Raw genomic sequence first — 57,671 nt, 5'->3', positions numbered from 1 at the left:
GCGGGTATTGCCTTAAAAACTCCGTGCATTGCAGCAGCGCCATGGGGTGAGAATGTACCTCTTTAATATCGGCCAGCGTTTGCCCCGGCAATGCCATAAGGTTCATGCTGATGTTGAGGTAATGCTCGCCAATAATGTGCAGGTTGTGCTTGTCAATCAATGCATAGTTAGGGATGATGCTCCCGGCAATAGAGTTTTCCAGCGCCATGATGCCCAGGCCTGATTCTTTGGTTACAAGGCTCTTTACCAGCGCCGGGAACGACATGCATTCGGCCAGTGGGGCATCGGTGCCAAACCATGAGCCCGCCACCTGGTGATGGAAGCTGCCCTTTATACCCTGTATGGCAATTTTTGTGGCTACTGCGGTTACTTGTGTTTCGGTTGTTTTCATTTCTTCATTTTCGGGCAAAAAAAAATCCCGATGAAAATCGGGATTATATATCTGGTTGTTTATTTATCTTTTGTTATTACACAGCCATATAACCCCTGTCCTCTTTCCAGAAGAAATAAAAAAAGGTGTTATAAAAAAAGTTTGTGTTCATACGGGCTGTTCTAACTTTTGCTAAAGTAGCGATTATTTTGATTCGTCCAAATATTTTTTGATTTTCTTTTGCATTGGCAAAATTATACCACAGAGATTCCCGGGGGGAGTACAGTTCATTGCGAGCGGAGTTTACGGCGCGCGGCACACGAGGCTAAGCCGAACTGACGAAGTAACCTAAGAAAAGATTGCTTCGTCGTTCCTCCTCGCAATGACGGGACCTGAGAATCTCTGCGTTATAGCCTCTCTATTTTTCTTTACATGATACTTAAAAAGGAGGTTAGCCGTTTTATTGCAACAATTGATTTCCGTTTTACTATTTTTGTACCAAATACACAGGCCATGTCAATAGAGGTTAAAGGCATTTCTAAAAACTACGGCGCACAAAAGGCGCTTGATGCTGTTTCGTTTACCGTAAACAAAGGTGAGATTGTGGGGTTCCTTGGGCCAAACGGCGCAGGCAAAAGTACGCTCATGAAGATACTTACTACCTACATTACTGCTGATGAAGGCGAAGCGCAGGTAAACGGCAACGACGTAGGCATAGCCCAAAAAGCCGTGCAAAAGTCGGTAGGATACCTGCCTGAGCACAACCCGTTGTACCTTGACCTGTATGTGCGCGAGTACCTGGCTTTTAACGCCGATGTGTATAAAGTAAACAAAGTGCGTATTGAAGAGGTTATTAACCTTACCGGCCTTACACCCGAAGCCCATAAAAAAATCAGCGCCCTTAGTAAAGGCTACCGCCAACGTGTGGGCCTTGCCAGCGCCTTGCTTCACGACCCCGAAGTATTGATTCTCGACGAGCCTACCACAGGCCTTGATCCTAACCAATTGGTTGAGATTCGTGACCTGATTAAAAACATTGGCAAAGACAAAACAGTGTTTCTTTCTACGCACATTATGCAGGAAGTAGAGGCTATTTGCGACCGTGTAATAATCATCAACCACGGTAAAATAGTAACCGATAAGAAACTGAAATCATTAGTTAAGGAAGACAAACTGGAGCAGGTTATTGAAGTTGAGTTTGATATTGCTACAACTGCCGAAGCCTTGCAAACCCTGCCTAACCTTACTGATGCTAAAAAACTGGCCGGTAATAACTGGGAGCTAACGTTTAACGCCAAAGAAGATATGCGCCCTGCCGTATTTGACTTTGCGCACGATAACGGCCTGAAAACACTACAGCTTAGCCTTAAGAACAAAAACCTGGAAACGGTATTCAGGGAAATGACCAAAAAGAAATAATATGTGTGGCGCACCCCTGCCGTGGTGGACGGAACAGATTAGCGAAGATGATAAAGAAGAAATTAGCACCAACCTGCCCGATGAAAAGGGTGATGATGAGAAGTGCTGATTTTTAAATGTTTGCTTTTGCAATAAATAATTGTAATGTTAAATTTTTAACGTAATGTTAAAATTTAAAGAATTATTTGTAGTATCGTAGCCGTATTTACCTAAACCAACAAACCAATGAAGAGAACCGGGATTGCGCTAATGGCCGCTTTAGCTTTAAGCTGCCTTTCTATGAACGCGCAAAACAAAATCGAAAAAGTTAATGTTACTTATGGCGAAGAGCTGCCTAACGACAAGCAAAAACTTGTTAACATAATAGGCGAGGCAAACGGCAAAATTTATGGCCTTGCCATGAAAGGAGACAATTATATCCTTAAGATTTTTGACAGCAAAACCATGGCACAAAAATCGGCAAAGGAAATAAAGCTGCCGGAACTTAACGACAAAGAAGTAGATTTTGAAGACATTTACCTGCTAAACGGCAAGCTATATGCCATAGGCAGCGTATACAACAAAAAAGAAAAAATCTTTAACCTTGTGGCTACACCGCTTAGCGAAGACGGTAAGCTGGGCAAGGAAGGCATAACGCTTTTTAAAGCTGAAACCGAAAAGAAAAGCGAGCGTGGCCGTTTTGACTTCAGGCAAACGCAGGATGGCAACGGGTTGCTTATTATGCACTCGTCTATGTTTAAAAAGGAAGATGCCGTTAAATATGAAATCAAGTTTTTTGACGATAACCTGCAAACAGTGTTTTCTACCGTAGAAAAAGTGCAGTTTGATGACAATAAAAGGGATTTCAGCTTTTTTATAGCCGATTTTCAGGTAGCGCTTAACGATGATATTTTTGTGGTAATAAACGAAGGCTACAGGGACAAAAAGAAAAAAGAGCGTGTGGAGCGCTTTGAGGTTCACGCTTATAAAACGGCTAATGGCTACAAAAAAGAGGTTATTGATATAGCCATTAAAGACCAGAATATTGTTAGCTGTGCCATTATACCTACAGATGATGTTTTGCGCCTAACCGGTTTTTACTCTACCGTGCGCGAAAGCGGCCGTGCAAACAGGCAGCTTAGGGGTGTGTATGCCGTTACAGCAGACCTTGCCACCAACAAAACCACAAACGTTAAGTTTAATGATTTTGACTACGAAACAAAGGCTAAGCTTATAGGCGAACGCCGTGCCAAGAAAGATAAAGATGTTGAGCCTATGTACAACATTATACAACATTTTGGCAGGGAAGACGGCGGTATTATTATGCTTAGCGAATACCAGGATGCTACTTACAGCAGCCAGGGTATCGGCATAGGTTCAGTAGGTGTGGGTATGACCAACGTTAACTACATCCGTAATGAGATTATAGTAACATCGCTTGCGCCTGATGGCTCTCATGAATGGAGCAATGTACTGCCTAAACAGCAGGATGCAGCAGCCAGCACTATGTATGCAGGCCTTGCCTTTGGTGGTTCTGCGGGTGGCAGCTTTGCAGTAGGCGGTACGGTGCGTATTCCTTTTGCACAGTTGGGGCAGGGGCCGGAGTACCTGGGCGCATTGCCCATTTACCGTAACGGAGAGCTTAGCGTGCTTATAAACGACCATGTTAAAAACAAGGGTATTATAGATATTGAAGAAATCAAGTCTATGGGCAACTATAACAAGAGTGTACCCTCTTTATTTGTGTTTGATAAAACCGGTAAAATTACCCGTAAAGATCCTGAAGAGGCCGTTAAAAACAGCCTTATCATTAGGCCGGCCATAAGGCACCGCAAGAGCGATAACGAGTTTATTATATACTCATCGCTTAGAAAAAGCGATAAGCTGGGCCGTATGGTGCTTGAAGATTAAGCCTGTGCCTTACCCATAAACAATAAGGGCTGCCGTTAGGCAGCCTTTATTATTTATAGTCCGGATGGCAGGGTTTCATATCCTATCACTATCTTTGCGGCATGACAGGGCTTGTATATAAATCAACAGGAAGCTGGTACACCGTTAAAACGGAAGAAGGCGCCGTATTTGAATGCCGCATAAAAGGTAAATTCCGCATAAAGGGCATTAAGAGCACCAACCCTGTTTCGGTGGGCGATGTGGTAGATTTTGACCTTGAAGAAACTGCCGATGCCGTTACCGGAACCATTGCCCACATACACGATCGTAAAAACTATATCATACGCAAATCAGTTAACCTCTCTAAGCAGGTGCACATCATTGCGGCCAATATAGATACCCTTTTTTTGCTGGTTACCATAAACAACCCTGCCACCACCACCAGCTTTATAGACCGTTTTCTGGTTACTGCCGAGGCTTATGGCATAGAGGCGGTTTTGGTATTCAATAAAATCGATACGTTTGACGATACCATGCTGGATGACCAGCTGTACCTGCAATTTATTTATAGCCGCATAGGCTACAAATGCCTGCGTGTTTCTGCCGTGAGTGGAAAAGGCATTGATGAGCTGCGCAACGAGATGAAGGGTAACGTGAGTATGTTTAGCGGCCACAGCGGCGTGGGCAAAAGCACACTGGTTAACGCCCTGCAGCCCAACCTTCAGCTAAAAACAAAAGAAATAAGCGAGCAGCACAGCCAGGGGCAGCATACCACCACGTTTGCTGAGATGTTTGACCTTGATTTTGGCGCTAAAATTATAGATACCCCGGGTATTCGTGGTTTTGGTGTGGTAGATATGGATAATGACGAGCTGGGCGATTATTTCCCTGAGTTTTTTGCCCTTAAAGACCAGTGTAAGTTTAACAACTGCCTGCATAAAGACGAGCCGCACTGCGCCGTTAAAGAAGCGCTTGAAGCCGATGAAATAGCCTGGAGCCGTTACCGCAGCTACCTGCAAATGCTGGAAGGCGATGAAGAACATTACCGTACGGATAACTATGCCGATGGTAAAAATATAGAAGAGGAGGAAGACTGATGAGGGCAGTAATTCAGCGGGTAAGTCATGCCTCTGTTACAATAGGGGGAGAGAAAACAGCCGATATACAAACCGGACTTTTGGTGCTTTTAGGAATTGAAGACGCCGACAGTAAGGAAGATATTGACTGGCTGGCTGCTAAAATTGCAAAACTGCGCATTTTTGGCGATGCCGATGGTGTAATGAACCGCTCTGTTCAGGAAGCCGATGGCGATATTATTGTGGTAAGCCAGTTTACCCTGCACGCCCTTACCAAAAAAGGCAACCGCCCCAGTTATATTAAGGCTGCACGCCCTGAAGTTGCCATACCGCTATATGAAGCTTTTGTTGACCAAATGGAGGCTGAATTAGGAAAACCCGTACAAACCGGCAGGTTTGGTGCCGATATGAAAGTAGCGCTTTTAAACGACGGCCCGGTAACGATACTTATCGACACGAAAAACCGCGAATAAAATTTTTGTTTTTCCCAAAAAAAATTACTTTTGGAGCAAATCTCTTTAACATGCATTTAAGATTTCTCCTCGTTTTATTTGTGCTGAAAAGCCTTACAGTTTCGGCACAAGACGACTTTAGTTCGGCTTCAATACCAAAAAACCTTACCGAAAATGCCAATGCCGTGGTGCGTTTTGACCAAACGGATATTAATATCCTGAAACGCAATAAAATGGTTATTAAAACCCGCAGGGCCGTAACCATATTAAACGAAACCGGCATGCGCTTTTTTGATGCCGCCGAAGTGTTTCGCCCATCGAGGGAAATTAAGGAAATAGAAGCCCTGATTTATGACGCATCGGGCAAGCAAATCAAAAAGTATAAGCGAAAAGACTTTAGGGAGCACTCGCTTTCAGAAGGGGCTTATATTGTAGAGGGCAAGGTGCTTGAGCTGGATTATACCCCTGTTGCCTACCCGTTTACACTGGTGTTTACCAGCGAGGTAGAAACCACCAATACCGCCTTTATACCACAGTGGTCGCCCGTGGCAGGCACACTTGCAGGCACACAAAAATCGGGCATCAACATTACCTGGCTGCCGGAGCTGGGCTTTAAATTCCGCGATTATAATTTTACCGATGTTACCCTTGCCAAAACCGAAGGGGCTAACACCCTTAGCCTTTCGGCAGAAAACATAGCTGCCATAAAGCGTGAGGAATATTCGCCTGCATTCTATAAAATGAAACCTTATGTGCTGTTTGCGCTTGAAAAATTTCACCTTGAGGGGGTAGACGGCGAGGCACAAAGCTGGCAGGCGCTGGGCAAATGGATGAACGATAACCTACTTGCGGACACTGACGAACTTACACCCGAAACACAGGCCAAAATAAAAGCCCTTGTGGGCACTGAAACTGACCCGCTAAAAAAGGCGCGTATAGTGTATAACTATGTGCAGTCTAAAACGCGCTACGTGCTTATTGCGCTGGGTATAGGCGGCTGGAAACCCATGCCGGCGACTGATGTAGACCGCCTGGGATATGGCGATTGCAAGGCGCTGAGCAACTACACGCGTGCGCTGCTAAAGGTGGTGGGCGTAGATGCTTTTTGTGCCGTGGTGTACAGCGGAGACGACCGCCGCGATATGCGCGAAGATTTTGTATCGATGCAGGGCGACCACATGATACTGGCCATTCCGCAAAAAGACGGCATTGTGTGGCTGGAGTGTACCAGCCAGGTGGCTCCGTTTGGCTTTCAGGGCGATTTTACCGATAACCGCCTTGTAATGCTTATTAAGCCCGAAGGCGGCGAGATTGTGCGCACCCATGTTTATGATACCAAAGGCAACAGCCAGGCCAGTACCGGCAGCTATAGCATAGCCGAAAGCGGCGCCATTAGCGGTGAGGTGCACATAGCATCGCGCGGGTTGCAGTATGGCAACCGCTACCGTTATGAAACCTTTTCGCCCGATGATATGGATAAAATGTACAAGCGCCGTTTTAATAATATCAACAACCTGAAGCTTACTAAAACCGGGCTTAAAAACGATAAAGACGGGCTACAGCTTGACGAAGATATTTTTATAAGCGCCGAGAGCTATTGCAGTAAAAGTGGCGACAGGATTATTTTCCCTATAAATGCGTTTAACCAGCTTAGCAGCGTGCCGCAACGCTACCGCACGCGCAAAATGCCGTTTGAAATATCGTTTGGGTTTTATGATACCGATGAAATTACAGTAAACCTGCCCGAAGGCTTTAACCTTGAGGCTAAGCCTGAAAATGTGAGCATAAGCGACAAATTTGGCGAATATAAGGCCGAATATGAGTTAAATGGTACCGGCCAGATTGTATTTAAGCGCACCCTGCTGCTTAAGGAGGGAGCTTATGGCAGTGCCGAGTATGAAAACTACAGGCAGTTTATGGAAAAGGTGTCGCGTACTGATAATGCCAAGGTTGTACTTGTAAAAAAACAATAATGCTGAAAAAAATAATCTCCTTACTTGTTGTTGCCCTTGCAGCACATACTGCCATTGCACAGGATTATGTAAAGCCCAAGGCGCCCGGTGTTACCGTAGCCGACCTACAGGAACAACAATCGCCTATAGACAGCACTGCCGCTGCGGCATACCTGTATCGCTATGGAAATACGTATTATATACTTAATGGCAACTATTGGGAAATGGTTACCGAAGTATTTACCCGTGTAAAAATTTATAAAAAGGAGGGCTATGATTATGCCAACCTTGAGCTTGATTATTATTCGGGGGGCAGGAAAGCCAGGGGCAAGTTTGAAAATGCCGTTACCTACAACTACCAGGAAGGTAAAATTGTAGCCACCCGCGCTCAGGATGAAAGCGCCTTTGAGCAGGAACTTAATGATGATTACAGTCGCCGTACCATTACACTGCCTAATGTTAAAGAGGGCAGTATAATAGAGTATTCAACAAAAATTACCACGCCGTATTTTGGCCACCTGGAAGACTGGTATTTTCAGTATGATATACCGGCCGTTAATGTGCAGTATGATATAAGGATACCCATTTATTTTATATACAACGTATACCTGGTGGGCTATGTAGATGTTAAGTCGGCAGAAAAGCCGCGGCTTTTGCTTAACACTACTACCGATACCAATGAGTTTTTTTATACCTATAAAGCCGCTAACGTAAAGCCCTTTAAAGATGAGGCGTATGTAAGCAATAAAGAAAACTTTATTGGCAAACTGCAGCATGAGCTTTGCAAGGTGCAACTGCCGCACCAAACCATTCAGAACTATGCCACTAACTGGGAAGATACATCGCGCAAAATTTTTGGCCGTGACGCTTTTGGCCGTGAGCTAAAGCAGGACAGCTATTTTAAAGACGACCTGGAGGCGCTACTGGCAGGTATACAGGGCGATGAGGCAAAAATGCAGGTGGTATTTAAGTATGTGCAAAACCGCATGGTGTGGGATAAGCGCCACGGCTATATATGTGAAAAAGGGGTTAAAGAGGCCTATAAGCAAAAACTGGGCAATGTGGGCGATATAAACCTTATGCTTACCGCCATGCTGCGCGAGGCGGGGCTTGATGCCAACCCGGTGGTGGTTAGCACGCGTGAACACGGTGTGGCGCAGTTTCCGTCAATGTATTCTTATAACTATGTTATAAGTAGCGTAAAGCTGGCCGATAAAACTATTTTGCTTGATGCCACCAGCAAGTATACCTCACCCGGTATACTGCCCACAAGAGCGCTGAACTGGAAAGGCAGGCTTATTAAAAAGAACGGCGATAATGAGGAAATAGACCTTATGCCCAAAACAAACAGCCGCAAGGCCATAACTATTGTAGGCACTGTGAGTGCCGATGGTACCCTTACCGGAAAAGCCCGCGACCACTACCTGCAACAGCGCGGCTATGGCTACCGTGAGGCCTATGCCGAAATGAATATTGACGATTACCTGGCCGAATTTGAAGGCGAATATCCCGGGCTTGAGGTTAGCGATTATAAAATGACCGGCCAGGATGAGCCCGATAAGCCCCTTGTTGAAGAATATGCCTTTGTGCACAAAAATGTGGCAGAAATTATAGGCGATAAGATATACATAAGCCCTATGCTGTTTTTTACCGAAAAGGAAAGTCCGTTTAAGGCAGAAAAAAGGGAGTACCCGGTAGATTTTATTTACCCCAGGGAAGACAGGTATGCCCTTAGTATTACCATTCCGGACGGTTATACCGTGGCATCTTTGCCTAAGGCGTTAAATATTGGCATGCAGGAAAACCTGGGCAGCTTTAAGTATATCCTGGCCCAAAACGGAAATGTGGTGCAGGTGTCTGCGGTAATAACCATTAACTATGCCAGTATATCGGCAGATTATTACACCGTGCTGAAAGACTTTTACAGTAAAATGATAGAAAAGCAAAATGAAAAAATAGTGCTTATAAAAGCATAATAAAACCAACAATTATTAAATACCACCTTATGAAACTGATGATTAAATTTTTAGCCCTGTTCCTGGCCGGGGGGCTAACCGCCACAGCCCAAAGCTATGAGCTGGGCGAGGTTACAAAGGCCGAGCTTGAAGAAAAACAACACCCAACCGACCCAAGTGCGCCGGCAGCCATACTGTTTAGCAAAGGCGTTTCTTATATGAACTATAGCGAAAATAGTGGCTTTATGCTGTTTACAGAGGTAGAGATGAAAATAAAAATTTATACCAAAGACGGCTATGACTGGGCTAACAAGGTAATTTCGTATTATGTTAACGACAGCGATAAAGAATCGGTAGATGTTAGCAAGGCCGTTACTTACAACCTTGAGGCGGGCACCATAAAGAAAACCAAGCTTAAAAGCGACGGCGAGTTTACAGAGCAGGCCAATAAATTCTGGAAAAGGAAAAAAATAATGCTGCCCGATGTTAAGGAAGGCAGTATTGTTGAATATAAATACCTGATACGTTCGCCATTTGTGCACGTGCTGCCGGAGTGGCGCTTTCAGGAAACCATACCGGTAAACCACAGCGAGTATGTTACCAAGCTGCCGGAGTATTTTGTATTCAGTCCCAATTACAGGGGGTATCATATTCCGGTAGTTACACAAAACCAGTCTACAAGGTCTATAACTTTTACGAGTAAGCAAAGAAACAATAACCGGCCTACTACTTTTAGTAGTGATAAGGTAGACTACCAGGAAAAATATACCAAGTATGTGCTGGATAACCTTCCGGCCATGAAAGAGGAAAGCTATACCAACAACATAAACAATTACACCGCCAGTATAGAGCATGAAATAAGCATGGTGCAGTACCCGCAGCAGCCCATAAAAACCTATTCTACAAACTGGGAAGACGTAGCCCGCACCATTTATAAATACGACAGCTTTGGCCCTGAGCTAAAACGCAGCGGTTATTATGAAGATGATGTAAAGGCGCTTTTGCAGGGCGTTGCCACACCGGCAGAAAAGCTTGCGGTTATTTTTAGCTATGTAAAAAACCGTATGCACTGGAACGAGTATAATGGCTATAACTGCGATGAAGGCGTTAAAAAAGCCTATACTGAAAAAGTGGGCAACGTGGCCGAAATTAACCTTATGCTAACCAGTATGCTGCGCTATGCAGGCCTTGAAGCCAACCCTGTGCTGGTAAGCACCCGCAGCAATAAAGTGGCCTTATACCCCAGCACCAGCGCGTTTAATTATGTTATTGCAGCGGTAGATATAGATGGTAAGCGCATACTGCTTGATGCCACAAGTAAATCGGCTATGCCTAATATACTGCCGGTAAGGGCCATAAACTGGAGCGGCAGGCTTATTAAAGACAATGGTATTACAGAAATAGTAGACCTTACACCGCAAGGCGTTAGCAAAGAGGTTATAACCATACAGGCACAGCTTGCCGCAGATGGCAAAATTACCGGCAAGGCCCGCGACCAGTATTTTGATTACAATGCCTTTGGCTATCGCGAGCGCTATTCGGGCATTAGCCAGGATACCTATGTTGAGCAGCTTGAAAAGCGTTACACCGGCCTTGAGGTGGGCGAGTATAAACTAACCAACGACAAAGAGCTTACCAAGCCTGTAACCGAAGATTATGACTTTACCCACAATGCCATGGCAGATGTTATAGGCGATAAGATTTACATAAACCCCATGCTGTTTTTTACGCGAACCGAAAACCCCTTTAAGCAGGAAAAACGCGAATATCCTATAGATTTTATTTTTCCGCACCAGGACAAGTACATGATAAGCATTGCTATACCGCAGGGCTATGTGGTAGAGTCACTTCCTAAAGGTGCTGCCATAGCTATGGAAGAAAATATAGGGTCTTTCCGATACAGCCTGGGTAATAATAACGGGCAGCTGCAACTGGGTGTAACGCTTGATATTAATATTCCGCTTGTTCCGGCCGATTATTATACCACACTAAAAGATTTCTTCCAGAAAGTGGTAGAAAAGCAAAGCGAGAAGATTGTGCTTAAAAAAGCATAGCCATGCGCCTGCTTGTATACATACAACTGTTTTTGATGGCTGCATACACCCCGTGTGCAGCCCAAAACTTTACGCCCGCCGAGGTTACTGCCGCACAGCTTGCCGAAACGTTTTATCCGGCAGACAGTATGGCCGAAGCCGTGGTACACCATGCCATAGGCACAACCAGGCTGAGGTTAAGAAAGCTTGACTGGCTGCTGGTAACCACCGTTACAACCCGTATAAAAATATACAGGACACCCGGTTATGAGTATGCAGATAGAGAAATACCTTTTTTTGATTATGAAGGCTATGGCTGCACCATAAGCAACGCCGCCACCTATAACCTTGAAAACGGTGCTATAGTAAAAACAGTGCTTCAGGATGCCGATGTGTATGTAGATAAGGTAAGCAATTACCATGGTATAAAAAAAATACACATGCCTAATGTAAAAGAAGGCAGTATAATTGAATATACCTATGAGCTTATAAGCCCTAATGTGAGCTACATACCCAAGTGGTTTTTTCAGAAGGAAATACCGGTAGAATATTCTGAATATGAAGTAAGCCTGCCCCGCTACTTTACCTTTAACCGGCTTATGACCGGCAATATAGATATAGAAGTGGCAGAACCCAGGCAGGAAGAAGACGGTTTTACAGCAACAAACGTTTTAAACTACAAGGCCAGGCATATTCCTGTAATAAAGCAAGAGCCTATGGCCGGCGATATTGTAAACTATATTTCGGCTATATGGTTTGAAATGGCTGCGGTAGACTATAACCTGGGCGAATCTGTAAAGAAATTTAGTACCGACTGGGAATCGATGACCAAAAGGCTGTATGCAGATGAAGATTTTGGCGAACAGCTAAAAGAACGTCCTTACAAAAAGGAGCTTAAGGCGGTTATAAAAGATGATATGACAACGGCACAAAAAGCCGATGCCATTTTTAATTTTGCGCAGGCTCACATGGCCTGGAACAGGCGCGAAAGCTATTATACATCTAAAGGGGTTAAATGGGCTTATGAAAATAAAACGGGCAACGTGGCTGAAATTAACCTTATGCTGGTGTCTATGTTTAATTATGCCGGTATAGAGGCCTACCCGGTATTGCTTAGCACCCGCGATAACGGTGTGGCGGTACACCCTAATTTTTCGGCATACAACTATGTTATAGCATCGGCAAAGATAGACGGGCAGGAAATTTTGTTTGATGCCGCTAATAAGCACGTAAGGCCGGGGCAGTTACCCTTGCAGGTCCTTAATTATAAAGGCAGGCTGCTGCGCCCCGATGGCAGGACTAAAGAGGTTAGCCTTGTGCCGCAGCAAAAGTCTAAGAAAAACATAGCGGTATCGGCTGCAATAGATGCGCAGGGTGTTGTAAGCGGTACGGCACGGCATCATTTAAACGAATATTACAGCCTGTTAATACGCCAGCTATACAAGCCTGAGCAGGACACACTGTTTGTGGGGGTTCGCGAAAAAGCAAGTGCGGGGCTTACCATTGCCAACCATTTATTTAAAGATTTACATGTAAACAGCAGCCCGCTGGCAGAGGAGTACGCCTTTGTGCATACCGGTGTTGCAGATGTAGCCGGAGATAAGATGTACATAAGCCCGATGCTGTTTTTTGACAGGGCTGCAAACCCGTTTACGGAAGAGAAACGGCTGTATCCTGTTGATTATATATTTCCGCATCAGCACAAGTATGTTATTTCTATAACCATCCCGGCGGGGTACGTGGTAGAGTCGCTGCCACAATCGCTAAGGCTTGAACTTCCCGATCAAATAGGGGCGTTTAATTATGGTATTTCGGCATCGGGCAACCTGTTGCAGTTTGCCATGGTGCTCGATATTAATATGAGTTACATAGATACATCGTACTACAACAGCCTGAAAATTTTTTTGCAAAGGTGGCCGATAAGCAAAACGAAAGGGTAGTGCTTAAAAAAGGATAGCCTGCCACACATAAAAGTTGTAAAAGCCACCGCTATGGTGGCTTTTACTTTACATGAACTTTGTAACTTTACAACTTTCAATATTTAAACGAAGTCATGGATATAAAAAATGCCCAGCTTGCCGTAGACAACTGGATTAAAGAGCACGGTGTGCGCTATTTTAACGAACTGACCAATATGGCCCAGCTTACCGAAGAAGTAGGCGAGGTGGCCCGTATTATTGCCCGCCGCTATGGTGAGCAGAGCGAAAAGGAAAGCGACAAGGCGAAAGACCTGGGCGAAGAGCTGGCCGATGTGGTGTTTGTGGTGCTGTGCCTGGCCAACCAAACCGGGGTAGACCTCCAGGCGGCTTTTGATAAAAAGATGGACGTTAAAACCAAACGCGACCACGACCGTCATCATAACAATGAAAAACTGAAGTAATGAAAAAGCTGATTAACCTTTTAACCGCCCTTGTAATATACTTTGCCCTTGCCGCTATTGTGGAGTTTACTGTGGGCTGGGGTGTAGAAAACAAGTGGTTTTTTATAGGGTTTTGGTCGGTTACCATGGCGCTGGCCGATGTGTTTATCTTTCAGCCGCTGCGTAAAAAGAGGCAGGCTTTAAAAAAACAACCGCCACTGAAGTAGTATTTTTGCCACGAATTGCACAAATTTTCACTAATTAATTTGTGTGAATTTGTGTAATTCGTGGCTTTGTAAATTATTAGAATGAATATAAAAATCAGCACAAACGGGCCTGTAAAAAGCACTGCCCTTAAAATAACCGGCAGTAAAAGCGAAACCAACAGGTTACTGTTATTGCAGGCATTGTTTGAGGGTATAACCATACAAAACGCCAGCGAGAGCGACGACAGTATTGCCATGCAGCAGGCGCTGGCCAGTAATGAAAGCGTGGTAGACATTCACCATGCGGGTACAGCCATGCGTTTCCTTACCGCCTATTTTTCGCAGAAAGAGGGCAGGAGCGTGGTGCTAACCGGCAGCCAGCGCATGAAAGAACGCCCTATAGGCGTGCTTGTAGATGCCCTGCGCGCGCTGGGTGCTGATATTCAATATGCAGAAAACGAGGGTTACCCTCCGCTAAAAATAAACGGTAAAAAACTTACCGGCAGCACTGTAAGTATAAACGCCGGGGTAAGCAGTCAGTACATAACCGCGCTGATGCTTATCGGCGCCAAGTTGCCAAACGGGCTGCAACTAACCCTTGAGGGCGAGGTTACTTCTGTGCCTTACATCAACATGACACAGATGCTTTTGGCGCAGGCGGGTATCAATAGTAGTTTTGAGGGTAATGTTATTACAGTACAGCCACTTCAATCTGAAATCATCAATCTGAAATCTGAAATTGTAGTGGAGAGCGACTGGAGCTCGGCATCCTACTTTTATAGTATTGTGGCACTTAGCCCGGTGGGTACTGAGATTGCGTTGTCGACGTATAAAGAACTCAGCTTTCAGGGAGACAGCGCCCTGGCTGATATTTACAGGGAATTTGGCGTAAGCACTGAGTTTAAAGACGGGGCTATTATACTCAGTAAGGAAAACCGTGAACTGTCAACCGTAAACTTTGAACTAAACAACACACCCGATATTGCACAGACTATAGCCGTAACCTGCTTTGGGTTGGGCATGGGCTGCCACTTAACAGGGCTTCACACGCTTAAAATCAAGGAAACCGACAGGCTGGAGGCGCTTAAAGCCGAGCTTTCTAAATTTGGCGCTGATATTACTGTGACTAACGACAGCCTTAGCCTCTCCCCAACCCTCTCCAAAGGAGAGGGGGTAAGCTTCACTCAAAATCAAAATAGTGAAGTGGGTACGAGTGAAGTTGGCTCCCCTCCTTTGGAGGGGCTGGGGGAGGCCGCGCACGTTGCTACCTATAACGACCACCGTATGGCTATGGCTTTTGCCCCACTGGCTATTAAAACGCCGTTTGTTATACAAGATGCCGGGGTAGTGAGCAAGTCGTTCCCTACGTTTTGGGAGGACCTTTCTGCCCTTAGCTTTCAGGTGTCAGCTTTCAGCGATTAGCTATGAGGTGTCAGCATCTTAAAAGAGTGTTGCTTAGCACTTAAAACTGGCGGCAAAAAGCTGAAAGCTAACTGCTGAAAGCTAATTGCTGACCACTTTCTGTAAATAAATGCCAAAACACTTGACAACGCCTGTTTGACGATAGTATATTTGCATACATTTAAATATATATATGAAATTATCTAACTTTAATTTCAACCTGCCTAAGGAACTGCTGGCTGAGTTTCCAACAGAAAACCGCGACGAAAGCAGGCTGATGGTGGTTGACCGCAAAACTAAAACCATTGAACACAAGCTGTTTAAAGATATCATAGATTATTTTGACGAAGGCGATGTTATGGTGCTTAACAACACCAAGGTTTTTCCTGCGCGCCTTTATGGCAATAAAGAAAAAACCGGCGCCCGTATTGAGGTATTCCTTTTAAGGGAGCTTAACAGCGAGCAGCGCCTTTGGGACGTGCTGGTAGACCCTGCCCGTAAAATACGTATAGGCAACAAACTGTATTTTGGCGATGACGACAGCCTTGTAGCTGAGGTTATTGACAACACTACAAGCCGTGGCCGTACACTGCGTTTTCTTTATGATGGCTCTTATGAAGAGTTTCGCCAAAAGCTTACCGAGCTGGGTGAGACCCCAATACCTAAGTACATAAACCGCGAGGTAACACCGGAAGATGCTGAGCGCTACCAAACCATATATGCTAAAGAAGAGGGCGCTGTGGCTGCACCTACTGCCGGGCTTCACTTTAGTAAGCACCTGCTTAAAAAGCTGGAAATTAAAGGTATTGACTTTGCCGAAATTACCCTGCACGTGGGCCTTGGTACTTTTAACCCTGTTGAGGTGGAAGACCTTAGCAAGCACAAAATGGACAGCGAAGAGCTTATTATTACCCAGCAGGCCTGCGATGTGGTTAACAAAGCCAAAACCAACAAGCACAAGGTGTGCGCCATAGGTACTACCACCATGCGTGCTATGGAAAGTTCGGTTTCATCGTCTAAAACGCTTAACCCGTATGTGGGGTGGACCAACAAGTTCATTTTCCCGCCGTATGACTTTAGCGTGGCCGATTGTATGGTAACTAACTTCCACACGCCTAAGAGTACACTGCTTATGATGATTTCTGCCTTTATGGGCCACGACCTTATGAAAAAGGCCTATGAGGAAGCGATTAAAGAAAACTACCGTTTTTACACGTATGGCGATGCCATGCTAATCCTGTAATGTTACGGTTATAGTATATAGAAAGCGGCTCTTAACGGAGCCGCTTTTTTATTTAAAGGTGCTGAGTGGCTGAGGTTCTTAGGTGCTGAGGTTATAGTTTGTCCTTTTTCAGCACAAAAGCAGGTGTGGGATTTATGGTGTAGGTTAACTGCTCTTCGTTATTTGTAGTTGCAAATAAGTGAATAGTAGTGCCCTTTATTTCAAAATGATAGGTTTGGCGGCCTTCCTGCTCCTTGTTTTTATCAATAAGCACGGTATCAAATTCAAGGCCTTCGCCAAAATCATTCAGTATAAGGTAATATGCCATATCTCCAAATCCGGATACATTGCCTTTTCTGCCAAAGCTTACCTTTTTGCCACTCAGGCTGTCGGTATAGCTGCCTTCAAACAACATACGGTTTAACTCATAATTCAATGCGTAGATATCGCTTTTTGCAGATATGCGCCTGTAGCGTTCTTTGCGGGCCGGCTTTGCATGGGCAATTTCAATCAGGTTGTCGCCAACTTTGTACAATACAAAATCCTGCGCTTCCTGGTAGTCTTCCTTGCGGGTAATGTCGTATGTGTAGCGGTTTGTGGCAGGGTTGTAGGTAACCGGCCAGCTTGTGCCGCCTTCGTGCTCGCTAAAGCCCCATACATGGTTTAGCTGTTTGTTAAACTCAAACCCCAATACAGCAGAGGTATACTCCCTGTTAGCATAAACCGACTTTGTCTTTTCTATGGCGGTAAGGTAGCTGTCGCTAATCCACAAGCCGCCAAATTGTTTTAGCAGTGCTACAGAATCGACGGTTTTGTTTTCTTGGGTTATTGTATCTGTGGTGGATGTAGCGGATGCTGTGTCTTTTTTGCATGATGCAAGTGATACAGAAAGGAGGAGGACAATGAGGTATTTCATGGTTATGGTTTAGGGTTTCAAATATAATTAATAACCTTTACGTTTTAGGTTTGTAACCTTTAATTAACCTGTTATGAGATACATTGTTTTTTTGTTGCCAACATTGTTTACAGCTTTCAAGTGCAGCACGGCACAAGATGTAAATTTGGGAGAGGTAGTGCCAAAGGGTGTTGTGCCAAAAGTTGTTCTTGACGGACGATATAAAGGCAATGTACTGATTACTGATGATCCGCAGAATGAATACAATTTACGAAGGCCTGAATTTGGCCCGGAAGATGTTTTTGGTAACATTATAACGTTTAACTCTAACGGAAGATTTACCAGTGCTTATAGTGCTGACTGTGGCAACGATTGTTTTCTTTACTGTGCAGGCCGTTATGCCTGGGAGGATAATGAACATATAAAGCTGGTAGCTGATAGTATAAGGATAACAGGTGATTGTGATAATAAAAAATATAATCCCCATAAAATACTCGGCCTTTATAAGGTAGAACAGTGGGGAAAAACAACGTTGCTTAAAAAAGACAATATAAAGTAAGCTTTCTGTCAAAATTATTTCCCTACGGCAAAAGCCGCTTGCATTCTATTTTTTTGACACAACGGACACAAAGGTTTTTCACAACGTACACCACGGTTTTTTATTAAAGGCCACAAGGTTTTGTGTTTAAACTTTACGTTATTAAAACCACATAAAAAAAAAGCGGCTCCCGTTAAGGAGCCGCTTAAAATATAAGGCGTTGAGCTTATTATTTTGTTTCAGGGTTAAGGATACCTATGTAGCTGTTTTTGCCGTCAAAGAATTTGTTGGCAGCCGCTTTAATGTCCTGTACTGATATTTTGTTTATTTCGCTTTCAAAGTTCATAAACCACTCAATGCTCCTGCCTTCAAACTGAAGCTGTTGCAGTTTGCTAACCCAGTACTGGTTGGTTTTAATACCTTCTTTCCTTTTTTCAACAATGGCAATACGCACTTTGTCAAGGTCTTTTTGCTCAGGGCCTTTGTCTTTAAGCTGGGCAATTTCTACGTCCATTTGCTTAAGTATAGCCTGTACATTTTCAGGGCCTGTAGGCAGCTGAGTCTGGAATATGTACTGTGAGTAAGGTTCTTTTTCCATAGAGCCGCTAAAGCCACCGCTGTAAATAGAGCCCATTTCTTCCCTTAGTTTTTCAATAACGCGTATTGTAAGGATATCGCCAATAAGGTTGGCTTTAAGAGCAAGGTCTTCGGTATAAGCCGCTTCGCCAAAGTATTGTGCTACCACAAGGCTCTTAGGCTCTGTTCCTTTCTTAAACTCAAACTTGTTGTTGCCCGGTTTTAGCCTTAGGCCGTTGTCTACATACTTAGGCTCTTTGCCTGTAGCCGGTAGCGAAGCAAGGTATTGCTCAAGTAGTGGCTTAAGTTTAGCTTCGTCTACGTTACCTACTATAAAGAAGTGGTAACCATCTGCAGTAGAGAATTCGTTTTTATAGATTTCAACCGCACGTTTTGCGTTAAGCGCTTTAAGGTCGGCATCAGTTGGTATGGCAATTGGCTTAAGCGGGCTGCCGTTGTACATATCGTTTATAAGAGCATCTACAAACGCTATTTGCGGGTTGCTCTTTGCAAACTTAAGCTGTGTGCTCATAGTGCTTACAAAAGCGTTAAACAGGCTCTCGTCAAAACGAGGCTCAGTAAGCTGCAGGTAGTTAAGCTGGAAAAGGCTTTCAAGGTCCTTAACATCGCTACGGCCGCTTACTACGTTTGTAATTTCGCCCATGCTTGGCATAAGGCCAATGTTTTTACCGGCAAGTGCTTTTTCAAGGTCGGTTGGTGTAAAATCACCATAACCCATGCTTTCAATAATATCGCCAAGCATAGATGCAGTAGCTTTATCGGCAGCGCCATAGGTATTAGTGCCACCTTTTTTAACACCGCTAAACAGTATTTCGTCGCTCTTAAAGTTTGTAGCTTTAGTAGTTACTTTAATACCGTTGCTTAGGGTGTAAGTAGTGGTTTGAAGCTTGTCGTTTTTCTCTGTTTTAGTGATAGAGCCTTTTGCAGGAAGTGTTTCTACAAGGGTAGTTTTTACTGCAACTTCGGCTTTAGCCTCAACTTTTTGGGTAAATGCCTTTTTAACGGCAGCAAGAAGTGTAGCATCGTTATTAACTACAGCATCTTTAGTTTCAGGGCTCATTACAAGGGCAAAGAATTTCTCTTTGTCTTCTTTAGAGAACAGTTTTTTAAGGGCTACAGTAACCTCTTCGGCCTTAATGCCCGGAAGTAGTGTTGTATAAAGCTCTTTTTCTTTTTCAATACCTGGAATAGCTTCGTTTTCAAGGAAGTTACGCTGGTATTCGCCAAGGTAAGCACTTGAGTTAGTAGTAGCACGCTCGTTGTATTGCTTTTCTATGCGGCTGATCATGTTTTTCTTAACAAGCTCAAGCTCGCTGCTGTTAAAGCCATATTGCTCAACGCTAAGCAGTTCGCCTATTGTAGCATTGATAGCGCTTGTAAGGTCGGCTGTTGGCATAAGTGCAAGGCCAAGCGCCTGGTAGCCCCTTACATAAGAATCGTTACCTGCCTGAGCAAAAGCAAACGGCGGGGTAGCAGATTGTGCAAGGTCCTGGAAACGCTGGTTAAGCGCACTGAAAGCCAGCTGCTCAACAAGGGTGTTGCGGTAGTCGCCCACAGTTTTATCGGCCTCTACCCTGCGTGGGGTAAAGTTAAGCAGCATAATGGTTGAAGTCTGCTCTGCATCTGTAAGGAACATAGCCTCCTGTTTTTTGTAAGGGTTAGCCGCAAATACTTCGCGTTTCCTTTCTTTAGCAGGGTTTGTTAGCGGTGTAAAGTATTTTTTGATAAGCTCTTCAGCTTTTGCAGCGGTAATATCGCCCACTACAACAACCGACATAAGGTTAGGACGGTACCAGTCTTTGTAATACCTTCTTTGTACATCCGGTTTAAATTTCTTAAGCAGCTCGTCTTTACCTATAGGTAGCCTTTGGCTGTACTTAGAGTCGGCAAGAAGCTTAGGAAGGTATTTTTTAGCCATCCTGTCGCTTGCGCCTTTACCGGTCCTTGACTCTTCAAGCACTACTTTGCGCTCTTCGTCAATATCCTTATCGGTAAGCAATGCACCCTGAGCCCAGTCCTGTAGAATCTGGAAACCTGTTTCAATGTTTTCAGGCTTATCAGTAGGTATAGGCAGCATGTACACGGTTTCGTCAAAGCTTGTGTAAGCGTTAAGGTCGGCACCAAACTGTACACCTATAGACTGCAGGTAGTTAACCAGCTCGTTTTTAGGGAAGTTTTTAGTACCGTTAAACAGCATGTGCTCTGTAAAGTGAGCAAGCCCCTGCTGGTCGTCGTCTTCAAGAATAGAACCTGCGTTAATAACAAGGCGCAGTTCTACTTTGTTTTCCGGTTTGCTGTTAGGGCGAATGTAGTACTTAAGCCCGTTTGGCAATGTGCCGGTTGTAACTTTAGAATCTACAGCAAGCCTCTCGTTAAGGTCTTGTGCCTGTGTGGTTTGGGTTGTACCCATGCCCAGAGCAAGTAGGAGTGCCAGGCCGAGTAGTTTTTTTGGTAATCGGTTAATCATTTGTGTTAGTAAATTAAAGTTAAGGCCACAAAAAAGCCTGTTTAGAGTTTAGGTTTATCCGTTAGACGGCAAAGTTAAAATTTTGTTACAAGGTAAGGCAAATTTTTTAGTGGTGAAAGTGGAAAGTTTAGTAGGAAGTCAAAAGTCAAAAGTTGAAAGTCGAAAGTCGAAAGTCGAAAGTCGAAAGTCGAAAGTCGAAAGTCGAAAGTCGAAAGTTGAAAGTCGAAAGTTGAAAGTCGAAAGTTGAAAGTCGAAAGTTGAAAAATTGCTAAGGGACTTTATGACTTTCGACTTTTAAAACTGAATATCAAACTCCAAAAGTGAAAAATTAGCGTTAAAACCAGGTTAAAATGTAAGAAATTACTGTTTTTGGTGTTTTGCGGAAAATGCAAAACGTTAACACTTTTATATTGGCTAAAAATTACTGTTTTTATAACCTGCGGCTAAAGGTAAAGCCGTAAATTTGCAGGCTCTAAAAAATGCAATATAATGGGTAACAGAGATATACTGAAAGGGACAGTACTGGTGGGGCTTGGTGCCGCCAGCTACGGGCTCCTGGCCACTTTTGTAAAGCTGGCTTACGCCGAAAAATACACAACCGCCGAGGTTACCGGCAGCCAGATGCTGCTGGGGCTGATGGGCGTGGGGCTGCTTTATGTGTTTCAAAAGTCTAAAAAACAGGAGGTTGCGGTGGCTACGCCTAAAAATAAAGTATCGCTTATAGTAAGTGGTACCAGCATAGGGTTTACCAGTGTATTTTACTACCTGTCGCTTATGTATATAACTGTGCCTGTGGGCATTGTACTGCTTATGCAAAGCGTATGGATGGGTATTGCTCTTGAAAGCCTTGTAGCCAAAACCATGCCCGGTACCCGCAAGCTGCTGGCGGCATTAGTAGTGATAGGGGGTACGGTGCTGGCTACCAACCTGCTGGATAGCAACGCTCTGCCTGACTGGCGCGGTATTGGCTGGGGACTGGGAGCAGCGGTATCTTATACTATGACCATGTATGCCGGTAACAGTGTAGCTTTGGGGTTAATGCCTTCTCAGCGAGCGCTTTATATGCTTATGGGTGGTGCGGTTGTAGTAGGGGTGTTTACAGCCATTACCTGGCCGGGCCACTTTGATTTCAGTATCCTGATTAGCTGGGGGTTACCGCTGGCACTGTTTGGCACTATATTGCCGCCGTTGCTTATGAATGCCGGTTTCCCCAAGATTAGCCTGGGGCTGGGTACTATAGTGTCGTCGCTGGAGTTGCCGGTATCGGTTACTATGGCGTGGCTGGTGCTTAATGAAACGGTGGGCGCTACCCAGTGGCTGGGCATTGGCCTTATATTGGGCGCTATAGTTTTAATGAATGTTAGCGGGAAAAAGGGTTAACTGTGTGTTAGGTAACAGGTTAAAATTTTGAGATTTTTTAATTCTCATACGCGTTTTTACAGGGTTGAAATGCAGTTTGTTCAGGTAATGGGTTAATTATTTGGTAAGTCCTGAAAAATATAGGGTAGTAGCTGTTTTTAATTGCTTTTTTTAGTAATATTGGTGTACTAATCATAAAATAATTACAGTAATACCAAGATTAATTTTTCACGAGATGAAAAAGAGTAGCCGTTCAGTACCGGACAGTCAGGCGTTAGACAGGATAGCAACGCTTGCCAACGAAGAAAAGAAGCCCTTTGAGGAGATTAAAAAGCAGTTTGGCCTTTCAGAAAAGGAGGTAACCGAGATTATGAAGCAAAGGCTGTCGCCCGATGGCTTTGAGCTTTGGAAGAAAAAAACGGCAGCTAAAAAGCCTAAGCCTATGACATTCAGTAGTTTTAAGGATGACGACCTTGATACTAAATACTATATAAGGAACAAATTTTAATGTAGCCTCCCACCTGGGAGGTTTTTTTGTGCCGTATTTATTGGGTTTGCGTTATCTTTAGGGAAATTTTTTTTGATGAAAAAACTGCTTTCACTACTGTTGCTGCTACTTGCAATAGCTTCATTTTCACAGGATATTAGTGGCCCATGGCACGGCCAGCTTGTTTTGCCGGGCGGTAAACTGCGCCTTTCCATAAACCTTACAAAGATTGATAACGGCTATACCGCCACCATGGACAGCCCGGACCAGAATGCTATAGGCATACCGGTAAAAATGGTGCTTTTTGAAGAAAATATACTTGCTTTTGCCATTCCCGACGCATCAATTGACTATCGTGGAACCTTTGACGGACAGGGGTTTAAAGGGACTTTTGCTCAAAACGGGCACCAGCTTCCGCTTGATTTAGGCAGGGAGGAAATAAAGGTGCAAAAAGCAAAACGCCCACAGGAACCGGCCAAGCCTTACCCGTATTATGAAGAGGAAGTAACCTTTACAAACCCTAAAGATGGCATAACCCTTGCCGGAACGCTTACCCTGCCCAAGCAGGGCGGTGCTAACTATCCTGCTGTAGTGCTTATTACCGGCAGTGGTGCCCAGGACAGGAATGAGGAGATATTTGGCCACAAGCCTTTCCTTGTGCTGGCTGATTACCTTACACGCAATGGTATAGCGGTGCTTAGGTATGATGACCGCGGTACTGCGGCATCTAAAGGGCAGTTTGTGGGTGCTACCACACAAAACCTGGCTACCGATACACAAGCAGCTTTTGAGTATTTAAAAACGCGTAAAGAGATAAACACCAAAAAGATAGGCCTTATTGGCCATAGCGAAGGCGGTACAATTGCGGCTATGGTGGCTTCTTACCAGCCTGAAAGTGTTGCGTTTATAGTAATGCTGGCGGGTGCGGCCATTCCCGGAGATGAGCTTATGGTGCTTCAAAACTACCTTATGGGCAAGGCTGATGGTATGCCCGAGGAAGAGCTTACCAAGCTGGGTGCTATAAACAGGAAGGTATATACTATTATAAAAGAGCCTGTTAGCAAGGAAGAAATGAAAACCAAGCTGAGGAATGTGTTTTTAACCGACCTTAAACCATTGTTTGTGAGTAAAGGTATTCCTGAAGCTGAAGTGTCTCAGTATATTGATTTACAGATTGGTGAGCTTACATCTGCCTGGTATGTGCAGTTTATAAAAAGCCAGCCGGGCCAGTATCTGGAAAAGGTAAAATGCCCCATATTAGCACTTAACGGTACTAATGATGTTCAGGTGGCGGCCAAAGCCAACCTTGACGCTGTAAAACGCGCAGGCGAAAAAAGTGGTAATAAAAAGGTAATTACTAAAGAAATGCCGGGCCTTAACCACCTGTTCCAAACCAGTACTACGGGCTCACTTTCTGAATATGGGCAAATTGAAGAGACTTTTGCGCCGGCAGCCCTTACCGAAATACTAAACTGGATTAAGGTGCAGGTTAAGTAATATGGACAAAACAGTCTATAAAAGCAGGGTAGGCTGGGAAACGGCTTTAATACTGGCTGTTTTGCTTGTGCCACAAATAGTTTTGGCTTTTTTTGAACCGGTTTCGATATACGGTATGCTGGTGCTGATTGTGGTGACCCTGTGGGTTGTTTTTACCCTTTTTAAAACAATGTATACGGTTGATGATGAGAGTCTTAATGTAAAGAGCGGTGTTTTCTACAACAAAACCATAAGGATAAAAAGCATAAGAAAAATTGCCGAGACCCGCAGCCCGCTTAGTGCCCCGGCGGCATCACTGGACAGGCTTGAAGTATACTTTAACCGGTTTGACAGCGTTATGATATCGCCAAAAGAAAAGAAGGCTTTCGTTAACCATCTGCAAAAAATAAATCCTGATATTGAATTTGTTCCGCGCAAAAAGAGCTGATTTTCTTATCTTTAAACTATTGACTGTAACAATTTGCTAACCTAATCGACTTATTTAAAAAACGTAAACTTATATGAAGAAATTTATCTGCACGCTGGCACTTGCTCTTAGTATGGCCAGCTTTGCACATGCTAACAAAGGCAATGACGTAAAGGTTGCTATAGACCTTGTAAATGTAAAGGATGATAAAGTAATGGTAACCGTTACACCACAGCCTTTTAAGACTGATAATGTTACCTTTTTTATACCTAAAACCGTTCCCGGAACATATAGTGCCGATAATTATGGCCAGTATATAGAGGGCTTTAAGGCGTATGATGCTAAAGGTAAAGAACTTACCGTAACGCATGATGACCTTAACTCATGGAAAATAGCAGGTGCTAAAAAGCTGGCTAAGGTAACCTACTGGGTTAACGATACGTTTGATGGCGAAGCCGGTAAAGAAGATAAAGTGTTTTCGCCGGCGGGTACTAACATTATTGCAGGTAAAAACTTCATGCTTAATACACATGGGTTTGTAGGATACTTTGAAGGCGCTGTAGAAAGCCCGTATGAAGTAACCATTACACACCCGGCTGACCTTTGGGCGGCTACATCTATGACGGATATTGATAAGAGCAATACGGTAGATGTTTTTAAAACCAAGCGTTATGCAGAGCTTGTAGATCACCCAATAATGTACAGCAAGCCTGATTATACTACCTTTAAGGTAGATGATATGGAAATTGTTATCAGTGTATTTTCGCCGTCAGGAAAAATAAAGGCAGCTGATATTACCCCTGAGATGGAAACCATGATGCGTGCCCAGAAGAAATTTTTAGGCCCCACAAATGCTACAAAAAAATACTGTATACTACTTTACTTAAGTACTGTTGCCCAGGATGATGCACAGGGCTTTGGTGCGCTTGAGCACCCTACAAGCACTACAGTGGTTATGCCGGAGCAAATGGAGGCTGACTATCTTAAGTCTACCCTTAAAGACGTGGTATCTCACGAATTCTTCCATATTGTAACACCGCTTACCGTGCACTCTAAAGAAATCCAGTTCTTTGATTTCAACAACCCTAAAATGAGTGAGCACCTGTGGATGTATGAAGGTATAACTGAGTACTTTGCTAACCTGTTCCAAATTAACCAGGGGCTTATAACTGAGGAGGAGTTTTACCAGCGTTTGGCTACTAAAATCAACAATGCCAAAAACTATAACGACACTATGCCGTTTACGCAAATGAGCCGCAACGTGCTTGAAGCACCTTATAAAGACCAGTATGCAAACGTATATGAAAAAGGTGCGCTTATAGCCATGTGTATTGATATACAAATGAGGGAAAGCAGCGGCGGTAAAGAAGGTATACTTAGCCTTATGCGCAAGCTGGGCTCTGAGTATGGCGATAACAAGCCGTTTAACGACAGCGAACTTTTTGCTAAGGTAACATCGCTTAGCTATCCTGCTGTGGGCGAATTCCTTAATAAGTATGTGGCGGGTAATACCCCTATAAACTATGAAGAGTATTTTGCTAAAATGGGCGTGGTAAAAGCAAGTACTACCGCACCGGGGCATCCGTTTATTAAAGGTGAAAGGGAAGCTTACATCAACATAAACAAGGATATGAAAATATTTCTTACAGATGTTACAGGTAACAAATTCTTTGAAACACTTGGGCTTAAGCAAGGCGATGTGCTGCTTGCTGCTAATGGTACAGAATATGGCTATGAAAACGTATATGACCTGCTTGAGGCAGCCAGCCAATGGAAAGAAGGCGATGACATTACTATAAAATACCTGCGCGATGGCAAAGAAGCCGAGGCTAAAGGTAAAGTAACCATACCAACCATGACGGTTGAGGCTTACACACCGGGTACCGATGCAGCTAAAGCTAAGCTGCGTGAAGCATGGCTTAAAGGCTAATTGTTACACAATACTATACAAAGGGTTGCAGCAATGCAACCCTTTTTTTATTTGCCTGCGTTGGCTAAGGATAATTTTTATTACTTTGCACCGATTTTTAGAAAACGATATAATGAAAAAACTACTCCTTGCCGTTGCAGCTGTGCTGGTACTGGCATCGTGCGAAAAAAAGGAAGAAGCCGCACCGGCAGGCACTAACGTGCACATTACAGGAAATGTAAAAGGCTTTAAGCAGGGCAAGCTGTACCTGGCCCGTGAAAATGATTCGGCTTATACGGTTATAGATACTATTACCATTAACGGTAATTCGGCATTTGAGAGCCATTTAAAGCTTGATTCGCCCGAAATGCTGTACCTATTTATAGACAGGGTTAGCACTAATTCATTAGATAATAAGCTACAGGTATTTGCCGAGCCCGGCGATATTAAAATAGAAACCACGCTCGAGGGTTTTTATGCCAATGCAAAGGTTACGGCATCTGAAAACCAAAAGCTTTGGGAAGAATACCTTACCCACAAAAAACGCCTTAACGACAGGAAACTTGACCTGATTAAAGAGCAGTATGAGGCTGATATCAAGAAAAATAAGGCAAAGTCTGACAGCCTGGCTAAAAAAATAGACCGCAATATGGTAAGCATGTACCTTGCTGCGGCCAACTTTGCTGTTAACCACGCCGATAAAGAAATTGCGCCTTACCTGGGCGTGGCAGAAATTCCTAACATTAACCTTAAGTATTTGCTGATGATAGACGAGAAGCTTACGCCAAAAATGAAATCGTCATTATATGGCAAGCAGCTTGCGAAGCTTATTGAGTTCAGAAAGAAAAACGACCCGGTTGTTGGTAAAGAACCAGCAGTACCTTCCGCAAAATAGAATATAAAATAAAAGCCTGAAGTACTTCAGGCTTTTTTAATGCTTTAAATCAAGCGCTTTAACGGCTTTTACAATATTTTCCGAAAGGCTGTTAAGCCATATAAGCTGCTCAATAACAAGGTGGGCTTCCTCCATCCTTAGGCGGAATTCCTGTTCGTTATCAACATGAATTTCACGTAGTTCGCCAGCGCGAATGTTTTTAAGCTCGGTAAAACGCACTGCCAGTTCTTCATTATTGGCGGTAAGTGCTTCACCGGCTTGTATATCGAGGTTTAAAATGGCTATGGCGTGGTCAAGGTTTGCTGTAACGGCTTTTACCACCACATTAAAAGCCTCTGATGCCTTATAAGTTTTATGGTTTTGGATATAAGTGCCCAGCGATGCCAATGCTGATAGTAATGTGTGGTTTAACACCGCCAGCTTGTACACCATTTGCAGTTGTTTTTGCTTGCTTTTGGGCTCCTGCACCATGCGCTGGTAGCTGCTCATAAGGTTGCCCAGCTCTACCATGGCATTTTTTCGCGCCAGGCGGTAAGAGGTAGTTACATCGCCCTTGTGGTTGTAGTAGGCGGTTATTTCAGCCAGGTAATTGCGGTTGGCTTCAATAGATTTTTTTATGAAAACGGGCTGGTTTAAAAACTCCCACGATGGCCAGAAGAAATAATTGCTGATGAAAGCTAATATGGCCCCTATAGCTGTATCGAGTATACGGTACTGTATAACGTCTTCAATATTTGGTGTAAGCAACGAATACAGGAAAACCACATACATGGTTACAAACGTAGCGCCTATCCAGTAGTTTATGGCGGTAAAGGTAAAGCCCAGCAGCATACACACCACAGCAAGCGTGCCTATTATTACATGATGGTGCACAAGGCTAAGTATGGCAAAGGCTATAATACCGCCCAGCACCGTGCCGGCAATGCGGTGGTATGAGCGCTGCTTGGTAAGCCCGTAACCGGGGCGCATAATAACAATTATGGTAAGCAGTATCCAGTATACATTTTGCACATCTGAAAAGCTGCCTACCGCAAGCCCAAGCGCTATAGTAAGCGCCAGCCTTAGCGAGTGCCTGAAGATGGTAGATGAAAATGTAAGGTTTTCAAACAGGGTTTTAAGCGGGTAATAATCAGGCTGAATGAATTTGTCAAGGTCGCTGGTGCGTTTTTTATTCAGTTCTTTAGATAAAGAAGTAACCGTTAATGCACGCTCAATAACCTTTATCTTTTCAATTTGCTTCTCGGCATAGTGCAGCATGTTTTTAAGCATCCACACGCCTTCTGCGGCAGCTTCGGTACCTAAACGCTGCTCATATTCATTTATGGCGTTTTCAACAGCTTCAAGGTCGGCCATAAGGTTGTGCTTGGCAGTATAGGTTTTCCGTTTGGCAATGCTTTTGCCAATACGCTTAAGCGATGAACCCAGGTTATAGGCAAGGTTTTGGTAAGTGTTGAGTACCTTACTGTGTGCTCCAAACTTTTCGTGCAGGCTGCTGTGGTCAAAAGATGTAGATAGGGCAAGCTCCAGTATTTCCATCAGGGAAATAAACATCATAAGCATGCGCCTGCTGCGGTTAGAGTTGCCCGTGTTGGCCCGGTTGCGTATTAGTACCTCGCGCAGGTTTTCGTGTGCCAGGTTAATTTCTACCTGCAGGTTAAGCTGTTGTTCAATAATAGCAGTACGGTCGGCACCGGCGTTCCACAGGTCGCCGCGCAGTTTCATGTATTTTGCGGTAAGCTTAAGGCAGTTTGCCAGTTCAAGCTCGGTATACCGGTGCGGGCTCAGAAAGTTGAATGTAAGGCTTACAAGGGTGTAAAAAAGGCCACCGCCAAGTATTAAGGCGCAGTAGGTAAAAATTTCAAGGCCGCTGTGTATGTGCCCGGTGCCCAGCGCTACGGCAATAAGCGCACCAAACGATATCATGGTGGCGCGCTGCCCGTAAACCGAAAGCATGGAAATAAGGAAAACCAGTGCCACCACGCCCGGATAAAACAGCCACGGTACTGTCGAGAGCAGGTTTACCAGCAGCGTGCAGGCAGTAACTATAGAGGTAGCAACCAGCAGCCCCTTGGCGCGGTGCACAATATTACTGGGAATATCGGCCGGGTAGGTTAAAAAAGCGCCCAGGGCTATGGCAAAGCCTATATCAAAATAGCCAAGCTGCGTACCTATAAATACGGGTAAAAAGCCTGATACCGTTACAATTACTGCACGGGTAAAGTTAGCGTTGTCTATAAAATCCCTTACTTTATCTATCATGGCTTGTGTTGGCTGCAAAGGTAATCAATGGTGGGTTTGGTAACCTAAATGTTGGGGCAATTCTCACAAAAATTTAGCATTTGAATCAGGGGTAGGATAATGGATTTTATTTACTATTTTTGCGGCTTGCAGCGGGTGCTATTGCAACCTGCTGGTTTTTAAAGAAAAAGATTATGATACTACCCATTGTAGCCTATGGCGACCCGGTGCTGAGGAAAAAAGGTATTGATATACCGCAGGATTACCCTAACCTGAAGCAAATTGTGGCCGATATGTATGAAACCATGTATAATGCTTATGGTGTGGGCCTTGCTGCCCCGCAGGTAGGGCTTGCCATTCGCCTGTTTGTTATAGATACCAAGCCGTTTAGCGAAGATGAAGACCTTACTAAAGAAGAGCAGGCACAGCTTGCCGATTTTAGAAAGGCATTTATAAACCCCGTTATTGTTAAGGAAGAAGGCGAGGAGTGGGGCTTTAACGAAGGCTGCCTTAGTATTCCGGAAGTGCGTGAAGACGTTTACCGCCACGAGCGCATTACCATAGAATATTATGATGAGGAGTTTAATAAGCATACTGATGTATATGATGGTTTGATAGCCAGGGTTATACAGCATGAGTATGACCATATTGAGGGCATTTTGTTTACAGACAGGCTTTCGCCGCTTAAAAAACGCCTTATCCAGAAAAGGCTTCAGAATATTATGGAAGGCAAAACAAGGCCGGATTATAAAATGAAATTTGTTGCCAAAAAAGGCAGATAATTTTTGATTTTAAAGGCAAAGATTAGATATTTGCCATCCTTATTAAAAACCAAGAGAATAATGAGCATCGAGAAAATATTAGCTATTTCCGGAAAACCGGGACTATATGAGCTAAAGCTGCAAACCAGGACGGGCTTTGTGGCTGAATCGCTTTTAGATGGAAAAAAAGTTACTGTGGGCTTAAGGAGCAATGTAAGCCTGCTTTCAGAAATATCGGTATATGCCTATGACGGCGAAGTGCGCCTTGCAGAGGTTTTCCGCGCTATTGCCACTAAAGAAGATAACGGCCCTGCGCTGTCTCACAAAGAAGACAATGCCAAGCTTGAATCGTATTTTCGTGAGGTATTACCAAATTTTGATGAAGACAGGGTATATGCCAGCGACATCAAAAAAATACTTAACTGGTACAACCTTTTGCAGCCAAAAGGTTTTGTAACCAAAGATGAACCTGTTGCGGCTGTACAGGCTGAAGAAGCCCCGGCCGAAGAGGCTAAGACCGAAGAATAATTTAGTCTACACTTAGTTTATAATTAAATCCTGCCGTTGGTGTTCAAGCGGCAGGATTTTTTATTTTTGGATAAAAGTAAAAGTATGATTACACACATCTCCCATAATATTTCCCGGGCTAATTTTGCTGAAGTAACATTAGGAAATGTTGTTCTTCTTGATCATACGTTAATTATTCCGGCTGCCAATCTTATTGTAATGGAAAAAGGCGATGACAATATTAATTATCCTGGGGATGAAGTGTTTAATGGTCATGAGGGTAGTTATGTAAATTTTTGTTTTGTAGTGTATGAGGGCGTTGAAACCATAACTTCTAACTTTGATACAAGCAGGGATATTCCGTTAGAGAAAAGAGATTGCTATGGGGGTGTTCATTACTTAACAGGGGCGTATGCTGAATTTTGGGTGAAATATAATAGTGGTAAAATCGCATTGACTAACCAATCTGAATTTAGGTATATACCCAATTTTTTCTCAAGGGATGAAAAGATAAGGCTTTTAGCCGAATGCCCTGTTTCCTCACAGGTGCTTAAGGAACTTTCTATATTTAAATAAAGTGTTTAATAGCAGGTTTTTCTCTACTTTTACACCAAAATTTTACTGCCATGAACACCCGCCAGCAACAGCTTGATGCCTTTAACCGCCTGCTTGATATTATGGACGACCTGCGTGAAAAATGCCCGTGGGACAAAAAGCAAACGCTGCAAAGCCTGCGCCACCTTACCATTGAGGAAACCTACGAGCTGGGTGATGCCATTTTAGATAACGACTTACAGGAAATAAAGAAAGAGCTGGGCGATATACTGCTGCATATTGTATTTTACGCTAAAATAGGCAGTGAAACCGGTGATTTTGATATTGCCGATGTGGCTAACAGCATCTGTGATAAGCTGATACACCGCCACCCGCACATTTATGGCGATGTTGTGGTAGAAAATGAAGAACAGGTTAAACAAAACTGGGAAAAGCTAAAGCTTAAGGAAGGCAAGAAAAGCGTTCTGGAAGGTGTGCCCAAGAGCCTGCCGGCACTGGTTAAGGCCAGCAGAATTCAGGATAAGGCCAAAGGTGTGGGTTTTGACTGGGAAGAACCGGAACAGGTATGGGACAAAGTTCAGGAAGAACTGGCTGAGTTTAAGGAAGAGGTTGATAAAGGCGATACCGAGAAGATAGAAGGCGAGTTTGGCGATGTGCTGTTCAGTATGATAAACTACGCTCGTTTTTTGAATATAAACCCGGAGGATGCCTTAGAGCGCACCAACAAGAAGTTTATTAAGCGTTTTACCTATCTTGAGGGCAAGGCGGCAGAGATGGGTAAATCACTGGCGGATATGACACTGGCTGAAATGGATGTGTTTTGGAATGAAGCCAAGAAACTGTAATATACAAAATGAACAAGTTTTTACTATGCCTGCTGTTTAGCGGGCTTTGTTTTGGGCAAAAAATAACGGTAGCCGAACTGAACCTGAAACTTGATGGCAACACGCAGGAGGAGGTTATGTATGGCTTTGCGGTCGGCGATAAAATTGTGCTGGAAATGCAGGCTACCGGCTCGGCATTTGGGGAGGTAAAGGTGTACCAGTACCCTAATACTGAAGTGCCTGTGTATACTGCTACTGCTGTTAAGGAAGAAAAGAAAGAGTTTACGGTGCTTAATAAATCGGTCTACCTTTTCAGGTTTAAAAATACGGTAACAGGTAAGCGCAGCCTTAATGTTACTATACAGCGTGTGCCTAAAAACAGTAGTACTAAAGATTTTAATACGGCTGTAAAATGGGTTTCCGTTAACGATACAGCTTATGCGCCCGAAGAGAAGAGTATTGTGGTGGGGTATGATACCCTCCATACCCAAAAGACCCGAAAAGTAGTAGCTTCTGAACAAAAGTATGAAGAGGTTGTGATGGATAAAAGTCAAAGGGTTTCGGCTAAAACGTCTTTTGGCGATACACGTACGTCAGTAAACTTTTCACTACCCGCCAATGCCATAAGTGCTTACGAAACCAAAAAAGTAGTGGCCTGGGCGTATTGGGTGGGCGTAGGCGAGGAGAGTAACGAGTTTTGGAAACAAAACCGCAAGATGATTGTAGGTGCTGTACAAGGCGCTGCGAGCTATTTTTCAACACCTTTAGGAGGTATTGCTGCCGGTGCCATTGCCAACCTGGCCATGCCTGTAAACGGCGAAGATGTAGAGTATGCCCTGGTTAACGAGGCCAACTGCAAGTTGTTTACCGATGGCAAGGCCTGCAAACCTTTTGATAGTGGCAAGGGCATAGCAGCCTACAAGCGTTTTACCGATGCCACTATGCTACAGGGCAAGTATTATGTGGCTTTAGCTAATGACAACTATGTACAGCCAATTGATGTAAACGTAAAAGTTTCGGCTATTATAGAGCACATTAAGTATAAAGACGAAAAATATACCGATACCGCCATAACCCCGCGTTACGAAAAGAAGACTGTACAGAAAATGGTGCTTACACCCAAAAAGATTCCCGTAACGTTTGATTATAAATAAGAAGTCCCGCCTTGTGAGCGGGACTTTTAGTTTTTATTCCTGTGGAGTTTCATTTTCTTCGCTGCCCTCTGCCTTAGGTTGTTCCTTTGGCTGGTCTTTCAGTATGCGAATTTGCTTCAGCTTGTCTTTCCATGTGGCCAGTTCTTCTTTGTGGCGCTCAATGTTTTTCTTCACTTCCTTAACCAGCGGGTTGTCGCCCTTGGCATTGGTAAAGAACTGTATGTTGTTTTCAAGCTGGAAAATCTCAGCCTGGATTTCGTCAATCTTGCGCATAATAAACAGCTGCTCGTTTTGCAGGCCACGGCTGTTATCATCACCCGAAAGCTGCTCCAGCCTGTTGCTAAAGCGCACCATATCAGTCTCCTTTTTGCTCAGGCTCAGCTTTTCAAAAAGGGCATCGAGCACCTTGTTGAATTTGCCTTCAATATGCCTGCGTGCCTGTGGTACACGGCCAAAGGTTTTCCAGGTTTCTATGTGCTTTTTAATAGCGTCAAGGTCGGTTTTATGGTCGCCTGTAAGCTCAAAATCGCGCAGGTTGTCAAGATATTCCTTTTTCTTGTCAAAGGCCTCTATTTCGTCTTTATTGGCCTCGTTGCGGTGTGCATGCAGCCTGTCAAAATAATGGTTGCAGGCCGCCTTAAAGTCTTTCCATACGGCATCGCTAAATTTGCGCGGCACGTGGCCTATGGTTTTCCACTCTTCCTGTATTTGTTTCATAACAGGGGTAGTGGCAGCAAAATCTTCACTGTCTTTAAGCGCATTTGCTTTTTCAACAAGCGCCAGTTTGCGGTTCAGGTTGCTCTGCTGGTCTTTTTTAATGTCTTTATAGAACGAGTTCTTTACGGCGTTAAAGTTGCGTACAGCTTCTTTAAATGCGGCCCAGGTGTCTTCGTTAACCTCGGCAGGCACTTTACCGGCTTTAAAGAATTTATCGCGCAGGGCCTCTATTTTTTCAATTTGTCCCTGCCATGCACCGTGTGATGCTACTTTCTCTTCAGAAACTGCGTTTATGCCGGCAATAATCTCTTGTTTGGCAGCCAGGTTCTCCACTTCTTTTTCGCGGTTTTGTGCAAACTGCGCCTCACGGCGGTCGTGCAGCTGACGTGTAATATCGCTAAACTGGTTCCAAACCTCTTCGCGGTGTTCGCGCGATACCGGGCCCACTTCTTCTTTCCAGATTTTGTGCAGCGCCTGCAACTCTCGGAACGCTTTGTTAATATCAGTCTCAGCCAATAGCGCCTCGGCACGCACAATCAGTTTTTGCTTTTGCTCAAGGTTGTGCTTAAAGTCAAGGTCGCGCGCCTCACGGTCAAGGTGAAGCTGGTCATAAAAACGCTCTATATGGAAGTGGAAGTTGTTCCAAACGTGGTTGTACTTGTCGCGTGGTATAGGGCCGGCATTTTTCCAGCGCTCGCGCAGGTCGTTAACCTGCTTAAGGGCATCTTTAATGCTTTCGGCGCCGCCATCGGCAATATTTTTAAGTTCCTCAACAATAGCCTCGCGGGTTTCAAGGTTGCCCTTAAGGTCGTTTTGAAGCTTTTTAAAGTGCGAATTTTTCTTATCCCTGTATTGGTTGTAAATGCCGTCAAACCTTGATTTTAGCGGAAAATGGTATTCAAACCCACTGGTATCGCCGTTGTTTTCGTGGCTGTATTCGTCCCTTTTTTCGTCTATAAGGTGTGTGTAGTGGTTGTAAAAAGCTTTACGGATGGCCTCTACACGGTTTTTAACCGATGTAACTTTTTCGGCAGCAGCGGCTTTTTCAAGCTCGTCAGTAAGCTGCTCCATGGTGTAGGTGTCAAAATCCGGAAGCTCCTCAGCGTGGTCATCTTCATGGTCGTCATGGGCTTCAAATTCGGTTTCGCCTTCTGTAGCAGGGGCTTCCGTAGCCGGAGTTTCAGGCTCGGCTTCGTTAGCGGTTTCAGCGGCAGGAATTTCTTCCGCCTCCGTTTCGCGGCCTGCGTTGATTACTTCCTCAGGAGCAAAAGGCAGTTGGCCTTCGGTTTCATGCACACCCGAAATATCCTCGGCATCATCGGCAACATCATCGTTGTCTACGGCTTTGTTTTCAGGTATATAGCCATTTTCAAAAGCGTTAATCGGCTCAATGGGCTCTGTTCCGTCTGCGTTGTGCAGGTTATCATTCTTTTCTTCTAACATTTTTTTGTGTGTAAGAGGTTGATTGCTTTACAGCCGAAAGATAGTAAAAGGCTGTTTAAAATTCAAAAGGAATCAACAAATTTTGCCGGTTTTGGTGTTATTTAGACTCAAAACTGCGATTTTTATTAAAGTTGTATCAATAAATTGTTATTTGTTCCAAATGGCCCAAGCCTTTTCGGCCTGGTACACAAGCATGTCATAACCATTTTTTATTTTAGCCCCGTTTTCTTTGGCTTTTTTAAGGAAAAGCGTCTCGGCGGGGTTGTATACCAGGTCAAACGCTATGTGGTCTTTGGTAAACAGGCTGTAGTCTATAGGCGGGCACTCATTAACATTAGGGAAAGTGCCCAGTGGTGTGGTGTTGATAATAATCTGATAATCGTCAAACACTTCGCGGTTAAGTTCGGCATAGCTTAGCAGGTATTCATTGCCCTCGCGGGAAACAAAGTCGTACTCAATTTTCAGGTCGCGCAGTGCGAAGGCCACGGCTTTAGATGCCCCGCCGGTGCCAAGTATCAGGGCTTTTTTATGGCGTTTTTTAAGCAGGGGCTTCAGGGCTTTTTTAAACCCGAACCAATCGGTATTATGGCCTTTGGTTTTGCCCTTTTTTGAAATGGTTATGGTGTTTACGGCGCCTATTACCTTTGCTTTTTTAGATAGGCTGTCTAATAAGGGAATAACCTCTTCCTTGTACGGAATGGTAACGTTAAGCCCCTTAAGCCCTTTTGTGTTGGTTTTTATATGGCGAAACTCCTCAATATCGTCTATATCAAAATTGCGGTAGGTATGGCCAACGCCCATTTGTTCAAACTTCTCCTTAAAATATCCCGCCGAAAACGAGTAGCTTATGTTGCGGCCAATTAAGCCAAAGGTTTTGTTTTTCATTGTTATTGGGGTACAGCAATTGTTACAGGAAATGTAAAGGTTGATCTTACAGGTTTGCCATTTTGTATTCCCGGGTTCCATTTGGTTTTTATACTTTGCAGTACACGTACTACTTCTTTGTAAAAACCAAAACCAGGATCTTCAACAACGCTAAAATTAGTCATAGAACCGTCTTTTTCTACAATAAAACTTATGGTTGCTGTAAGTTTTTGCCCTTTGGCTGTGGCCTCTATATTCTCCGGCTTAATATTACGGTTAACGTAGTTATGAAAATTTTTAAGGCCTCCCGGAAATTCCGGTTTAACTTGTATTGTTTTATGATCAACAGGCTCCTCGGTTCCCTGTTCTGACGTTTCATAATTGGTTTCTTTAATAATAGATAACGGAACTTCTTCACCTGTTTTAGGTAATGTATAAACAATGGGTAATATATAATTTGTCCTAACGGCTTTTTTGTTTTGCATGCCCGGGCTCCATTTGGTTTTAATGCTTCTTAAAACCCTTAGCATTTCGGGCCCGAAGCCAAAGCCCGGGTCTTTTATAATTTGTAAACCGGTCATTGTACCGTCTCTTTCAACTGTAAAACTTACGGTAACCTTTAATTGTTTTTGTGCTTTTGCTTCGGGTGTGAGTTTTGATGTATTTATATTATCGTTGACATAAGCATAAAATGCATCAAAACCACCCGGATATTTAGGTTTTACCTGTAAAGCGGCATAGTTAATGGGTTCATCGCTATTTGTTGCTTCGGGGGCATAGATGTTATCACTAATAGGCTGATCGCTTTCTTTTGAGTTGTGATGAGGGTCTCTTCCTGTCTTTATTTCCGGAGCCGGAACTTTAGTATCCTTGTCTTGTGCAAAGCCTATAAGGCTTGCAAATAAAAGTGTGGTAAAAAGTATTTTTTTCATAGTATAAGGAGTTGGTATAAAATAAAAAACCCGGCTGTAAATGTAGCCAGGCTTTTCTTGAATTACAAACTATTTATTTTTTCCTGCTGTGTTTTGCAAGGGCTTCCTGAACCAGCGGCGTGTAAAATACCGTTGGGTAAAACTCTTCAAGCAGGGTGTGGTGGCGGTAGTTAATCCTTAGCGCATTGCTAAGGTGGTACAGACCTTTCTCGCTGTCGTGTAGCATGAGGTTTAGGCCGGCAAGGCGGTACTCAATCTCATACTGGTCGGTATGGTATTCTGAGGCTTCCATCAGCGTATTTACAGCCGTTTGGTATTCGCCTAAAAACTGTAGCGTGTCTGACCAAAACAACCAGGTGTCAAGCTGCACATCGCCAAACTCAACAGCCTTGCGGTAGCCTTCTTCTGCCTCTTCGTGAAAACGCAGGGCGTTGTTTATGGTGGCATAGCGCTTCCAGTACACTTTGTTTTCGTTATCAATGCCAATGGCTTTGTTTACATAATACAGTGCTTTCTGGTAGTTGGCACGGCGAATGTAAAAATCAGTTATGGCAAGCCAAGCTTTATCCAGCAATGGGTCTTCATGAACCGTTTTAAGGTAGTACTTAAGTGCCTTTTCGTTATCACCAAGGCGCTCATAGCATTTACCTACACGCAGTAGTGCGAACGACGTAGGGTCGTCCAGCTCCATAGTGGTGTTGTAGCAGTCTATGGCCTCTTTATATTTCTTAAGCTTTTCGAGGGTTTTGGCCTTTTCAAGGTACGCCCCAAGGAAAACATCGTCAATAAGCGTGGCATAGTCAAATGCCCTGAATGCCTGGTCGTATTCCTTAATAACATAATACTGGCGGCCAAGCTGGTGCCATGCTACCTCGCTATACGGGTTTTTGTCTATAAAGCTGTTCAGGAACTCTATGGCCTCAAGGTTTTGGTCAAGGAAGTCAAAGCAGTACACTACATTGTAAAGTGCGCTGTGGTCTTCGGTGTCTTCTTCAAGGCATTTAATAAAGTTTTCCTTAGCCAGCTCCAGGTTATCCATAAACAGGTATTCCATGCCTATAAGCGAGTACACATCGGCATAATCATCTGTATATTGCAGGGCTATATTAAGGTATTCTACAGCTTTATCGTGCTGGTCGCGCTTGCTGTATATATTTGCTTTCTGAATATAAATTTCTTCGTTGGTAGGCTCTATGGCATAGAGGTCGTTAAGCATCCTTTCGGCCAACTCAAGCTTGTCATCAAAAACTAAAATTTCAATCTGTACTAATTTTAAGCCTGTTGACCTGGGGTGTTGTTCCAGGCCCAGTTTTAAGGCCTTTTTAGCTAAATTAATTTTTCCGCTGTCGAGATAGTGTAAAACAATATCTTCAAACTCTTCGGAGTCAAAGAAGAATACTTTGTTGGTTTTCAACATCGATTCGAACTTTGATAAGGATAAACTGCGATCTTCTTCCTCGTGGCTCAAATTCATACTCCAATTCTTTTTAAATCCTTTCTTAAAGTTACAAAATAACTACCTAAAAAGGAAATTCCTTAATTATGTTTTAAACAAATTAATTAACAATGCTTATAGTTAATTTTTCTGCTCATTAAGAATTTCATTCATAACTTCAATAATAATGCCACAACCTTCCTTAATTTCATCTTCGCTGATTGTTAACGGAGGGGTAATACGTATGGCCTTGCCTTCAAACAGCAGCCAGAACAAAATGAGGCCGCGTTCGTGGCAGCGTAGTATCACTTTATCAGTAATATCGGCGCTCTCGGTCATGGCGGCCAGCATTAGGCCTTCGCCGCGCACCTCTGTAATAAGCGGGTGCACCAGCAGGCTGCGGAACAGTTTTTCTTTTTCCAGCGCTTGCGCCATTATGTCAGTCTCTGTAATTTCCTGAAGCGTTGCCAGGCAGGCGGCAGCTATAACCGGGTGCCCTCCAAAGGTGGTTATGTGGCCCAGCTTAGGGTCGTGGCTCAGCAGGTCCATCATTTCGGGGCTTGCGGTAAAGGCGCCTACGGGCATACCGCCGCCCATGCCTTTGCCCATTATAATAACATCGGGCACTACATCATAATTCTGGAAACCGAAGAGTTTGCCTGTGCGGCCAAAGCCCGGTTGTATTTCATCGAGTATCATCAGGGCGCCTACTTCGTCACAACGCTGGCGTACTTTTTTAAGGAAATCGTTATGCGGCTGTATAAAGCCTGCACCACCCTGAATGGTTTCAAGGATTATGCCGGCCGTTTTTTCGGTTATTTTTTGCAGGTCTTCTTCGTTATTAAACGTAATAAAATCAACATCGGGTATAAGCGGGCGGAAAATTTGCTTGCGCTCTTCATGGCCCATAACGCTCATAGAGCCCATGGTGTTGCCGTGGTAGGCACTTTTGCACGATATAAGCTGGCTGCGGCCTGTAACGCGGCGTGCCAGTTTAAGGGCGCCTTCGGTAGCTTCGGTACCGCTGTTGGTAAGGTAGGTTTTGCTTAGGGTTGCCGGCAGGTGCTGTGCCAACAGGCGGCAAAATTCGGTAGCTGGGTGCTGTGCATATTCGCCATATACCATTACGTGCAGGTACTTGCCCAGCTGGTCTATAATGGCCTGGTTTACGCGCGGGTGCCTGTGGCCCAGGCTTGCCGCCGAAACCCCTGCCACAAAGTCAAGGTACGGCCTGTTGTTGGTATCGTAAATATAAGAACCCTCTGCGTGGCTTACTTCCATGCCCAGCGGGTAGGGCGATGTTTGTGCCTGGTAGGTATAAAAATCGTTTAGCATAATTAGCCCCCTAATTCCCGGAGGGGATTGAGCGGCGGGGGTGCCGCAATTGTATTACTATTCTGTTTTTACGGGGCGAAGCGATTGCGGAACGGGATTGTTTTTGTCATAATCCAGTGTTTCCTGCAACGGTTCCATAGGTTTGTCTTCCCGGGCCTTTAGCTTGCCTGTCTTTTTTAATATTTCTTCGTGCAGCGCTTTTTCTTCCGGCGGAAAAATATCATCACGCGTTTTAATCATTTCGTCGCCCCGCCATGTAAAGCCCTGTAGTTTCCGGGCCTGCTCGGGGAGTTCTGTTTCAGGGTAACTTTCGCTGCCGGGGTTTATCATGCTGGTAACCGAGACTATTTGGTTGTCTTCTATCTCCATGTGTATTTTGCTGCTCTTGCCTTTGTCTATACCTATAAGCTGTTGATCGCTGTCGTACATATAATATATGTTTTCGGTATTTTTAACCAGGTCTACCTCATAGAGTTTATTGTCGCGAAACTTGCCGTACAGGTTTACGCCTTTTACCTGGCTGTAATGGTCGGGCTTGCCGGGATTGTTCTTGGCCCAGATGGTATCCCGCTGAATGATAAAGGCGTTGTTGAGTACCTTGAGGCTGTCGAGCTGTTCGGTCTTACTGTTTGATATAAGATGTATTACGTCACCCGTTATCTGACTCTGGCCGTTCCATACCACCGGGCGGCGGATGAGCTGCGTGAGCCCCTTAGCCTCGTCTGAATGGATAGAATCGCACTTACCGCTCATGTCTATTTTCCAGAAACGGGCATCGTTATACCCGCGGATAACGCGCTGGCCTTCCTTACCGGTAATTACCAGGCGCTTGGCGTGCATGTGCAGCGAGTCTTTTTCTACAAGGGTAATGGCCTCGGCGTGTTTGGTTACGTAAAGCGAATCTTTTTGTTTCCAGACTTCGCCATAATGCCCGCGCACGTTGTATTTGTTTACGGTATCGGTTACACTAACATTGTTTGTAGCCGAAGAAAATTCCCGCGTGCGGTCATAATATATACTATCGCCCTTAATGAGCTGGGTGTCATACTGAATATAGGAATTGGTGAGCAGGTGGGCAAAGTTTTTCTTGGTGTCATAAAAGCCCTTCTCGGTATAGATAAAATTGTTCTTGCCGGTAATGGTGGTAGGGCCAAAAACATAACTGTGGCCTGAATTGGTGTAATAATCCAGGAACTCGGTCTTCATTACATACTCAGGGTTGGTAAGGGTTACTGCCGTGCGGAACTCATATTTTTTCTGGTTTACAAAATAGCGTCCTGCTTTGCTTTTCAGAGTGTTTTTATCGTTTACTATTGTACCGCCGGAGTTGTAGTAAGCCTGCTGTATGTTACGGTCAAAATACACGGTATCGGTACTCAGGCGCATTTCGGGTGAACGCATTACTACCGCGCCGCTGGCAAAGGCAAATTTCTTTTCGCCATTGTATTCGGCATACTTGCTGTCCATAAACAGGGTATCGCCCTGGTTGAGCTTTACATCACCAAAAAGCTTGGCATAGTTCTCTGCCTCAAAATAGTAGACTTTGTTGGATTTTATCTTAACCCCTTCATGAATAAGCACCACATTGCCGGTAAGTATAGCCGCACCGGGAACCTCGTTTTGGTTGCGGTCTGTAAAATCGGCGTGCTCTACCAGTATTTTCTTTTGCTGTGCAAATGAGGGCAACCCCCAAAGGATGAAGCTTATAATGATGAAAAAGAGTTTTTTCAAGGCTTTAAAAGTTTATGCAAATTTAGGCAAAAACAATAACAATAGCTGTGCCGCTTTTATGGATTAAACGCTGCCGCAGCTGTAAAAATTGCATAGATAAAAAAACCATCCCGAAGGATGGTTTTGTATAAATCATTATTTTATAATTGTCTGTGTCCTGTCCGGGCCTACAGATACCACTTTGATTGGCACTTCAAGCTCGGCTTCTATAAACTCAATGTATTCCTTAAGCTCGGCAGGAAGTTCTTCGTAGGTACTCATACCTGTAAGGTCGGCAGCCCACCCTTTTTTCTCAACATATACCGGTTCTACGTTTTCAGGCTCAATGTTGTAAGGGAAGTGGTTGATAACCTCGCCTTTGTATTTGTAGCCTGTACAAACCTGTAGTGTGTCGAAACCGCTTAGTACATCGCCTTTCATCATATAAAGCTGCGTAACACCGTTTACCTGTACTGCATATTTAAGCGCTACAAGGTCTAACCAGCCACAACGGCGTGCACGGCCTGTAACCGAACCAAACTCGTTACCCACGCGGGCTATGGTAGCGCCGGTTTCGTCAAACAGCTCAGTAGGGAAGGGGCCGCTGCCTACACGTGTAGTGTACGCCTTAAAGATGCCAAATACATCTTTAACCCTGTTAGGGGCTATACCAAGGCCGGTACATGCACCGGCAGCAGTAGTGTTAGATGATGTTACAAACGGATACGTACCAAAGTCAATATCCAAAAGTGAACCCTGTGCGCCTTCGGCAAGGATTGTTTTACCTTCTTTCATGGCTTTGTTCAGGTACTCTTCGCTGTCAATAAACGTAAGCGATTTAAGCACCTCGATGGCTGCAAAGAACTCGGTTTCAAGCTCGGCAAGGTCATACTGAAGGTCTACGTTGTAGAAATCAATCATGGCCAGGTGCTTGTCTACCAGGTGACGGTAACGCTCCTCAAAATCAGCCAGTTCTATATCGCCTACGCGGATACCGTTACGGCCTGTTTTATCCATATAGGTTGGGCCAATACCTTTAAGGGTAGAGCCTATCTTGGCCTTGCCTTTGCTGGCCTCGCTGGCAGCGTCAAGCAGGCGGTGGGTAGGCAATATAAGGTGTGCCTTGCGCGATATAAGCAGGCGCGACTTAATGTCTATATTAAACTTTTCAAGGCCTTCAAGCTCTTTTTGGAACACCACAGGGTCCATAACCACGCCGTTGCCTATTATATTAACCGAATTTTTATGGAATATGCCCGAAGGTATTGTCCTTAATACGTGCTTAATGCCGTCAAACTCCAGTGTGTGGCCGGCATTTGGCCCACCCTGAAAACGGGCAATAATATCATATTTAGAAGTAAGTACGTCAACAATTTTTCCTTTGCCTTCGTCGCCCCATTGTAATCCGAGCAGTAAATCTACGGTCATTCGTTTATTTTAGTTTGTTGTTTATGTTAGTTGTAATCGTTTCCGTTTTTAAAAACAAAAACCAATCCTTTTCAGGGTTGGTTTGCCTTTGCTGCTTGTACAGCAATATCTTAGCTTTCGGCTACAGGCTGTTTTTTATGGCCGTAAAGGTATAAAGAATGGTTGTGAATTTCAATACCAAAAATTTCCTCTATGGTTTTCTTTATGCTCTGTATCCTTGGGTCGCAAAATTCTATTACCTCGCCGGTATCGGTCATGATAATGTGGTCGTGCTGCTTATCAAAGTATGATTTTTCATAATGGCTCTGGTTCTGGCCAAACTGGTGACGCCTAACAAGGCCGCACTCTAAAAGCAGTTCTATCGTGTTGTACAGCGTGGCGCGGCTAACACGGTAGTTTTTGTTTTTCATTTTAATGTAAAGCGACTCTATATCAAAATGCTCCTGGGCGTTGTATATTTCCTGAAGTATGGCATAGCGCTCAGGGGTTTTCCTGTGGCCTTTCTCTTCAAGGAATTTTGTGAAGACATTTTTTACAATGTCTTGGTTTTTATTGTTTTCCATGGCTTTTGTGTCCAAATACGTGCAAAGATACGCTAAATTTTTTGAAGTATCGAAATTGTTCAGAAATGATACTAATTACTGCTGTGCGGCAAAAATTATTTTTTGCGATGCCTCATCGCGGGATGCCACAAGCTCATTTTTGGTAAGGGAATGCACCGTCCAGCTGCTGCTGGCAGATTTACCATCTTGTTTTGTGGTTATGGTTTTGTTATCCTGGTTTAGTTGCCAGGTGCCTTTTCGGTTGCCTAGTAATTCCATGATATACGTGCCGTCTTTTTTAAAATGTAAGCTTAAAGCTCCCAGCATATCGCGCATTTCGGCCAGGGCCGCCTCGCTTTTGTCAGGATTAATTACATCTTTAAAAACCCATTTTTTACTGAGGTTCTCTTTGGTAACTTCAACCTGGGCATCCTGTGCGAAAACTGTATGCGAGCACAATGCTATGAAGACTATCAGCAGGTTTTTCATTGCCTAATTATTATAAATCCTGGTTACCTTATCAATACCGTCTATCTTTTTAATGTTGTCCATCAGCTTTTTAAGGATGGTGTTATTTTGCACCACCACGGTAATCTGCCCGTTAAATATACCGGCGTTACCGCTAAGCGATATGCTCTGTATGTTAACATGCATGTTGTTACTGATAACCTTAGTAAGCTGGTTGGTAAGCCCCAAACTGTCCATGCCTGTAATTTTAAGGGTGGCCTTAAACTCTTCCTGGCTGCTGTCTATCCATTTGGCCGGCATAATGCGGTAGGCAAAGTTGCTTTGCAGCCTAATGGCGTTGGGGCAGTCTGTCTTGTGGACTTTAATACCCTCGTTTACCGTTACAAACCCAAATACCGAATCACCGGGAATAGGGTTGCAGCAGTTTGCCAGCTTGTAATCGAGTTTGTCTTCGTTCTTGCCAAACACCAGTAGGTCATAATTGCGGCTTATTTCATCTTTCTGCACCTGCTCCGGTGGTGCAACGGGCGATTTCTTGATTTTGCCCTTAAAGAAGTTCATGAACGTGTTGCTCTTAAGCGCGGCATAATCCTTAAGCTGCTGGTTTTCTATAGTGCCTACGCCCACGCGGTAAAACAGGTCGAGGCTGGTTTTCAGCTTAAAGTAGTTTACCAGCTCGTTTACCACGCTCTCGTTCATGGTAATTTTAAGGTGGCGCATTTTGCGGGTAAGCAACTCCTTACCGTCTTCGGCTATGCGTTTGGTATCTTCGTTTAAAACGTTCTTAATCTTGTTCTTGGCACGCGCGGTGGTAACATACTCCAGCCAGTGCGAATTGGGCTTTTGGTTGGGCGATGTAATAACCTCAACCTGGTCGCCACTGTTAAGCACGTGGTTAAGCGGTACCAGCTTGCCGTTTACGCGGGTACCCCGTGTGCGTATGCCCACTTCTGAGTGTATGCTGAAGGCAAAATCCAGCGATGTGGCACCCTTGGGCAGCGACTTGATTTCGCCCTTTGGGGTAAACACATATATCTCCTTAGCGTAGAGGTTCAGCTTAAAATCCTCAACAAAATCTACAGCGTTGACCGATGTGTTTTCTAAGGCTTCCTTAAGCAGGTTGAGCCAGGTTTCCAGGCCGTGTTCTTCGCTGTTGTTGCCCTGTTTGTATTTGTAGTGGGCAGCATAGCCTTTTTCAGCTACTTCGTCCATGCGTTCGCTGCGCACCTGTATTTCTACCCAGCGGCCTTTGGGCCCCATAACGGTAATGTGCAGTGCCTCATAGCCCGTACTTTTAGGTGATGATATCCAGTCGCGCAGCCTGCTGGGGCTGGGGCGGTAATGGTCGGTTACAATAGAATATATTTTCCAGGCCAGGAACTTCTCATCGTGCTGGTTGGATTTATAGATAATGCGCAGGGCAAATTTGTCGTACACCTCATCAAAGCTTACGCCCTGTGCCAGCATTTTGCGGCGTATGGAGTAAATGCTCTTCGGCCTGCCTTTTATGGTATACTCTATGCCTTCAGCGTCAAGCGATTTTTTAAGCACGTCTGATATAGACTTGATGTAGGCGTCCTGCTCTTCCTTGGTTTCCTTCATCTTGCTCACAATGTCATGATACACTGCGGGCTCGGTATACTTAAGGCCAAGGTCTTCCAGCTGGTTTTTTATGTTGTACAGCCCCAGGCGATGTGCAAGGGGCGCGTATATGTAGAGTGTTTCGCTGGCTATTTTAGCCTGTTTGTAATCAACCATGCTGTCCATGGTTTGCATATTATGCAGGCGGTCAGCAAGCTTTATAAGGATAACGCGTACGTCGTCGTTCAGCGTAAGCAGCATCTTGCGGAAGTTCTCTGCCTGCATCGATATTTCCTGGTCGGTTTTTACCTGTGCAATTTTTGTGAGCCCCTCAACAATCTGTGCAATTTTTGGGTTAAACATCTTCCGGATGTCATCCACCGTAATATCAGTATCCTCTACAACGTCGTGCAAAAGGGCAGAGGCGATGGATTGTGCACCAAGGCCAATTTCAGACGCCACGATTTTTGCAACGGCTATGGGGTGGAAAATGTATGCCTCGCCGCTTTTACGCCGCTGGTCTTTGTGCGCATCTACAGCAACATCAAACGCCTTGCGGATGAGCTTCTTATCATCTTCGCTAAGGGTTTGGTAACTAATGCGCAGCAGTTCTTTATATTCTTTGGCAATTGCCTTATTTTCCTGTTCTATATCAATCTCTGTCATATTAACGCTCATGTGCCTTAAATGTACGGATAATATTTGTGATTGGCAATAGCGGTTATTTGTGGATTTGGTTATTCGGTAATTCGATTATTTGGATTTCCCCCATTTGTTATTTGGGATTTGAGTTTTGGAATTTCCTCAAAAAAAAGTAAAGGGCTGCACTTTACAGCACAACCCTTTAGAGAACACAGACATTTTCGAGAAAATTATCTTAAGCCACCTGCGGCGTTAATCCTTTCGCCGGTTATCCACTTGGCATCATCGCTGGCCAGGAAGGTTACGGCACCGGCAATATCTTCGGGCTGGCCCACACGTGCAAGCGGGGTTGCAGCTATAATGTTTCTTTCCATTTCAGTACCCCTTATGCCCAGTGTGTCGCCGCCTTCGGTTACGGTAAGGCCAGGCGAAACAGTGTTTACACGGATGTTTTTAGGGGCAAGTTCGGCGGCGAGGCCCCTTGTAAGGGTGTCAAGTGCACCTTTGGTAGATGAATAAACTGCTGCGCCGGGGCTTGGGCTAACCGCTACTACCGAGCTGATGTTTACAATACTGCCACCTTCAGCCGGGAAGTATTTAAGGGCTTCCTTACTGGTTAAGATAGGGCCCAGTACGTTAATGCCAAACTGGCGGGTATATTCGTCTACCGTGATTTCTTCAAGTGGCTGGAACGCATATACACCGGCGTTGTTTACCAGTATGTCTACCTTGCCATAAGCGGCTACGGTTTCGTTAAAGATTGATGCTACGTCTTCGGCAATGGCTACGCTGCCTTTTACGGCAATGGCCTGTCCGCCTGCGGCTTGTATTTCGCTTACGGTTTTATCGGCGCCGGCTTTATCGCTGGCATAGTTAACGGCTACTTTTGCACCTGCCGCGGCAAGGTCTTTAGCTATTGCAACTCCTATTCCTTTAGAGGCACCGGTTACAACGGCTACCTTTCCTTCTAACTTCTTACTCATGATTTCTTTAATTTATATATTTAAATTTGTCGATTGATTTTCTGAAAAAATTAGCAGCGTTTAATTGCTGCTTTCCTGTTTCAGTTTGATGGGACAAATGTATGTAATAAATTAATGCATTCAAATATTTAGATAAATAAATTTTAAAAAAGATGTGTCAGTCGTTGCAAAACTTGTCAAGAAGCTGTTGTTCAATGCCTTTTGCTATGGCCCTTTTGTACAACAGGCCCAGCACGGGCGCCGAGAGCTTTACCAGTGGGTTGGCCAGGTGGGTGTCGCCCCAGTGGTACATAACTGCGGTATGGAAAATGTTTTTAGGGATTTGGTTCTTTGTGATGGTTTTGCCTTCATTTACAAGCCCGAACATGGCTTTAAGGAAATTCTCGAACGTAGGCTGGCCGGGGGTAAGCTTTACGCGGAAGACAATGGTTTCGGCCGTATCGTTAAAAAAACGGTGGTGTGCGAGTTTGGGTACTAAAAGGCTTTCGCCGGGAGCAAGGTGCACTTTAGTTTTACCCTGTTGTAAACCCAGCAGGCCTTTTACGGCGGTAAATTCCTCAGTAAATTTAGTGTGGTAGTGCACCGGATTGCCACCGCCGGGTGTAAGGCTTACTTCAAACACGGTGTGCGCCCCGCCGGTTTCTGCCGAACTTTCCAGTATTTTGGTGTACTCGCCGTTAATGGGGTTGTGGTAGGTGCGGTTGTGCATTATTCGCAGGGAGTCCAGTAGTCTATATGGTGCAGCTTACCGTTTGTAAAGTAAAAACGCCATTCGCTGGCATCGGTATCATCATCGGGCAGCATGGTGTACATTTCATACTCGTTGCCGTCTTCGTCTTCGCTATAATCAGGATATGCCGCCGAGCCCGGATATGCTTTGGCAAATGCCTTAAAAGTGGTGCTGTGGTCAAACCAGTCGTCTTTAGTGGCCAGGTACATAAACTTGCGTTTGCTGAAATCTACCCCCCTAAATGTTAGCGTATCGTTTTTAAACAGGTATTTAATGCCTTTAAAATACAGCAGTTGCGCACCTTCCATGTTTTTCATGCCACAAATATCCTGGGGTGTGGCAACGGCAAGGCTATCGGCTTTGCGGCCCATTTTCTGAAATTCTTTGTAGGATATGGTTAGTGCAATCCTGTCGTTCATGCTGGCACCGGCCCACGATATGGTTTCCATGTCCTGGCTGTAGGCACACAGGCTGCACAGTAATATTAGGTAAGTAAAGATTTTCATAGCAAATAACATTAAACAGCAAACCCGCGCTGCCTTTTAGCCTCAAATATAAGAATTGCCGCGGCAACTGATACATTCATAGAGTCAATTTCTCCCTGCATGGGTATAATTATATTTTTTGTTGACGCATCTCGCCAGGCCTGTGTAAGCCCGGTGGCCTCTGTGCCCACCACAAGCGCACTGCCTGCGGTGTAATCCTGCTGGTGGTATAACGCAGAATCCTGTAATGTAGCACAATATACATTAATATTTTTTTCTTTGAGCCATGCTATAACCTCATCGGTAGTGCCGGTGGCAATCTGGTTGGTAAACAGGCAGCCCATGCTGTTGCGCACAATGTTTGGGTTGTACAGGTCGGTTTTAGGGTTGGCAATAATCACGGCATCCAGTCGTGCCGCATCGGCAGTGCGCAGCATGGCACCCAGGTTGCCCGGTTTTTCGGTAGCTTCGGCCACTAAAATAAGTGGGTTGTCTTTTAGCTGAAGGCTGTTTAGCGAAAGGTTTTTGGTTTTGGCTACGGCTATAACCCCCTCGGTAGTATCACGATACGCCAGCTTTTGGTACACCTCCTGGCTTATTTCTATAAATTGGGCTTCGGTATTTGCTATGCGTGCCAGCTGGCTTTCGTTAATCATTCCCGGTACAAACAACACCGTTTCAAGCTCATAGCCGCCTTTGCGTGCCAGTTCGAGCTCGCGTTGCCCTTCTATTAAAAACAGGCCTTCCTGGCGGCGTGCCTTTGCTTTTTCCTGTAATTGTACAAGCTGTTTAATAAACGGGTTTTGCGGGCTGGTAATTTGTTTCATCCGTAAAGGGCTAAGTTTTGTATTTTACAAAAGTATCATAAAGTTTTTCAGTAACAAAAAGGCGGGCTTCTCGTCTAACCTTTAAAACCAATACAACCAAAGATTTGGAAACCATACTATCTATTAGCGGCCTGCACAAAAAATTTGGCAGGGTACACGCGGTAAACAACGTTTCGTTTGAAATAAAAAAAGGCAATGTATATGGCATACTGGGGCCTAACGGCAGTGGTAAGAGCACCACGCTGGGCATTGTGCTTAATGTGGTAAACCGCACCAGTGGCACGTACAGCTGGTTTGGCGGCAAGGCAGAAACCCATGAAGCCCTTAAAAAAGTAGGCGCCATTATAGAGCGCCCTAACTTTTACCCCTACATGACTGCTTATGACAACCTTAAGCTGGTATGCAAAATAAAAGGCGCACCCTACACCAAAATAGACGAAAAACTACAGCTTGTAGGCCTGCATGAGCGCAAGGACAGTAAATTCCGCACTTTTTCATTGGGTATGAAACAACGCCTGGCTATTGCCAGCGCCCTACTTAACGACCCCGAAATACTTATACTTGATGAACCTACTAACGGCCTCGACCCACAGGGAATACGCCAGATACGTGATATTATAACAAATATTGCGGCTACGGGCACTACTATACTTTTAGCATCGCACCTGCTTGATGAGGTAGAAAAAGTATGCAGCCATGTGGTAGTATTGCGCAAAGGCGTGGTGCTGTATACCGGCACTGTTAGCGGTATGATAAACAGCGAAGGCTTTTTTGTATTGCAGGCGGCAGATAACAATGCTTTATTACAGGCGCTTGAAAACCACCCGGGCATTACAAAAACAGAAGTTCAGGAAGGTATGGTTATAGCCTACCCAAGTGGCGATATTGCCCCGGCCGACCTTAACCGCTATATGTTTGAGCAGGGTATTGCCCTTAGTATGCTGGTTAAGCGCAAGCATAGCCTTGAAGAGCAGTTCCTGCAACTAACCGCAAAACATTCTGACAACTAAACACCTTCCTGAAAAATGATACGCCTACTCTCTATAGAATTTCAAAAGCTGTGGCTTAACAGGGCCAGCCGCGTGCTTATTATCTCATATTTTGTAATCCTGTCTTTTATTGCGCTTATAGCCTCAATAGAAGTTGATATATTGGGGATACACTTTAAACTGGCCGACCAGGGTATTTTTAACTTCCCGTATATATGGCATTTTAATACCTATGTAGCGGTTTGGCTTAAAGGCTTCCTTGCCATTATAATTGTGAGCATGATGGCTAACGAGTATACCTATGGTACGCTTAAACAAAACCTTATTGACGGGTTTAGTAAAGAAGAATTCATCAAATCTAAAATACTTACTACAGTAGTATTTGCATTGGGCTCTACGGTGTTTATATTTATAATGACGCTGCTTTTAGGCTACAGTTTCTCTGCGTTTGATGAATTTAGTATTGTGTTTTCAGATATGAGTTTCCTCGCAGGCTACTTCCTGAACCTTTTTGGGTTGTTTTCTTTTTGCCTTTTTGCCGGTATACTTATTAAAAGGTCGGCTTTTGCATTGGGCTTTTTGTTCATCTGGTTTATAGCAGAACAAATTACAAAAGGCATTGTGTGGAATACCCTTTACAGGGGAACACCCGAAAGCGATGGTATAGATACTTTTATGGGTTTCTTTCCGCTGGAATCGTTCAGTAACCTTTTAGTTGAGCCAATTACCCGTTTCCAGGCCATAAAATCGCTGGGTACGCAAATAGACCCTAATAACCCTATGTTCCAGAAAGATTACCACATGCACTGGTACCATGTTACAATTTCAATATTCTGGATAGGCTTTTTTATGTACATGTCGTACAGGATTTTGAAAAAGAGGGATTTGTAGTTATATTTGTTAGTGTATGAAGTTACTACGGGGGGTATTTGCGGCCCTGTTGTTTACACTAACAACCCATGCGCAATACATTTCAACAGATGACTCCCTTACCCCGCAGCAGCTTGTAGAGGCACTTGTAGGGGGTAACTGCACGCAAATAAGCAATGTTTCTATGTCGGGCTGGGCAAATGCCTCCGGTGCCAGGAGTTATGCCCATTTTAGCGGTGCCGGCACCACGCTGCCGTTTCAGGATGGCATAATGCTTACCACCGGCGTGGCACAGTCTGGCATAGGACCTAACACACTGCTTTTGGGCGAGGGGCCCGGCAGCTGGGAGGGCGATTCTGACCTTGAAAATGCGCTGGGTATGACCAATACCTATAATGCTACCGTACTGGAATTTGATTTTGTACCGCTTAGCAACACCATTAACTTCAACTACATTTTTGCATCTGAAGAATATGTGCAAAACCTGCAACTCAACGCCTGCGATTATACCGATGGTTTTGGTTTCCTGCTGAAAGAAGCCGGCACTACCACGCCTTACCAAAACCTGGCGGTATTGCCCGATACCAATATACCGGTAATGATAACAACCGTTAGGGGAGAGGGCACATGCCCGTCTGCCAATGAGGAGTATTTTGATGCTTATAACGGCGAAGGGCACCCCACAAACTACAACGGGCAAACGGTTGTGCTAACGGCGCACTCTGAAGTTACGCCCGGGGTTACCTACCATATAAAACTTGTAATTGCCGACCAGGGCGACACCCTGTTTGATTCGGCCATATTTTTACAAGGGGGCAGCTTTACCACGGTGGCCTATCTGGGGCAGGACCGCCTGCTGGCAAACGGCAACCCGCTTTGCCCCGGCGAAACCCTTACGGTAAATGCGGCCTCTAATGGGGCTACGGGCTACCAGTGGTATAAAGATAACGTTGCCCTTTCGGGAGAAACCAATGGTTCTTATGTTATTACCTCGGCAGGGGTTTATACCGTTGATGTACAGTTTGGCAGCTGCACGGCTGAAGGAAAAATTACAGCCGAATATACCCCTGATTTTCCCACTACTGCCACAATATTGCAATGCGATGATGATGGGGACGGGCTTACTGTATATACCTTTCAAAACATTGCAGAAACGGTAACGGCTGATAACACAGGTATTGCCGTTACAGGCTACTACCTTACACAAACCGCCGCTGATAATGGTGCGCCAAAAATTAATACCGCATCAGGCCTGTTTACTAATACCCAGGTTAACCAGCAGTTGTATGTATCGGTTGTTAACCCGTATGGGTGCAGCGGCATTGTACCGGTAACACTCAGTACACCCACTACCGTTATCAGTATGCTTAGCCCAATAATTACCTGCGATACCGATGGTGAAGATGACGGCCTTTTTGATTTTAACCTCACACAAATACAGGCCGATATACAGGCAGGCCTCCCTGCGGGGATGCCGGTGGCTTTTTATACGTCTTACCATGATGCGCTGGTTGAAAATGAGCCTGCCAGCCTACAGTTTACCAATAGCATACCCGGAGGGCAAAGCCTGTATGTAAGGGCATCTAACGGGGCAGATTGTTTTGGCATAGCCGAAATACCGCTTGTGGTGCATTACTTTGGCAACCTGCAGGATGAAGACGTATACCTGTGCGATGGCAACAGCCTGTTGCTACAGGCGCCAGATGGTATGGCTGCTTACCAATGGCAAACCGCCGAAATACAAACCGCGCAAACCCTTACCATAACCCAGCCGGGAGAATATACGGTTAAGGTGGTTAATGCGCTGGGCTGTGAGGGCAGTAAAACCTTTCATGCACAACCGTCAGGTGCGGCACAGGGTGCAGAATATGAAATCAATGATTTTGCCGGGGCTAAAAACACGCTTTTGGTTAAACCAAAAGGGGCGGGGCAATATGAGTTTTCGCTGGATGGTGTGCGTTACCAAAGCAATCCGTTGTTTGAAAATGTAGCGGCAGGGGAGTATATGCTCCATATTCGCGACAGCAACGGCTGCGGCCCCGAGTTTAGGGATAAGGTAACCATACTGGACTACATGAGGTATTTTACCCCAAATGGCGATGGGATTAATGATATCTGGCAGGTGGAAAACCTTAAATCACGCCGCGGCCTTGTGGTTAGGGTGTACGACCGTTTTGGCAAGCCTTTAATTTCTATAAGGGGAGAAGCCGGGTGGGACGGTACACTTAAAGGCCGGCCTTTGCCATCTAACGACTACTGGTTTGCCGTTACCCTCGAAAACGGCCGTGTTGTAAAGGGGCATTTTTCATTAATACGATAAAGTGTAAAATTTACACGTAAATATTTCAAACGTTTTAGCAGATTTGCTATATTTATCGTGTGAAACGTAAGTGCTTTATATTCAGTATTTTTATGTTCCTCTGTGTAAAAGCGGGGGCACAGGAGCTGGTTATTGATGAAAGCTACACAGCCCAGCAGCTTGCCGAAACCATAATGGATACCGATTGCGAAGTGCAGATTAGCAATGCCGTTATTACCGGTTATAATGGGCCAAACGGCACAAGTTATGCCCGCTACAGTATTGACCCCGGAAATGCCGAACCCCTGCCCCTGCAAAACGGTATTGTGCTTTCATCAGGATATGCTTCGGTTTTTGACTTAAATATATGGACAGTAGATTTTACAAGTACCGGCAATACATCGTGGCCCGGCGATGCCGATATCAGTAATGCAATAGGCGGCACCACATCCTACAATGCTACGTTTTTAGAATTTGATTTTGTACCTTCTGTAGACTATGTAAGCTTTACGTTTACAATGATATCGCATGAATTTTATTCGTATTCTACAGATATTAACCGCGATTGTTCTTATAACGACGGTATTGCCGTTTTGATAAAGCCCGCCGATAATTCGCAGCCCTATCAAAACCTTGCGGTTTTACCTGTTACAATGGTGCCTATTTGTAATGCAAACCTGTTCTATTTTGAAACGTGCCCTGAAAACGGTTTTAACTGGGCAGCGTTTTATAATAGTAACAACGGCATTATAAATGCGGGTGCTGCTGTTACCCCGGGCACTATGTATCATTTAAAAATTGGTGTTACAGACGGGCTTGATGCGGGCTATGATTCGTCTATAATAATTGCGGCGGTAAGCCCTGATTATACCATAGACCTGGGCATTGACAAGCTGCATGAATTTTTTGACCCGCTGTGCCCCGGCGATGTTTTAACAGTTAACAGCAAGCCGGGTGCAGCACTATACAAATGGTTTAAAGACGATGTGCTGATACCCGGTGAGCAGGGCATATCATACGCCATTACCCAGCCGGGAACGTATACATCTTTAGCCACCATGCCCAACGGGTGCGACTATACCGGCGAAATAACTGTTGAGTATAATGCTCCCATACCCCAAACCCCGCTTACCTATTACCAGTGCGATGAAGACGGCGACGGGCTCACGGCATATTACATTGTGCAGGTGGGGCAACAGGTGCTGCCGCCGGGATTGCAGCCGTTGTTTTACTACCATTCGCTTACGGATGCCAATAACAATACTAACCCCATACCCATGCCGCCAACGCCGCAGCTGTATTACAACACAGTGCCCAATGAGCAGGTATTTGTAAGGGTACAAAATATATACGGATGCCAGCAGGTAATACCCATTATACTAAGTATAACGCCACCGGTTAACCCCGTTTTAGCGCCGGTTGCCGGTTGCCCGGATGAAGGCCAGGCAAACGGTTTTGCCACGTTTAACCTGGCACAGGCGGCATTAGATATTGTACAGGGTTTTCCACCGGGTACAATAGCGCAGTTTTTTACAACCGGGGCTGATGCCCTTTTGGGTATTACCCCGTTACCGCCGGTTTATGTAAACCCGGTGGCAGGAGGCGGCACCCTTTATGTAAGGCTGAGCAACAATCAGGGGTGTTATGGCATTAGCACCGTTCAGCTGGTGATTGAAAGCTTTGGCTCCGGCCTGGCTGATGAATCTATAGCGCTATGCCCTGATGAAATGCCGGTTCTTGATGCAGGCGCGGGTTTTGCATCCTACAGTTGGGATACCAACCCGGTGCAGCATTCTCAAACCATAACTGTTGAAGAAACCGGTGCGTATACCGTTGAGGTAACCAACCCGTTTGGTTGCGCCAGAACCAAAACGTTTACGGTTTTTGAATCGGGGCCGCCACTTGTGGTTGCCATTCAAATAAACGATTTTCAGGGAGGGTACAACGCTGTTACGGTTACAACCGAAGGGGTGGGCACGTATGAATATTCGCTTGACGGAATATACTACCAACCTGAAAATACCTTTAATAACCTGGCGCCCGGAGAATATACCGTTTACATTCGCGATGCTAACGGCTGCGGCCCCACACAGGCTGAAGAAATAGTAGTGCTGGATTATCCCACGGTGTTTAGCCCTAACGCAGATGGCATTGCCGATACCTGGTACATTCCGTTCCTGCAACGGCACCCGGGTAGCGTTGTTACGGTTTATGACCGTTTTGGCAGGCTCATTACCACTTTTTACGGCCACTCTGCAGGGTGGGACGGTACTTTTAAAAATAAGCCCCTGCCGGCTACTGATTATTGGTTTACAGTCACCCTCGAAAACGGCCGTATTGTAAAGGGGCACTTCTCATTGGTTAGATAATCAGGTTGTTAATGTGTTAATGTTGCGTTGTGTGTTGTGCAAGCCGTAATTGTAAGTATCTTTGCGCCCGCCATGAATATAACATTTGCCCGCTGTTTTGTTTTATTTTTTCTTGTAACCTTTTCGGCTACTGCACAATACATACAGGTTAACGACCAGTATACTGCACAGCAGCTGGTTGAAGATGTACTTATAAACAGCGATTGCGCTGTTGTAAGCAATGTATCGGTAACCGGTGCGGCTTACGCCAGTGCAAACAGTTACGGTTATTTTTCGGGCAATGGCAGCAGCTTCCCGTTTCAAAACGGCATTATACTCAGTACCGGCAGGGCCGTAATGGCCCAGGGGCCTAATACCTCTTTGCTTGATGATGGTGGTAATATTGACTGGCCGGGCGATGCCGACCTTGAGCAGGCGCTCAACATTGTTGGTTCTATAAATGCTACCATACTTGAGTTTGATTTTGTGCCCGTAGGCAACAAAATCAGCTTTGACTATATGCTTTCGAGCGAAGAATACCACGATAATGCACCCTGCAATTACAGCGATGGCTTTGCGTTTTTGCTAAAGCCCGCAGGCAGCGCAGATGGGTATCAAAACCTTGCGGTTGTGCCGGGCACAAACATCCCTGTAAAGGTAACATCAGTACGCCCCACAATACCGCCACCGGGGGGATGCCCTGCCCAAAACCCGCAGTATTTTGATGCCTTTAACGGCAGCGAGCACCCCACAAACTTTAACGGGCAAACCAAGGTAATGAAAGCAATTGCCGATGTTATACCCGGCACTACCTACCATATAAAACTGGTTATTGCCGATGAGGGCAATTACCGTTATGATTCGGCTATATTTATTGGCGGCGGCAGTTTTGATATGGTTACCGACCTGGGGCCTGACCGCCTTATAGCTAACGGAAACCCGCTGTGTGCCGGAGAGCCTTATGTGCTTGATGCCACAAGCGCCGGTGCTGATGGCTACCAATGGTACAAAAACGGCGCTATACTTACCGGCGAAACCAATGCGCTTTACACGGCAACCACACCGGGTACGTATACGGTTGAGGTGGCTTTTTCGCCCACATGCAATAGCGAGGGGGAAATAGTGCTGGAATATGCAGCGCCGGTTGCCTTACCGCCTTATACCTTTTTGCAATGTGATGAAGATGCCGACGGCTTAACTGATTATTACCTGAACCGTATTGGGTTAGACCTTGTGGGCAGTATGCAGGGTTATACAACACTGGCCTTTTATGAAACCCAGGCCGATGCCAATGATGATGTAAACCAGCTGCCTATGGGGCAGGATGATGTGTATTATAACACTGTTGCCAACCAGGTGCTTTATGCCCGTGTAGAAAACGAATTTGGCTGCCAGGGCATTGCACAGGTTACGTTAGGTGTACCTAACTACACAGCGCCCACCCTTGCGCCTGTTGAAGTTTGCGATACAGACGGCGTTGACGATGGCTATTTTAGCTTTAACCTCAATCCTGTACAGCAAGAATTGCTTCAGGGCGCACCACAGGGCACTACGGTTGATTTTTTTGAAAGCCTGGAAAATGCCCTTGCCTTTAAAGATGTACTGGTTTTACCATATACCAATACCGTAGCCGGGGGGCA

General features: G+C 44.8%; 47 protein-coding genes (2 of these 47 running past the window's edge). 29 read left to right on the top strand and 18 right to left on the bottom strand.

All coding sequences use genetic code 11. The features are described 5' to 3' along the window. Nucleotides 1-391, bottom strand: partial view of a prephenate dehydratase gene (locus tag AM279_RS09970; RefSeq protein WP_054407819.1) — the start only. 467 nt of this gene lie to the left of the window's left edge; only the first 391 of its 858 coding nucleotides appear in the window; it begins with the start codon at nt 389-391; the stop codon falls past the left edge of the window. A 492-nt stretch (nt 392-883) separates the two neighbouring features. Here AM279_RS09970 and gldA point away from each other — a divergent pair, with 492 nt between their 5' ends. The 12 genes from gldA to queA all read left to right on the top strand — a co-directional run bounded on the left by gldA (nt 884) and on the right by queA (nt 16,335). Then, nucleotides 884-1,789, top strand: coding sequence for a gliding motility-associated ABC transporter ATP-binding subunit GldA (gldA, locus tag AM279_RS09965; RefSeq protein ID WP_054410260.1), 906 nt, complete (start codon nt 884-886; stop codon nt 1,787-1,789). 225 nt (nt 1,790-2,014) lie between these two features. Next, nucleotides 2,015-3,679: a hypothetical protein gene (locus tag AM279_RS09960; RefSeq protein ID WP_054407818.1), complete on the top strand. Its 1,665-nt coding sequence runs from the start codon at nt 2,015-2,017 to the stop codon at nt 3,677-3,679. 101 nt (nt 3,680-3,780) lie between these two features. Next, nucleotides 3,781-4,755 carry a ribosome small subunit-dependent GTPase A gene (gene rsgA / locus AM279_RS09955; RefSeq protein ID WP_054407817.1) on the top strand — a complete coding sequence of 325 codons (975 nt, stop codon included), beginning with the start codon at nt 3,781-3,783 and terminating at the stop codon, nt 4,753-4,755. Beyond that, nucleotides 4,755-5,207 (top strand): D-aminoacyl-tRNA deacylase, encoded by a 453-nt coding sequence (dtd, locus tag AM279_RS09950; RefSeq protein ID WP_054407816.1) that lies wholly within the window; start codon nt 4,755-4,757, stop codon nt 5,205-5,207. The genes rsgA and dtd overlap by 1 nt, the downstream gene beginning before the upstream one ends. A gap of 50 nt (nt 5,208-5,257) precedes the next feature. Then, nucleotides 5,258-7,159 carry a DUF3857 domain-containing protein gene (locus AM279_RS09945; protein ID WP_054407815.1) on the top strand — a complete coding sequence of 634 codons (1,902 nt, stop codon included), beginning with the start codon at nt 5,258-5,260 and terminating at the stop codon, nt 7,157-7,159. Beyond that, nucleotides 7,159-9,114, top strand: coding sequence for a DUF3857 domain-containing protein (locus AM279_RS09940; protein ID WP_054407814.1), 1,956 nt, complete (start codon nt 7,159-7,161; stop codon nt 9,112-9,114). The genes AM279_RS09945 and AM279_RS09940 overlap by 1 nt, the downstream gene beginning before the upstream one ends. A gap of 29 nt (nt 9,115-9,143) precedes the next feature. After that, a complete protein-coding gene (locus AM279_RS09935) occupies nt 9,144-11,147 on the top strand; it encodes a DUF3857 domain-containing protein (RefSeq protein WP_054407813.1) in 2,004 nt (667 codons plus the stop codon). Nucleotides 11,148-11,149: 2 nt separating this feature from the next. Next, the gene (locus AM279_RS09930; RefSeq protein ID WP_054407812.1) at nt 11,150-13,066 is read left to right on the top strand and encodes a DUF3857 domain-containing protein; all 1,917 of its coding nucleotides are present in this window, start codon (nt 11,150-11,152) and stop codon (nt 13,064-13,066) included. Nucleotides 13,067-13,179: 113 nt separating this feature from the next. Next, nucleotides 13,180-13,506: a nucleotide pyrophosphohydrolase gene (locus AM279_RS09925; RefSeq protein ID WP_054407811.1), complete on the top strand. Its 327-nt coding sequence runs from the start codon at nt 13,180-13,182 to the stop codon at nt 13,504-13,506. Continuing rightward, entirely contained in the window at nt 13,506-13,712 is a 207-nt protein-coding gene (locus tag AM279_RS09920) for a hypothetical protein (RefSeq protein ID WP_054407810.1), read from the top strand. Before AM279_RS09925 ends, AM279_RS09920 begins: the two co-directional genes overlap by 1 nt. 81 nt (nt 13,713-13,793) lie before the next feature. After that, entirely contained in the window at nt 13,794-15,113 is a 1,320-nt protein-coding gene (locus AM279_RS09915) for a 3-phosphoshikimate 1-carboxyvinyltransferase (protein WP_054407809.1), read from the top strand. A gap of 172 nt (nt 15,114-15,285) precedes the next feature. Next, on the top strand, nt 15,286-16,335 hold the full coding sequence (queA, locus tag AM279_RS09910) for a tRNA preQ1(34) S-adenosylmethionine ribosyltransferase-isomerase QueA (RefSeq protein ID WP_054407808.1): 1,050 nt from the start codon (nt 15,286-15,288) through the stop codon (nt 16,333-16,335). Nucleotides 16,336-16,426: 91 nt separating this feature from the next. Here the strand turns inward: queA and AM279_RS09905 are convergent, their stop codons facing one another. Further along, a complete protein-coding gene (locus tag AM279_RS09905) occupies nt 16,427-17,230 on the bottom strand; it encodes a hypothetical protein (RefSeq protein WP_054407807.1) in 804 nt (267 codons plus the stop codon). Between the two features lie 73 nt (nt 17,231-17,303). Here AM279_RS09905 and AM279_RS09900 point away from each other — a divergent pair, with 73 nt between their 5' ends. Further along, entirely contained in the window at nt 17,304-17,768 is a 465-nt protein-coding gene (locus tag AM279_RS09900; protein ID WP_054407806.1) for a hypothetical protein, read from the top strand. Nucleotides 17,769-17,976: 208 nt separating this feature from the next. Here AM279_RS09900 and AM279_RS09895 read toward each other — a convergent pair whose 3' ends face one another. Further along, nucleotides 17,977-20,811 (bottom strand): M16 family metallopeptidase, encoded by a 2,835-nt coding sequence (locus AM279_RS09895; RefSeq protein ID WP_054407805.1) that lies wholly within the window; start codon nt 20,809-20,811, stop codon nt 17,977-17,979. 489 nt (nt 20,812-21,300) lie between these two features. Here AM279_RS09895 and AM279_RS09890 point away from each other — a divergent pair, with 489 nt between their 5' ends. From AM279_RS09890 to AM279_RS09865, 6 genes are all read left to right on the top strand, one after another. Next, entirely contained in the window at nt 21,301-22,191 is an 891-nt protein-coding gene (locus AM279_RS09890; RefSeq protein WP_054407804.1) for an EamA family transporter, read from the top strand. A 214-nt stretch (nt 22,192-22,405) separates the two neighbouring features. After that, nucleotides 22,406-22,678 (top strand): DUF2805 domain-containing protein, encoded by a 273-nt coding sequence (locus tag AM279_RS09885; RefSeq protein ID WP_054407803.1) that lies wholly within the window; start codon nt 22,406-22,408, stop codon nt 22,676-22,678. Between the two features lie 75 nt (nt 22,679-22,753). After that, nucleotides 22,754-24,154: an alpha/beta hydrolase gene (locus AM279_RS09880; protein ID WP_054407802.1), complete on the top strand. Its 1,401-nt coding sequence runs from the start codon at nt 22,754-22,756 to the stop codon at nt 24,152-24,154. Between the two features lies 1 nt (nt 24,155). Continuing rightward, on the top strand, nt 24,156-24,581 hold the full coding sequence (locus AM279_RS09875; protein WP_054407801.1) for a PH domain-containing protein: 426 nt from the start codon (nt 24,156-24,158) through the stop codon (nt 24,579-24,581). A 73-nt stretch (nt 24,582-24,654) separates the two neighbouring features. Next, nucleotides 24,655-26,490, top strand: coding sequence for a M61 family metallopeptidase (locus AM279_RS09870; RefSeq protein ID WP_054407800.1), 1,836 nt, complete (start codon nt 24,655-24,657; stop codon nt 26,488-26,490). A gap of 112 nt (nt 26,491-26,602) precedes the next feature. Beyond that, entirely contained in the window at nt 26,603-27,364 is a 762-nt protein-coding gene (locus tag AM279_RS09865) for a DUF4369 domain-containing protein (protein ID WP_054407799.1), read from the top strand. Between the two features lie 36 nt (nt 27,365-27,400). On the opposite strand, the gene AM279_RS09860 is transcribed toward AM279_RS09865, so the two are convergent. Further along, nucleotides 27,401-29,623: an FUSC family membrane protein gene (locus AM279_RS09860; protein ID WP_054407798.1), complete on the bottom strand. Its 2,223-nt coding sequence runs from the start codon at nt 29,621-29,623 to the stop codon at nt 27,401-27,403. Between the two features lie 173 nt (nt 29,624-29,796). Here AM279_RS09860 and def point away from each other — a divergent pair, with 173 nt between their 5' ends. From def to AM279_RS09835, 5 genes are all read left to right on the top strand, one after another. Further along, a complete protein-coding gene (def, locus tag AM279_RS09855; protein WP_054410258.1) occupies nt 29,797-30,384 on the top strand; it encodes a peptide deformylase in 588 nt (195 codons plus the stop codon). A 60-nt stretch (nt 30,385-30,444) separates the two neighbouring features. Beyond that, nucleotides 30,445-30,891, top strand: a complete 447-nt coding sequence (locus tag AM279_RS09850) for a DUF5606 family protein (RefSeq protein WP_054407797.1) — start codon at nt 30,445-30,447, stop codon at nt 30,889-30,891. An 84-nt stretch (nt 30,892-30,975) separates the two neighbouring features. Continuing rightward, nucleotides 30,976-31,446 carry a hypothetical protein gene (locus AM279_RS09845; protein WP_074961371.1) on the top strand — a complete coding sequence of 157 codons (471 nt, stop codon included), beginning with the start codon at nt 30,976-30,978 and terminating at the stop codon, nt 31,444-31,446. A 50-nt stretch (nt 31,447-31,496) separates the two neighbouring features. Then, nucleotides 31,497-32,270, top strand: a complete 774-nt coding sequence (mazG, locus tag AM279_RS09840) for a nucleoside triphosphate pyrophosphohydrolase (RefSeq protein ID WP_054407795.1) — start codon at nt 31,497-31,499, stop codon at nt 32,268-32,270. 8 nt (nt 32,271-32,278) lie between these two features. Next, entirely contained in the window at nt 32,279-33,403 is a 1,125-nt protein-coding gene (locus AM279_RS09835) for a hypothetical protein (protein WP_054407794.1), read from the top strand. 33 nt (nt 33,404-33,436) lie between these two features. Here the strand turns inward: AM279_RS09835 and AM279_RS09830 are convergent, their stop codons facing one another. From AM279_RS09830 to AM279_RS09765, 14 genes are all read right to left on the bottom strand, one after another. Beyond that, nucleotides 33,437-35,563: a DUF349 domain-containing protein gene (locus AM279_RS09830; protein ID WP_054407793.1), complete on the bottom strand. Its 2,127-nt coding sequence runs from the start codon at nt 35,561-35,563 to the stop codon at nt 33,437-33,439. Nucleotides 35,564-35,710: 147 nt separating this feature from the next. Then, nucleotides 35,711-36,448, bottom strand: coding sequence for a shikimate dehydrogenase family protein (locus tag AM279_RS09825; RefSeq protein ID WP_054407792.1), 738 nt, complete (start codon nt 36,446-36,448; stop codon nt 35,711-35,713). Nucleotides 36,449-36,450: 2 nt separating this feature from the next. Then, the gene (locus tag AM279_RS09820; protein WP_054407791.1) at nt 36,451-37,359 is read right to left on the bottom strand and encodes an energy transducer TonB; all 909 of its coding nucleotides are present in this window, start codon (nt 37,357-37,359) and stop codon (nt 36,451-36,453) included. 73 nt (nt 37,360-37,432) lie between these two features. Further along, complete coding sequence (locus AM279_RS09815) at nt 37,433-38,833, bottom strand: tetratricopeptide repeat protein (RefSeq protein WP_054407790.1); 1,401 nt, start codon at nt 38,831-38,833, stop codon at nt 37,433-37,435. Between the two features lie 102 nt (nt 38,834-38,935). Beyond that, complete coding sequence (locus tag AM279_RS09810; protein WP_054407789.1) at nt 38,936-40,129, bottom strand: aspartate aminotransferase family protein; 1,194 nt, start codon at nt 40,127-40,129, stop codon at nt 38,936-38,938. Between the two features lie 57 nt (nt 40,130-40,186). Further along, nucleotides 40,187-41,860 (bottom strand): OstA-like protein, encoded by a 1,674-nt coding sequence (locus AM279_RS09805; RefSeq protein WP_054407788.1) that lies wholly within the window; start codon nt 41,858-41,860, stop codon nt 40,187-40,189. 135 nt (nt 41,861-41,995) lie between these two features. Beyond that, a complete protein-coding gene (locus AM279_RS09800; RefSeq protein ID WP_054407787.1) occupies nt 41,996-43,267 on the bottom strand; it encodes an adenylosuccinate synthase in 1,272 nt (423 codons plus the stop codon). 110 nt (nt 43,268-43,377) lie between these two features. Continuing rightward, nucleotides 43,378-43,830 (bottom strand): Fur family transcriptional regulator, encoded by a 453-nt coding sequence (locus AM279_RS09795; protein WP_054407786.1) that lies wholly within the window; start codon nt 43,828-43,830, stop codon nt 43,378-43,380. Between the two features lie 75 nt (nt 43,831-43,905). Then, nucleotides 43,906-44,298 (bottom strand): hypothetical protein, encoded by a 393-nt coding sequence (locus tag AM279_RS09790; protein WP_054407785.1) that lies wholly within the window; start codon nt 44,296-44,298, stop codon nt 43,906-43,908. Nucleotides 44,299-44,301: 3 nt separating this feature from the next. Then, a complete protein-coding gene (locus AM279_RS09785; protein ID WP_054407784.1) occupies nt 44,302-46,524 on the bottom strand; it encodes a RelA/SpoT family protein in 2,223 nt (740 codons plus the stop codon). 206 nt (nt 46,525-46,730) lie between these two features. Next, nucleotides 46,731-47,483, bottom strand: a complete 753-nt coding sequence (locus AM279_RS09780; RefSeq protein WP_054407783.1) for an SDR family NAD(P)-dependent oxidoreductase — start codon at nt 47,481-47,483, stop codon at nt 46,731-46,733. Between the two features lie 157 nt (nt 47,484-47,640). Further along, the gene (locus tag AM279_RS09775) at nt 47,641-48,192 is read right to left on the bottom strand and encodes a cupin domain-containing protein (RefSeq protein WP_054407782.1); all 552 of its coding nucleotides are present in this window, start codon (nt 48,190-48,192) and stop codon (nt 47,641-47,643) included. Then, nucleotides 48,192-48,719, bottom strand: a complete 528-nt coding sequence (locus tag AM279_RS09770) for a hypothetical protein (protein ID WP_143090297.1) — start codon at nt 48,717-48,719, stop codon at nt 48,192-48,194. Before AM279_RS09770 ends, AM279_RS09775 begins: the two co-directional genes overlap by 1 nt. A gap of 11 nt (nt 48,720-48,730) precedes the next feature. Beyond that, nucleotides 48,731-49,525, bottom strand: coding sequence for a TrmH family RNA methyltransferase (locus tag AM279_RS09765; RefSeq protein ID WP_054407780.1), 795 nt, complete (start codon nt 49,523-49,525; stop codon nt 48,731-48,733). A 104-nt stretch (nt 49,526-49,629) separates the two neighbouring features. Between AM279_RS09765 and AM279_RS09760 the strand changes: the two genes are divergently transcribed. The 5 genes from AM279_RS09760 to AM279_RS09740 form a co-directional block, all read left to right on the top strand. Next, nucleotides 49,630-50,535 carry an ABC transporter ATP-binding protein gene (locus AM279_RS09760; RefSeq protein ID WP_054407779.1) on the top strand — a complete coding sequence of 302 codons (906 nt, stop codon included), beginning with the start codon at nt 49,630-49,632 and terminating at the stop codon, nt 50,533-50,535. 15 nt (nt 50,536-50,550) lie between these two features. After that, nucleotides 50,551-51,405, top strand: a complete 855-nt coding sequence (locus tag AM279_RS09755; RefSeq protein ID WP_054407778.1) for an ABC transporter permease — start codon at nt 50,551-50,553, stop codon at nt 51,403-51,405. Between the two features lie 16 nt (nt 51,406-51,421). Then, a complete protein-coding gene (locus tag AM279_RS09750) occupies nt 51,422-53,704 on the top strand; it encodes a T9SS type B sorting domain-containing protein (protein WP_054407777.1) in 2,283 nt (760 codons plus the stop codon). 92 nt (nt 53,705-53,796) lie between these two features. Next, complete coding sequence (locus AM279_RS09745; protein WP_054407776.1) at nt 53,797-56,052, top strand: T9SS type B sorting domain-containing protein; 2,256 nt, start codon at nt 53,797-53,799, stop codon at nt 56,050-56,052. Between the two features lie 72 nt (nt 56,053-56,124). Next, a protein-coding gene (locus tag AM279_RS09740) for a choice-of-anchor L domain-containing protein (RefSeq protein ID WP_054407775.1) crosses the window boundary here: on the top strand, nt 56,125-57,671 show its 5' portion. 763 nt of this gene lie beyond the right edge of the window; 1,547 of the gene's 2,310 nt are visible here — the first part of the coding sequence; the start codon lies at nt 56,125-56,127; the stop codon falls past the right edge of the window.

It is taken from the genome of Flavobacterium akiainvivens, assembly GCF_001278115.1.
Taxonomy (GTDB): domain Bacteria; phylum Bacteroidota; class Bacteroidia; order Flavobacteriales; family Flavobacteriaceae; genus Flavobacterium; species Flavobacterium akiainvivens.
The sequence above is the reverse complement of the archived record's forward strand: the minus strand, read 5'-3'. Positions and strand labels throughout refer to the sequence as shown.

Coding starts and splice junctions, on each gene's coding strand:
- AM279_RS09860 (WP_054407798.1), bottom strand. CDS start 29,623: ATGATAGATAAAGTAAGGGATTTTATAGACAACGCTAACTTTACCCGT.
- AM279_RS09870 (WP_054407800.1), top strand. CDS start 24,655: ATGAAGAAATTTATCTGCACGCTGGCACTTGCTCTTAGTATGGCCAGC.
- AM279_RS09930 (WP_054407812.1), top strand. CDS start 11,150: ATGCGCCTGCTTGTATACATACAACTGTTTTTGATGGCTGCATACACC.
- AM279_RS09895 (WP_054407805.1), bottom strand. CDS start 20,811: ATGATTAACCGATTACCAAAAAAACTACTCGGCCTGGCACTCCTACTT.
- AM279_RS09925 (WP_054407811.1), top strand. CDS start 13,180: ATGGATATAAAAAATGCCCAGCTTGCCGTAGACAACTGGATTAAAGAG.
- AM279_RS09755 (WP_054407778.1), top strand. CDS start 50,551: ATGATACGCCTACTCTCTATAGAATTTCAAAAGCTGTGGCTTAACAGG.
- AM279_RS09920 (WP_054407810.1), top strand. CDS start 13,506: ATGAAAAAGCTGATTAACCTTTTAACCGCCCTTGTAATATACTTTGCC.
- AM279_RS09905 (WP_054407807.1), bottom strand. CDS start 17,230: ATGAAATACCTCATTGTCCTCCTCCTTTCTGTATCACTTGCATCATGC.
- AM279_RS09875 (WP_054407801.1), top strand. CDS start 24,156: ATGGACAAAACAGTCTATAAAAGCAGGGTAGGCTGGGAAACGGCTTTA.
- rsgA (WP_054407817.1), top strand. CDS start 3,781: ATGACAGGGCTTGTATATAAATCAACAGGAAGCTGGTACACCGTTAAA.
- AM279_RS09785 (WP_054407784.1), bottom strand. CDS start 46,524: ATGACAGAGATTGATATAGAACAGGAAAATAAGGCAATTGCCAAAGAA.
- AM279_RS09750 (WP_054407777.1), top strand. CDS start 51,422: ATGAAGTTACTACGGGGGGTATTTGCGGCCCTGTTGTTTACACTAACA.
- AM279_RS09845 (WP_074961371.1), top strand. CDS start 30,976: ATGATTACACACATCTCCCATAATATTTCCCGGGCTAATTTTGCTGAA.
- AM279_RS09775 (WP_054407782.1), bottom strand. CDS start 48,192: ATGCACAACCGCACCTACCACAACCCCATTAACGGCGAGTACACCAAA.
- AM279_RS09890 (WP_054407804.1), top strand. CDS start 21,301: ATGGGTAACAGAGATATACTGAAAGGGACAGTACTGGTGGGGCTTGGT.
- gldA (WP_054410260.1), top strand. CDS start 884: ATGTCAATAGAGGTTAAAGGCATTTCTAAAAACTACGGCGCACAAAAG.
- AM279_RS09830 (WP_054407793.1), bottom strand. CDS start 35,563: ATGTTAGAAGAAAAGAATGATAACCTGCACAACGCAGACGGAACAGAG.
- AM279_RS09780 (WP_054407783.1), bottom strand. CDS start 47,483: ATGAGTAAGAAGTTAGAAGGAAAGGTAGCCGTTGTAACCGGTGCCTCT.
- AM279_RS09850 (WP_054407797.1), top strand. CDS start 30,445: ATGAGCATCGAGAAAATATTAGCTATTTCCGGAAAACCGGGACTATAT.
- AM279_RS09915 (WP_054407809.1), top strand. CDS start 13,794: ATGAATATAAAAATCAGCACAAACGGGCCTGTAAAAAGCACTGCCCTT.
- AM279_RS09880 (WP_054407802.1), top strand. CDS start 22,754: ATGAAAAAACTGCTTTCACTACTGTTGCTGCTACTTGCAATAGCTTCA.
- AM279_RS09745 (WP_054407776.1), top strand. CDS start 53,797: ATGTTCCTCTGTGTAAAAGCGGGGGCACAGGAGCTGGTTATTGATGAA.
- AM279_RS09825 (WP_054407792.1), bottom strand. CDS start 36,448: ATGAAAAACAAAACCTTTGGCTTAATTGGCCGCAACATAAGCTACTCG.
- AM279_RS09795 (WP_054407786.1), bottom strand. CDS start 43,830: ATGGAAAACAATAAAAACCAAGACATTGTAAAAAATGTCTTCACAAAA.
- AM279_RS09835 (WP_054407794.1), top strand. CDS start 32,279: ATGAACAAGTTTTTACTATGCCTGCTGTTTAGCGGGCTTTGTTTTGGG.
- AM279_RS09800 (WP_054407787.1), bottom strand. CDS start 43,267: ATGACCGTAGATTTACTGCTCGGATTACAATGGGGCGACGAAGGCAAA.
- AM279_RS09820 (WP_054407791.1), bottom strand. CDS start 37,359: ATGAAAAAAATACTTTTTACCACACTTTTATTTGCAAGCCTTATAGGC.
- AM279_RS09790 (WP_054407785.1), bottom strand. CDS start 44,298: ATGAAAAACCTGCTGATAGTCTTCATAGCATTGTGCTCGCATACAGTT.
- queA (WP_054407808.1), top strand. CDS start 15,286: ATGAAATTATCTAACTTTAATTTCAACCTGCCTAAGGAACTGCTGGCT.
- AM279_RS09940 (WP_054407814.1), top strand. CDS start 7,159: ATGCTGAAAAAAATAATCTCCTTACTTGTTGTTGCCCTTGCAGCACAT.
- AM279_RS09885 (WP_054407803.1), top strand. CDS start 22,406: ATGAAAAAGAGTAGCCGTTCAGTACCGGACAGTCAGGCGTTAGACAGG.
- AM279_RS09765 (WP_054407780.1), bottom strand. CDS start 49,525: ATGAAACAAATTACCAGCCCGCAAAACCCGTTTATTAAACAGCTTGTA.
- AM279_RS09810 (WP_054407789.1), bottom strand. CDS start 40,129: ATGCTAAACGATTTTTATACCTACCAGGCACAAACATCGCCCTACCCG.
- dtd (WP_054407816.1), top strand. CDS start 4,755: ATGAGGGCAGTAATTCAGCGGGTAAGTCATGCCTCTGTTACAATAGGG.
- AM279_RS09935 (WP_054407813.1), top strand. CDS start 9,144: ATGAAACTGATGATTAAATTTTTAGCCCTGTTCCTGGCCGGGGGGCTA.
- AM279_RS09865 (WP_054407799.1), top strand. CDS start 26,603: ATGAAAAAACTACTCCTTGCCGTTGCAGCTGTGCTGGTACTGGCATCG.
- AM279_RS09815 (WP_054407790.1), bottom strand. CDS start 38,833: ATGAATTTGAGCCACGAGGAAGAAGATCGCAGTTTATCCTTATCAAAG.
- AM279_RS09960 (WP_054407818.1), top strand. CDS start 2,015: ATGAAGAGAACCGGGATTGCGCTAATGGCCGCTTTAGCTTTAAGCTGC.
- AM279_RS09945 (WP_054407815.1), top strand. CDS start 5,258: ATGCATTTAAGATTTCTCCTCGTTTTATTTGTGCTGAAAAGCCTTACA.
- mazG (WP_054407795.1), top strand. CDS start 31,497: ATGAACACCCGCCAGCAACAGCTTGATGCCTTTAACCGCCTGCTTGAT.
- AM279_RS09770 (WP_143090297.1), bottom strand. CDS start 48,719: ATGAAAATCTTTACTTACCTAATATTACTGTGCAGCCTGTGTGCCTAC.
- AM279_RS09900 (WP_054407806.1), top strand. CDS start 17,304: ATGAGATACATTGTTTTTTTGTTGCCAACATTGTTTACAGCTTTCAAG.
- def (WP_054410258.1), top strand. CDS start 29,797: ATGATACTACCCATTGTAGCCTATGGCGACCCGGTGCTGAGGAAAAAA.